We start from the raw sequence: 57671 nt of genomic DNA on the forward strand, positions 1-57671 counted from the left end.
CCCCCCCCCCCCCGCAGCCTGTCGGAAAATTCTTTCCGACAGGCTGTTCAGACTTTTTGAAACTTCTTTAAGTTTCAAAAAGTCATTTGATCCAACGCGAAAGGGAACCCTGACGGTTCCCTTTCACACTATCCTTCCCTTCGAACGCCTCCACAGGAGGATTTCTTGGCAGCCTCCGGCGCATGGCAAAAGGCCATGCGCCGTTTCTGATTTATTCCGTCAGGAGCCAGCGCTCCACCGCCATGCCGACGCCGCCCTCCGCATTGGAGCCGGTCTCATAGCGGGCGGCCTTCTTGGCCTCCACCGAGGCGTTAGCCATGGCAAAGGACCATCCCGCCCAGGCCAGCATCTCCAGGTCATTGCCTGCGTCGCCGAAGGCCATGACCTGTTCCGGCCCCAGCCCCAGCCGGGCGCTCAGGGCCTGCACGGCGGTCCCCTTGTTGACGCCGACGGCGGTAAACTCCAGATTTTCCGCGAAAGAGGTGACCATCTCCAGCGCGCCGCAGGCCGCCGCCCGCTCCATCAGGGACTTTCGACCCTCCGGCGGAACATGGAACACATGGATCTTCTCCACCAGCCGGCCCCGCAGGGCGGCGTTCAGATCCGCCGGAAAGCGGGCGTGCTCCTGAAGCACCTGCTGGAACTCAGGGGAAAAGGTATGGGCCAGCACGCCCTCCAGCCGGTCCCGCTGAATCCAGCTCTCTCCCTCGCAATAGACCTCAAAGGGCACGCCCTCTTCCAGCAGCAGCTCCGTCAGCGCCTGCCGGGTCTCCTCGGGGATGCAGTTGCGGTACAGCCACTCCCCCGTGCACACATCCAGTACGGCGGCTCCGTTGGACAGCACCGCATAGCGCAGCACACCCAACTGCTCCGCTACCTCGTGCAGGAATCCCCACGGTCGGCCGCTGGCGACGGCCACCGCCGTCCCCCGCTCCGACACCGCCCGCAGGGCGCGGACATTCCGCGCCGGCACCGTGGCGTGGTCGGCCCCCAGGAGGGTGCCGTCCATGTCCAGGCAGATGAGCTTGATGTCCGTCATTTCTTCCGCTTCACCGCATGGCGCACCTTTTCCGCGATGCCCTCCGGGGTGAGGCCGTAGGCCTCCAGGACGGTCTCCGCCTTGCCGGAGCGGCCGAACACGTCGTTGACGCCGTGGCGCACCACCGGCACCGGGTGGTGCTCGGCCAGGAACTCCGCCACCGCCGAGCCCAGGCCCCCCACCACGTTGGCCTCCTCGGTGGTGACGATGGCCCCGGTCTCCAGCGCCGCCTTGAGCACCAGCTCCCCGTCCAGGGGCTTGATGGTGTGCATATCCAGCACCCGGACGGACAGGCCCTCTTCCGCCAGGCGCTCCGCCGCCTTCAGCGCCATCTGCACCATCATGCCGGTGGCGATTACCGTCACGTCGGAGCCGTCCCGCAGGGTGACGCCCTGTCCCAGGTGGAAGGTGTAGCCAGGGATAGCGTCGGTGACGCTCTCCACCGCCAGGCGGCCCAGCCGCAGATAGGCGGGGCCGTCATAGTCCAGCAGAGCGCGCACCGCCTGCCGCATCTCGGGGCCGTCGCAGGGGGAGACCACCATTATGTTGGGGATGGCCCGCATGATGGCGTAATCCTCGATGCACTGATGGGTGGCGCCGTCCTCTCCCACGGACAGGCCGCCGTGGGAGCCCACCACCTTGACATTCAGTCGGGGATAGGCGATGGAGTTGCGCACCTGCTCCCACGCCCGCCCGGCGGCGAACATGGCAAAGGTGTTTGTGAAGGGCTTTTTGCCGCAGGCGGCCAGGCCGGCGGCCACGCCGGTCATGTTGGCCTCGGCAATGCCCATGTTGTAAAAGCGGTCGGGATGGGCCTTGGCAAAGCCCTTGGTCATGGTGGAGCCGGACAGGTCCGCGTCCAGCACCACCAGCTCCGGGTACTCCTCCGCCAGGGCCACCAGGGCCTCGCCGTAGGCCGCGCGGGTTGCAATCTTCTCTGCCATGCTTACTTTCCCTCCAGTTCTGCCACGCGGGCGGCCAGCTCCGCCCGGGCCTTCTCATACTGCTCGGCGTTGGGGGCCTTGCCATGCCAGCCGTAGTCCCCCTCCATAAAGGACACGCCCTTGCCCTTCACCGTCCTGGCCAGGAGCACCGTGGGCTTTCCCTTGCAGGCCGCGGCGGCAGCAAACGCCTCCGCCAGGGCGGCGTAGTCGTGGCCGTCCACACGGATGACGTTCCAGTTGAAGGCCTCAAACTTCTGATCCAGCGGCTCGGAGGGCATCACGTCCGCCGTGGCGCCGTCAATCTGCAGGCCGTTGACGTCCACCACGGCACACAGGTTGTCCAGGCGGTACTTGGCCGCCGCCATGGCGGCCTCCCACACCTGACCCTCCTCGATCTCGCCGTCTCCCAGCAGGGCATACACCCGGTAGTCCCGGCCGTCCGCCTTGCCCGCCAGAGCCATGCCCACGGCCGCGGAAATTCCCTGCCCCAGGCTGCCCGTGGACATATCCACGCCCTTGACGTGGCGCATTTCGGCATGGCCCGACATGTGCCCGTCAATGCGGCGGAACTGCTTCAGCTCCTCCAGTGGAAAAAAGCCCCGCTGGGCCAGAGTGGAGTAGAGCGCCGGCGTACAGTGCCCCTTGGAGAGCACAAAGCGGTCCCGCTCCGGGGCCTGCGGAGCGTCGGGGTTCACCCGCATCACGTGGAAATACAGGGTTGTAAGGATATCCAGCGACGACAGGGAGCCGCCGATGTGTCCCGACGCCGCGCCGTACACCATATCCAGCGCCAGCAGCCGGGAACGCGCCGCCGTCAATGCCAGGTTTTGAACCTTTGCCTGTTCCATCCGATTCACCTTTCCCATTTCTCAGCCCGATGGCCGTATTTTGAACTGTCTGTATTAAGTATATCGTACCAGGCCCGCGCTTTCAACTGGCGAACTGTAAAAAACATTGGTTTCTCTGCGCGGCTTTGGGGAAAAAAGGGGGGCCGGCAGGGCGCGCAGGCGCCCCCGGCCCCTTATTTCTAGTGGATGTTCTTCATGGTCATCCATCGCTTTGAGCGGTAGAACCACCAGCCCACCGGCACCGAGCTGGCCACGGCGACGCCGCAGGCGATGTAGACGCCGTAGATGCCCAGGAAGTGCTCCAGGACGACAGCCAGGATCAGCCGCACCACGATGCAGTTGAGGAAGGAGTTCCACATGATGAACACTGTATGCCCTGAGCCGGTGGCCAGGGTGTTGTAGGTAAACATGCCGGCGTAGAAGAGCTGGCAGACAATCTCAATACGCAGGTTGACCACCGCCCAGTGCTGCACCTCCGGATCGGGGGTAAAGATCATGGCAAACTGGGGGGCAAACACCTCGGCCACCACGATAATCACCGCCGCCATGGCCAGGGCCAGCTTCATGCAGGTCTTCATCACCTGCTCGGCCCGGTCATAGAGGCCCGCTCCCAGGCACTGGGCGCACATGGTGCCCGCGCCGGTGGTCAGGGCGGAGAGGAAGAGCTGGCAGAAGTCGCGGATTTTGTTGGACACGCCGTTGCCGGCGGAGACGGTGACGCCGTACTTGTTGATGAGGGTGAGCACCACCAGCCAGGAGATGGAGGCGATGGTCCACTGGAGGGCTACCGGAAAGCCCAGCTTCAGGGTGCGTTTGACCATCTCCGCCTCGGGGCGGAGATAGCGGGGCAGCAGGCCCAGATCCGCCCGGTGGCGCAGGGAGAACACCAGAGCGGTCAGGCAGGATATCGCTTGGCCGATCACGGTGGCCAGGGCCGCCCCCGCCACCCCCATGTGGAACCCTGCCACGAACAGGATATCCAGCACCACGTTGAGGCTCACCGACGCAATGATGCAGTACAGCGGGATGCGGGAGTTGCCCACCCCGCGCAGGATGGCGGAGAGGGAATTGTAGACAAAGATGAACAGCAGGCCCACGCCGCAGATGCTCAGATAGGCGGTGGCCTCCTCCAGGGTGGGGGACTGGAGCAAAATCAGCAGCGGCCGTCCCAGCAGCAGAATGCCCGCGGCAAAGAGCAGGCCGGCGATGAGGCCCACGGTGAGCATGTTGCCCGCGGACTTCCGACGGTTCTCGTGGTCGCCGCTGCCGAAATACTGGCCCACCAGCACATTCCCACCCACTGTCAGCCCAATGGCCAATTGGGTGAGCATATTCATAATGATGCTGGCGTTGTTGATGGCGGAAATTCCCACATCACCGATGTAGTGCCCGGCGATGATGATGTCCGTGATACTATAAATAGCCTGCAGCAGGCTGGACGCCACCAGTGGCAGGGCATACCGGACCAGCTTGCGCGTGACGCTGCCCTGGGTAAGATCCTGTTCTACAGCGGGCATAGCGTACCCCCTCCTTATATGCGTTCAATTCCCCGTTTCTTTACACGTTGTTAAAGTTTACTGCGGATTTCCTGGCAAGGCAATACTAACTTTTTTGTCACCACCACACAAAAACGGACGGCTTCCGCCGCCCGTTTCCTTATAATTCCCTATAATAACGCAATATACGTTTACTCCTCGCCCTGCTCCACGCCGCGCCGGCGCTCCCGCCCGGGCCAGAAGTTGTTCTCCCGCATGATGTCACCCAGTGCGTCCACATACTTCTCCGACTTGTGCACTACAAAGGCATCCGCATCGATGGGGATTCTGCGGTCGTGCATCTGGCGGATACTCCAGATATAGAGTATGTCCAGGGCAGGGATGAGCTGCTCCCCGCTGGGCGTGAGCACATACTCCACCTTGGGCGGCACCGTGTCGTAGGAGATGCGGCGGATCAGCCCCGCCTCCACCAGCTCCTTGAGCTGCTGGCTGAACACCTTTTCCGAGATGGGCAGGATTTTAAGCGTCTGGTTAAAGCGGATACTGCCGTACGTATAGATTTCATGGAGAATGGTCATCTTCCACTTTCCGCCGATGCAGTGCAACACATAGTGATAGGGATTAGTCGGTGTGTCAAAATTGTCCGCTTTCACAGGCGTTCACCTCATTTTCTTTTGTGATACAACTATATAAAGATAGACCTGCATTATCATATCACACCCCCACCACTCCCACAAGGAAAACTTTTTCCGCCCCACTGTAACGCGCCAAAATTTTTTGCTGAAATTTGTGCAACCTATCCAACTTCCACAGAGATACACTTTTGTACCGAATAGTTTACACAATATCCCTTTTTCTCTTTTATTCGAATTATACAATTTCGGAGCACTTACCTTTTGGTACGTGCAAACCTACAGGTTATCTACTTACATAATTGTGGGTATTGCACAAATTTTTATTTTCCGATACACTACGGCTCGAAAAGGAAAGCATAAGTTCCAATTCATCGCATTGGTTTCCTGAAAATGCTGACATAAGAAGGAGCGGATTTCAAATGATCAAGCGTACTTATGAAGAGCTGGAGCCCTATTTCCCCGCCGGTCATTTTGGCGTAACCTGCAAGCGCTACCACGGCAAGGACGAGACCGGCGCCCAGAAGTTCTGGATCGGTGTGTCCGAGTTCGAGCCCGACGGCGGCGCTGACTGGGCCTACGACGACAACCCCCTGGAGAAGGTCTACTTCGTCCTGGAGGGCGAGATGACCGTTACCGACAAAGACGGCAACAAGTACGTCATCCACAAGAACGAGTCCATCTCCTTCCCCCCCAACGAGGGCCGCGGCCTGAAGAATGAGAGCGGCAAGCCCGCCAAGATGCTGGTCATCATCAATTATCCCGACGCGCAGTAAGTAAGAGGAGGAAGCAGAAATGGTCAACGTGAAGAAAGAGTTCGTCGACAACATGTTCTCCGTGAAGGGCAAGGTCGCCCTGGTCACCGGCGCCACCGGCGCTCTGGGCTGCGTCCTCTCCAAGGCTTACGGCTATGCCGGTGCCAAGGTGTTCATGACCGGCCGCAACGAGAAGAAGCTCCAGGCTCTGGAGGCCGAGTTCAAGGCCGAGGGCATCGACTGCGCCTACGGCGTGGCCGATCCCGCCGACGAGGCCCAGGTGGACGCCATGATTAAGGCCTGTGTGGCCCAGTACGGCGAGGTCAACATCCTGGCCGTCACCCACGGCTTTAACAAGCCCCAGAACATCCTGGAGCAGTCCGTGGCCGACTGGCAGTATATCATGGATGCCGACTGCAAGAGTGTCTATGTGGTGTGCAAGTATGTTGCCCAGCAGATGGTCGACCAGGGCAAGGGCGGCAAGATCGTGGTGGTCACCTCCCAGCGCTCCAAGCGCGGCATGGCTGGCTACACCGGCTACTGCACCTCCAAGGGCGGCGCCGACCTGATGGTGTCCTCCATGGCCTGCGACCTGAGCGCCAAGTACGGCATCAACGTCAACTCCATCTGCCCCACCGTGTTCCGCAGTGATCTGACCGAGTGGATGTTCGATCCCGAGTCCGCCGTGTATCAGAACTTCCTGAAGCGCGAGCCCATCGGCCGTCTGGCCGAGCCTGAGGACTTCGTGGGCTACGCCCTGTTCCTCTCCTCCGACGCCTCCAACTACATCACGGGCGCCAACTGCGACTGCTCTGGCGGTTACCTGACCTGCTAAGCCTGGAAGGAAGTCGAGCAGCATGAAAGAAATCAAGAACATTCTCATCTGTGGCGCGGGCATGATGGGCAAGAACATCGGCTATGTGTTTGCGTCCAACCCCAGCTTCCAGGTGGGCATGTATGATCTGTACCCCACTGATGTGGAGGCGGGCATCCGCACCAACACCAGGCAGCTCCTGGACAAGGGCGTCATCACCGAGCAGGAGCTGAGCGACCGTCTCTCCCGCATCTCCTTTACCAACGACATCGACAGCGATCTGGTGAAGAACGCCGATCTGGTGATCGAAGCCGTTTTCGAGGACATGAAGATCAAGCGGGAGACCTTCGCCAAGCTGGAGGCGCGCTGCCGCCCCGACACCATCTTCTGCACTAACTCCTCTGTCATGAGCCCCAGCGAGATCTCCGCCGAGCTGAAGCACCGTGAGCGCTTTGTGGGCACTCACTTCTGGAACCCCGGCCACCTGATCCCCCTGGTGGAGGTGGTCAAGTCCGACGCCTCCAGCGACGAGGTGGCCCAGACGGTGATGGAGGTGCTGCGCTCCGTGGGCAAGAAGCCCGTGCTGTGCAAAAAGGACGTGCCCGGCTTCATCGCCAACCGCATGCAGCACGCCCTCTGGCGGGAGGCCATCTCCATCGTGGAGAACGGCATCGCCGACGCCGCCACCGTGGACGAGGCGGTGCGCTACTCCTTCGGCCTGCGGCTGCCCCAGCTCGGCCCCATGGAGAACGCCGACATGGTGGGTACCGACCTGACCTATAACATCCACGACTACATCCTGCGGGATCTGGAGGACTCCCACGAGCCCTCTCCCCTGCTCAAGCAGCTCCGCGATGCGGGCAAGATCGGCTTCAAGACCGGCGAGGGCTTCCAGAAGTGGACGCCTGAGCAGGTCGCCCAGTCCAACGCCGAGCTCAATGAGTATCTGATTCGGATGCTCTACGGAAAGTAAAAACTTTCCCTTCCCTTTTGTCTCACACTCTGCTATGATTATCCAAGGAGGAACTTTATCATGGGTAAAAAAGTTTATGTGGACCTGACCCATCCCTTCAGCGCGGAGATTCCCCGCTGGCCCTACTTTGACAAGCCCGAGATCACCAACGCCCACACCATGGCCAAGGGCGGCGTGCTCACCTCCAAGATCACCTGCACCATGCACACCGGCACCCACTGCGACGCCCCCCGTCACGTCATGGAGTACGAGTTTGACGGCCGCCGCGCCCGCTACACCCACGAGATGCCCATTGATGCCTACACCGGCGAGGCTGTGGTGCTGAAGCTGGACGTGGAGCCCTGGACCCTGATCACCGACAAGCACCTGGACGAGGCCTGCAAGAAGTGCGGCATCGACCCCGCCTCCCTGAAGGGCAAGGTTCTGTGCCTGAACACCGGCATGCACCGCCTGTTCGATGACTCCAAGGCCTACTATCACTACTCCATCGGCACCGGCATCGACGCCGGCAAGTGGTTTGTCAAGCACGGCGTCAAGTGCGTCGCCATGGACAGCCAGGCCCTGGATCACCCCCTGCACACCGCCATGGGCAACAACGGCATGACCCGCATGAACCTGCTGGGCGCCACCGGCAAGCCCATCACCGAGGAGTACAAGGAGCTGTTCGGCGAGGAGGCCTATGCCGAGTTCGACAAGTTCGAGTACATCCGCATCCACGGCCAGGCCGCCTACGACGAGAAGTTCGGCGAGCTGGAGGATCTGGGCGTATGGGGCACCTGGGAGCCCTGCCACAAGGAGATGCTGGGCCACGGCATCGTGGGCGTTGAGAACCTGGGCGGCGATCTGGACAAGATCAAGCCGGGCAAGGTCTTCAACTTCTTCTGCTTCCCCCTGCGCTGGTACATGGGCGACGGCGCCATGTCCCGCTGCGTGGCCTTCATCGACGAGGACGACGTGGATGCCAGCGTGCCCGACCGCACCTACAAATACGGCGGCACCGGCTACGCCGATGAGTCCGGCCACGGCGACAGTGGTCTGGAGTACATGCGCAAGCTGTTCAACCGCAACAAGTAATGCAACCGGATTGAGTTCCACCCATACCGTAAAGCGGCGTGCGCTATGCCCGCCGCTTTACGTGATGTCTACACCAAATGGAGAAAGGACCTGAATTCCATGAGCGAGCTGAAGAACAAGACGATCATCACTGTGGCCACTACGGGCGCCTGGCCCACCAAGGCCAACAACCCCAACGTGCCCATGACCCCGGAGGAGATTTCCGAGGACGTGTACGCCTGCTGGAAGGCCGGCGCGGCCATCGCCCACCTGCACATGCGGGACGACGAGGGGCACGGCACCATGGACAAGGAGAAGTTCCGCAAGACCGTGGAGCTGCTGCGCGCCAACCACCCCGACTGCGACATCATCCTGAACATGACCACCTCCGGCGACATCCACGCCGACGACACCACCCGCCAGATCCACCTGAAGGAGCTGCGCCCCGAGATGGGTTCCTATGACTGCGGCTCCATGAACTGGCTGCACACCTCCCTGTTCCTCAACCCTCCTGCCTTCCTGGAGGAGTTGGGCAAGAACATGCAGGAGTGGGGCGTCAAGCCGGAGATCGAGGCCTTTGACCCCGGCATGATTGCCAACGCCGCCTACTACCTGAAGAAGGGCGTGCTGAAGGCCCCCCTTCACTTCCAGTTCTGCATGGGCTGCGCCAACGGCATCCCCGGCTCCCTGAAGAACCTGATCTTTATGAAGGAAACCATGGAGTCCCTGTGCCCCGGCTCCACCTGGAGCTGCTTTGGTGTGGGCCACTGCGCGTTGGAGATGCTGTACGGCGCTGTGGCGCTGGGCGGCCACATCCGCGTGGGCATGGAGGACAACGTGATGTACGCCAAGGGCGTTCTGGCCGAGAGCAACGTGCAGTTCGTGGAGCGCGCCCGCCGCGTCATCGAGGAGTACGGCAAGCAGGTCGCCACCCCCGCCGAGGCCCGCGGGATTTTGGGCTTGAAGTGAAAAAAGGAAGTCGAGCAGCATGAAAGAAATCAAGAACATTCTCATCTGTGGCGCGGGCATGATGGGCAAGAACATCGGCTATGTGTTTGCGTCCAACCCCAGCTTCCAGGTGGGCATGTATGATCTGTACCCCACTGATGTGGAGGCGGGCATCCGCACCAACACCAGGCAGCTCCTGGACAAGGGCGTCATCACCGAGCAGGAGCTGAGCGACCGTCTCTCCCGCATCTCCTTTACCAACGACATCGACAGCGATCTGGTGAAGAACGCCGATCTGGTGATCGAAGCCGTTTTCGAGGACATGAAGATCAAGCGGGAGACCTTCGCCAAGCTGGAGGCGCGCTGCCGCCCCGACACCATCTTCTGCACCAACTCCTCTGTCATGAGCCCCAGCGAGATCTCCGCCGAGCTGAAGCACCGTGAGCGCTTTGTGGGCACTCACTTCTGGAACCCCGGCCACCTGATCCCCCTGGTGGAGGTGGTCAAGTCCGACGCCTCCAGCGACGAGGTGGCCCAGACGGTGATGGAGGTGCTGCGCTCCGTGGGCAAGAAGCCCGTGCTGTGCAAAAAGGACGTGCCCGGCTTCATCGCCAACCGCATGCAGCACGCCCTGTGGCGGGAGGCCATCTCCATCGTGGAGAACGGCATCGCCGACGCCGCCACCGTGGACGAGGCGGTGCGCTACTCCTTCGGCCTGCGGCTGCCCCAGCTCGGCCCCATGGAGAACGCCGACATGGTGGGTACCGACCTGACCTATAGCATCCACGACTACATCCTGCGGGATCTGGAGGACTCCCACGAGCCCTCCCCCCTGCTCAAGCAGCTCCGCGATGCGGGCAAGATCGGCTTCAAGACCGGCGAGGGCTTCCAGAAGTGGACGCCTGAGCAGGTCGCCCAGTCCAACGCCGAGCTCAATGAGTATCTGATTCGGATGCTCTACGGAAAGTAAGGAAAGTGTGTTCCGCGACTCACATGCCATAGATAGAACGAGAGAATGAGAAAGGAAGCGATCCCATGTCGAAACAGCCCCAAGCAGCAGCCCAACTGAAGGGCACTCCGCTGTGGCGTATGAGCAAAAAGTTCAATTTCGCCGCAGAGAAAATTATTCCGGACTCTTTTGTGTTCTGTATCATCTTGACCTTCCTTGTGTTCGTGCTGTCCCTTCTCCTGTGCGGCAAAAGCCCGCTGGAGCTTCTGGTGGGATGGTGGGACGGCCTGAGCAGCCAGTTTACCTTGGCTTTCCAGATGGGCATTATGGTTGTCGTGTGCGCCACCTGCGCCCGCAGTCCACAGGTGAACCGTCTGCTGAACAAGATGTCCAGCATGGTACACAGCCGGACTACGGCACTGGTGCTGATGATGATCTTCGGCTATGTCACCTCTATGATGAACTATGCCTTCTGCACCATAGTTACTCCCATCCTCGCCATGCAGCTTGCCAAGCATGTCCGCGGCCTGCACTTCCCCATGATGGTGGCTGGTGGATATACCTGCATGATTCTGGGTCAGTGCCTGGGGCCTTCCGCCACCCTGTATTCCAATCTGGCTACTGAGGGCAGCTCTTATGCTCAGATTGTCGGCCAGACCATGAGTGTGGCTGAGACTTGCTACAACCCCATGAATATCATCCTGTTTACGGTTCTGGCAATCGCATTTACCGTTATTGTCGTGTTTACCCGCCCTGGCGAAGACGAGCTGGTGGAGCTGCGCGATGTAGCCACCCAGGCTGATGTGGAGCCAAAGAGCTATAAGAGCACCAAAAAGGCCGAAACCCCTGCGGAAAAGATGAACACGTTCCGCCCCATTATGTGGCTGGTCGGCGCCTTCATCTTTGCGTATGCCGTCTACTCCTTTGTCACCAAGGGGTTTCTGGGAAGCCTGAACATGAATTTTGTGATTTTCCTGTTTGTGGGTGTCAACTGCTTCCTCTTCCCTGAGCCGCATCAGTGGATGGAGGCCCACACAGACTCCATGCATCTGGCCACGGATATCATCCTCCAGTTCCCCTTCTATGGCGCTATCATGGGCATGATGTATCTGGACGGCGGCTTGGGTTCTGTGCTGGTCAATGCTATCACGTCTGTCGCCACCGCCCACACCATGCCGATCTTTACCTTCCTGTCGGCCTGCCTGGTAAATCTGTTTATCCCCTCTCAGGGCGGACAGTTTACCGTGCAGGGACCGCTGATTGTGGAGGCTGCAAAGGCCATACCCGGTACTGACCTGGTCAACTGCCTCAATGCGTTTGTGCTGGGCGATGAGTGTACGAACCTGCTTCAGCCCTTGTATGTCATCCCTGCCCTGTCCGTAGTTGGCATGAAGCTGAAAGATGTATGGGGCTTTATGGCATTTATCTGCGTGTTCTGGATTGGCATCACCTGTCTCGGCCTGTATTTTATCCCCATGTTTGTCTGAATGAAACGCCTCATCACGAGTTAATGCTGGGAACATACCCGTGCTGTTGCACCCCCTTATTTGAGTGGCAACTAGCAGCCGGTGAATGCTCCTGCTGTCTGGTTGGCGCTTAAGTATCGGCACTCCTTGGAATGACCAAAAAACGTTTATAGCCCTTCTCAAAAAGCAGAACCCCGTCAGAATTCACAGATTCTGACGGGGTTTCTTTCGCGGCCTGATTCCTTTCCGTTTTTGTCTGACCCAAATGGGATTTCAGAGCAGTCTCCACGTGGCTTTGGCCGCCTGGCGCTGGGAGACCGTGGTGACATGGGCGCAGGGTTCCGGGGTAAACCACGCAGAGAAGTCCCCGGACAGCCCCACCCGCTTTAGCACTTGGTGAAGCATATGCAGAACACTGTCCGGGGAGGCCGGCACACCGGCAGGACTTCGGTTTCCTTATCTCCGTTGATACGGGTGATCTGCCGCTTAACCCGGAGGTCACCCCTCTCCAAATCAATGCATTCCCATTTGGAGCCCGGCAGTCCTCACCGACAGAGTCCAGTGGCTGGTTCTGGGTACCAATACGCCGCCCTTTTTTGCTTTCCGCAGGAGGGATTGGGGGTGCTTTAACGACAGAGGCTTCATCGCCTGGTGCTCCAGCCTGGGCAGGGTCCAGCTTTTCGGCGAGGTGGCGGGGACCAGCCTTTGCGCTCTGACCAAGTTCATTACAGAGGAAGTGATCTGGCGGATATTTTGTACTATCTTGGGACGCAGGCCTCTGGGCTGTTCCTGCGCTCAAGCCGTTCTATCCATCCCCTGGGCAGAAGGTCCTTGTAGAGCTTCTCCAGCGGGCACCTCTCAATATTGGGCCTAGATTGTCAATATAGCCCTCAGCCAAAGGTGGATACGGGCTTCTGCCCATAAAAGCTGTCTAACGACCGCCCGCGGCAAGTTAAATGCTCCGCTATCCCGCCAAGTGGTAAAAAACAGCGCATTCACAGCAAGCGGCGAAAGGCAGGCTTACAGAGGCGGGGCATCTGCATAGGAGTCCCGATAGCGACGGCGATACTCCGCCGGGGTCAAGTTATAGTTTAACTCAAAAATTTTATAGAACTGTGTAATATTACTGTAACCTACCTCTTGGATAATCTCATTGATGCTCCGCTGGGAGGCGATCAGCAGCTTTTGAGCATGGGCCAGCCGTAGCAGTGTGACATAGGACTTGAAGGAGATCTGCATCTCATCCTTGAACAAATGGCGAAAATAGGACTCATTTAAATTCAGATGGCTTGCCACCTGAGAGAGAGTCAGATGTTCGGTGTAGTGGTCGTTAATATATACCTGGGCCTCAGCAATCTTTGGACTAAAATTGGGGACATGCTGGACGTTTTCCAACGAACTGCGGGCTTGAGACAGGGCCAAAAGCACCTGCCGCAGCAGAATGTCCAATTCCATTTGGTAGAAAGGACTCCGCTTGGCATACACCTGATAGGCCCTGCGGATGAGTTCGCCCAGCCAGTCGGCGGCCGGGTCGTCGGCATGGATGCGGTTTTGAAAACTCAGGGGGTTATAGTTTAGAAAACGCAGATACTGGCTGTCTACTGCTTGGCTGCCAGGAGCAGAGATAGCCGAGGGAAGGAAAATCAGAAACAGGTATCGGCAGTCCTGGGTTCCGTCAGAGATGGCTACGTGGCTCTCGTAGTTATTAGAGATGAAGATGTCACCTGGCTTCACAGGGTAGACCTTGTTCAGATAAACAAATTTCCCTGTTCCTCCCACGCACAGGCCGATCTCGTGGTAGCGGTGCCAGTGCATAGGGTCCTTATTTCCCATCACTTGATAGGGGAACAGATGGATGGGGAAGGAGGGGTCAAATTCATATTCCCAGTTAAAACGTTTCGTGGCGTGCACCTCCCAACGCGGCGACAGAATAGAGCTCTTGGAGTTCTGACGAGGACCAACTGGGGAAAGAAGGAAAAACATATTCAAAATACAAAAATTGATCTCTAAAGGAAGGATTTATCCTAGTGCTTAAGTACTATGATAGCACAGACCTGTAAAAATTCCAAGAAACCAGCCGGAATTGTTATAAAAAGTACCGGAAATGGGATTGATTCTATCGGAAGTGGATTGTAACATATAGACAATAAGAGCGCAGTTTCATTAAGAAAGTTTGATGTTATTGTGCTCCGATATTGAAAGGAAGTGTATGGAATGAAAAAGTGGATCGCGTTGCTCCTGTCCTGTGTTATGCTCCTGGCGATGGTAGCCGGCTGCGGCGGCACCCCTGCAGAGAGCCCGAGTCAGTCGGGCGGCGCTGGTGAAACTGCCCCCCAATCCGCGGCGCCGGACGGTGAAACCAAGACTTACAAGGTTGGCTTCTCCAACGTCTGGGTGGGCAACACCTGGGGCGTACAGTGCGTCAACGAGTTGGAAGCCTATCTGCGCAACAATGAGCAGATCTCCGAGTACTATATCTACAATGCCGATAACGACGTAAACAAGCAGATTTCCGACATCGAGGATCTGATCGCCAAGGGCGTGGATATGTTGATTCTCCAGCCGATCTCTGCCGAATCTGTGGCGGCAGTGGTAGAAGAGGCCTACGACGCGGGAATTGTGGTGGTAAATTGTACCTCCCCCCTGTCGGATGCTACCGATAAATACAACGTGTCTGTGGTGGCCCGGGATTACGACTTCGGCTACGTGGGCGCCAAGTGGCTGTGCGAGGAGTTGGGCGGCGAGGGCAATATTGTCTGCCTGGATGGCATGGCCGGCCTGTCCAGTGCTGTGCTGCGCATGCAGGGTGCCCAGGATGCCTTTGCCGAATACCCCGGCATCAATGTAATTGCCTCCGAGTATGCCGACTGGGACTATGCTACTGCCAAGCCTGTCATGGAAAACTTGCTGGCCGCTTATGATGACATCGACGGCATCTGGTCTTCGGGCGGTGATATGACCCGTGCAGCCATCGAGGTGTGGGCCGACTCCGGTCGGGACTGGATCCCCATGATGGGTGAGGACTGCAACGGCTTTCTGAAACTGTGGAGCGAGTACAAGGACGACGGCCTGTCCTGCATTGCCACCTCCCTGCCAACTTGGCTGTTTGCTTACGGTGCCGAGCTTGGCCTGGAGATCCTGAATGGTACCTATGAGGGGGAGAAGGACATTATCGTGGAGATTCCCACCATTACCAATGACCAAGTGGACGACTATGTTCGCTGGGATCTGTCTGACAGCTTCTGGTGTGGCACCAAAATGACCGAGGAGGATATTGTGGCTCTGTACGGAAACGGAAACGACGGCTCTCAGGGCCTTACTGGCGAGGGTGTAGCTACAGATCACTGATGGATCACTGATGGCTGAAGAGAGGCCGGAGCCCACACACATTACCGGAGTGCATGCATAGCCGTGGAAGGCCGGCTTCCGGCATCACTGGGAAAGGGCGAGAAGGGTGACCTGATCGCCTCTTTCCTCACCTCGTAGCGGGAGGATGAGCGTATTGGGACAGGACTATCTGGAATTCTTACATATCACAAAAAACTTTCCCGGCGTTACAGCCCTGGATGACGTGTCCATGTCGGTACATAGGGGAGAGATCCACGCCCTGGTGGGTGAGAACGGGGCGGGAAAGAGCACCCTGATGAATATACTGGGGGGGAACCTCCAGCCCAACGGAGGGGAGCTCCGGCTGGATGGTCATCCGGTAAAAATTTCCAGCCCCATTGACGCATACAGAAAGGGCATTGGTTTCGTCCACCAGGAGTCAAACCTGCTGGAGAACCTATCGGTGTGTGAAAATGTGTTTCTGGGGCGGGAACGGGTTCTCTCCCTGGGGCGCACCGACCGGAAAGGCATGTGCCGGGAGATCCGAGAGTGCTGCCAGCGCTTGGGATATCAATTGGAGCCGGAAAGGCCGGTAGCGGAACTAAACCTGGCTGAGCGGCAAAGTGTGGAGATCGTACGGGCTCTGCTGGGCAGCCCCCGTGTCCTGATTCTGGACGAGCCCACAGCCGCTCTGGCGGAGGACGAAGTGGCCCGGCTGTTTCGAATCGTTCGGGAACTGCGGCAGGAGGGGGTGTCTGTGCTATATATTTCCCACCGGCTGGACGAGATCATGGAGCTGGCCGACCGGGTAACGGTACTTAAGGACGGCAAGCTGGTGGGCACCTTGGAGCGGGGGGAGCTGGACAAAGAGCGCATGGTCAGTATGATGGTGGGCCGCGTTATTGAGGACATCTACCCAGACCGCAGCCAGGTGCAGTTCGGCCCGGAACTGCTGCGGGTGGAGGGGCTGACCCTCCCGGGAAAGCTGGAGCACGTGAGTTTTTCCGTTCGGGCCGGCGAGATTGTGGGGTTGGGCGGCTTGGAGGGACAGGGCCAGCGGACGGCGATCAGAGCTATTTTTGGTGACCAGCGGTTTTCCCAGGGGAGTATCTCTGTGGAGGATACCCCTCTGAAAAGCGGCGGAATTGCCGAGCGCATCCGCAATGGCGTGGCCTACGTCACCCACGATCGGCGGGGGGAGGGGCTGGTGCTTACCCAGTCCATCCGGAAGAACAGCGCCCTGGCCGCCTTGCGGCGGCTATGCACTCTCATGGGCCTGGTAAAGGAGGACGAGGAGCGAACCCAGGTGGCCGAACAGATGGACAGTCTCCAGATCAAGGCATCCTCTATGGAGGAGTTGGTATCCCACCTATCCGGAGGCAACCAACAGAAGGTGATGCTGGCCCGGTGGCTGATGACGAAACCCAGAGTGCTCATCATCGACGAGCCCACCAAAGGCATCGACATCGGTGCCCGCATGTCCATCTATCAGATTATCCACCAGCTTACCGAGGCGGGGATCGGCATTTTAATGCTTACCAGCGATATGGTGGAGCTGATTGGCCTGTCTGACCGGACCCTGGTGTTCTATGAGGGTAAGATCGTCAAAGAGCTGTCCCGCGGCGAGATCACTGAGGAGCGGGTCATGAAGGCCGCCAGCGGCATGACGGAGGAGTAGGCTTATGAAACAACTGGAAAGGATCCACCGCAAACTTGCCGCCACCCCCCAACTCAGCAGTGTGCTGACCATCTGCGGGCTGCTGCTTGTGGTGTTCGCCTCCATGTGCGTGTACTCGGAGAGCTATCGTTCCGCCTATAATGTCACCAATGTACTGGTGCAGTGTGTTCCGCTGGCGTGCGTCAGCCTGGGGCAGACCCTGGTCATCATCAGTGGCGGTATCGACCTGTCTGTGGGTTCGACCATCAGTGTGTGTACCGCCATTGCCGCCCGCCTCATGGGCAGCGACAACCCGGCGCAGGTGCTCCTGGGTGTGGTAGTGGTGTTTGCCTTTGCCGCCGGCGTGGGTTTGGTCAACGGTGCGGGAGTCAACTATCTCAAGGTGCCGCCCATGATTACCACACTGTGTACCAGCACGATTCTGGAGGGTGTGGCACTGTGGATACTGCCCGTGGCGGGGGGCAAAATCAACGCCGATTTCGCCCGGGTGATCTACAAGAAGTGGGACATCATCAGTATGCCGCTGCTCATTCTGGTGGCGCTATTTCTGGTGATGCGCTACCTGCTCTATCGCACCCGGACGGGCACCAGCCTGTATGCTATCGGCCGCAGCAGAACCATTGCCGCCTCTATGGGCATCAAGACCACCCGGGCCAGCATGAAGGCATACGTGCTGGCGGCCCTGTGTGCCGCGGTGACAGGACTGCTGCTGGCCTCCCGAATGCGGGTGGGGGACCCCACCTGTGGGGCCAACTACGGTATGGATTCCATCGCCGCCACCGTGATTGGCGGGACTTCCCTGGCGGGCGGTACTGGACTGCTATCAGGCACAGTGGCAGGAGCGTTCCTCATCGGCATGCTGTCCAATGTCATGAACAACCTCAACGTGAACCAATTTTACCAGTACGTGATGAAGGGAGCCCTTCTCATCGCGGCCATGGTGGTTTACTCCATTTCAGATCGGCTGGAGGTGCGTCGCCGTGCGTCATAATCTGCTGTTGAACCGCTCGAGGGGGACTGCCTCCCTCCAGCCGCTGGTGTTGCTGGCCATCATCGTGGTGATGACCGGCGCCCAGGCTGTTCTGGTGCCCGGCTCCCTGACGGTGGAGCAGATGCTCATCATCTCACGCCAAGCGTCTGCTCTCGGCATCATCACCCTGGGTCAGGCGGCGGTTATTCTGGTGGGGGGCATCGACCTGTCCGTGGGTGCCACCGTCATGATGGTAAACATCTTCTGCATATCGGCAATGCAGGGCAGTGATGCCAATGGTCCATTGGGGCTGCTGGTGTGCCTGTTTATCGGACTTGCCATTGGTACTGCCAACGCCTTCGGCGTGCTGTTTCTAAAGATTGCCCCCTTTGTCATGACCCTGTGTACCACTACCATCTGCGAGGGCATCTGCTACGTTTACACCCAGGGCTCACCGACCGGCAGCGCGGCCCCCTTTATACGTGCCCTCGGGACCGGCCGCCTGTTCGGCATCCCTTTTTCCACGCTGATCTGGCTGGCTCTGGCGGCCGCTATGTGGGTGGTGCTGCGCTTTACCGCCCTGGGCCGCAGGCTGTACGCCGTGGGCGGCAGCCCCAAGGCTGCCCGACTCAGCGGCATCGCCAATGTCCGGGTAGTGGCCGGGGCCTATATCTTCTGCGCTCTCATGTCCGCTGTGGCCGGCCTGATCCTGACCGGGTACCACAACATTGCTTCCCTGACCCTGGCAGGGGACTACTCCATGAACTCACTGGCTGCGGCCCTGATTGGCGGCAACGCCATTGAGGGCGGTCGGGGCGGCGTTTGGGGTGTGGTGCTGGGCTCCTTTTTCATGATGCTGCTCATGGCTATCCTGACCATGCTGGGCATCAGCCAGGTGGGCAAGCTGATCATTCAGGGCTGCATCATATTAGCAGTGGTGGCTGCCCAGCAACTGTGGAAAAAGGACTGAAAGGAGCGGGCAAATGCGCATCGGAATCAATCAATTCTGTTTTCCAGCCCCCTGCGATGTGTCGGAGGCCCTGCACCGGGCCAAGGGACTGGGCTATGACTGCATGGAGATCTGCCTGACCGCCGACCGGAAGCCCGGCCCGGCGGTGGGGAGTGTCACCGATGCCCTGGATATCAGCGGCTATTTCAACCGGCTGCTGCACGAGCACGCAGGGGAGGCGGAGTTTCTCCAACTGCGCCGCATGGCAGAGGAGGTGGGGATTCCTCTATGCAGCGTGGGCGGCATCATCAGCTTCTCCATCTATCCCCTGACAGCCCGGGAGCCGGAGGTCGTCCAAAAGTCCATGGATGCAGTCCGGCGGATGCTGGACGCAGCTCAGGTGCTGGGAGCGGCCTCTGCTCTGGTGATCCCGGGTGTGGCCACTGAGGATATGGCATACGAGGAGGCCTACACCACCGCCCAGGAGAGAGTGTCTGAACTGGCCGACTATGCCCCGTCGGTGGGACTGATGATCGAAAATGTCTGGAATAACATGCTGTATAGCCCACTGGAGCTGGCACGGTTTGTGGATGAGACGGGGAGGAAGAATGTGGGCATCTGCTTTGACATAGCCAACGCCCGGCGCTTCGGCTACCCAGAGCAGTGGATCCGTACCCTGGGCGGACGGATTCTGGAGTTCCATTGCAAGGACTACCGCATGTCGGTGGACAACATCAACGGTTTTACCAACCTGCTGGACGGGGATGTAAACTATCCGGCGGTGATGGCGGCTATCCGGGACATCGGCTTTGACGGGGATCTGATTGTGGAGCTGATCCCGCCGGCCCATCACCTGGTGGAGCGCACCCTCCGCCATGCGCTGGAGACCCTGCGGGAGCTGTGTCAAATGAATGGAAGGAAAGGATGAAAACAGGATGAAAAAATACGGTGTCATGATTGTGGGAACCGGGTGGGTGTCCGGCGAGCACATCCGGGCTTTTGAAATGACGGAGCGGGCTCAGGTGACGGCTATTGTCTCCCGCAGCCGGGAGAAGGGGGAGGCCAAAATGCGGGAGTACGGCCTGGAGGGCCGCTGTAAGGTCTACACCGACTATCAGGAAGGTCTAAAGGACCCCAATGTAGACATTGTGGTCATCTGCACGCCAAACGATATGCACTGTGAGCAGACCATTCTGGCTGCCGAGGCGGGGAAACACATCCTGATTGAAAAGCCGGTGGCCCTCACCTGGGAGGACACGAAACGAATGGATGAGGCGGTGCGCAAGGCCGGAGTCAAGACGCTGGTGGGCTATGTTCTCCACTACAACCCCTTGTTCGTCACCGCCAAGAAGATTCAGAAGGACTTCATCGGCGAACTGAAGTACGCGGAGACCGACTATTTCCACCGGGTTATGGGTGATATTCCCTGCTATCAGTGGACGTGCAAAAAGAGCGTAGGGGGCAGCTCCTTGCTGGCCGGCGGTTGCCACGCCGTGGATGCCATGCGGTGGTTTATGCAGGACGAGGTGGTGTCCGTCTACGCCCAGTCCAGCAAAATGCGCACGGATCTCGAGTTTGACGGTACCATCTCCATTATCCTGAAATTCAAGAACGGTGCGGTTGGTAAGGTAGGCAGCAGCTATGACTTCATCAGTCCCTATGTGTTCAATCTTCACCTGTGCGGCACCAAGGGCACCCTCTGGAATGAAAAGTTGTGGTCGCCCGGCCAGATCACGGAGCAGCGGGATTACATGGAATTGCCGGTGCTCACCCCTAACAGCGGTGATGTGAAGCACCACCCCTTCCCTGAAGAGGCAGCCCATTTCCTGGACTGCATCATCCACGACAGGGAGACAGACTGCCCTATGTCCGATGCGGTCAAAACTCAGGAAATTGTCTTTGCCGCTGACCTGTCCGCCGCCACCGGCGAGGTCGTACATCTGCCTTTAAAATAAATAAAATAATAAACTTCGGGAATAACCATACATTCATTCTTTGCAGTCATAAACCTGTCGGAATCCATGGGCTCTGACAGGTTTTGTTTTGCGTTTGTCCCCTTCTTAGGCTGAATTTTGCTTTTTGGGCTTTACCCAAGCCGTAATCCGTACGGGATTTTGGAGCAGTCATGACTGGAGACTGACAGAGAGCGGAATGCCGCCATGGCTGCCTGGCGCTGGCAAGCGGTGGTTGCGTGGGCGTAAGCCTAAGGTGGGCTCTGCTGACCGGAGCTGCTTCAGGAGACCACCTGAGTCTGTTCGCAGGCCAAGCTGGCCCACACGAGGCCAACTGCCGTTCAAAACTCCCTGTCATGGGTATGACCTTGCCCTCAGACTGAGGCCGACGTATGGGATTTGGGGCCCTTGCCGCACTTCAAGTGCCCCGTTCAGCGTTTCACTGCATCCAGTTCCCACCGGTATTATTTTGGTGCAAAGCATGCGGTGTTCCAACAGTTGCGTTTCTTTGAAAAAGAAGTATATAATATACAAAACCGTTTCAGGCACGAATCTACGCGGCAACAGGGGGTGGGACGCGATGACCTTGCGGGAGATCATGAAAACCAATGTCGGGCCCGAACGCTTAGAACCATCATTACCCCAGGAGACGGAGATTCATCATCTGCCTCCAGAGGCGGTGGATGAAGGCGTGGTCTATGAGGTTGTGAATGAACTGGGGGATAAGGTGGGGGAGCTGGCAGGCAGCCAACTGGCCTTTCTGGTCCGCCGTGCGGTGGAGCTGGACCTGAATGAACTGCTCAACGCCATCGAGGACGGCGTGGTAGTGCTGGACCGGGAAGGTCGAATTTGCTATGAAAATGAGGCGTACAGCCGCATCATTGGAGTACCCATGCGCAAGACCATCGGGCGGGATATGCATGTCATTGAGCCGGATGCTCTGCTGCTTCGGGTGCTGGAGAGCGGAAAGCCCGACGCCCGAAAGTGGCACCGCATCAAGTCGGTGGGGAAATATGTATCTATGCGCATGTTTCCCGTGTGGCGGAACGGTGTGGTGGCCGGGGCCTTCTCCATCTTCCGGGATGTGACGGAACTCAACCGTCTTGGCATGGAAGTGGAACGGATCACCCAGGTGGCCGAGGAATTGACGAGCCAGTTGGATGTAGAGCTCTCCAGGTTTCAGATGATTGGACAGGACCCTCAATTTCGCACTCTTTTGTCCCGTGCTGTCACCGCCGCCAAAACCGACGCGACGGTGCTTATTCGGGGGGAAAATGGTGTGGGCAAGGAGGGCTTTGCAAAGCTGATTCACCAAGCCAGTCCCCGAAGAAATAGGCCTTTTATAACGGTCAACTGCGCTGCCATCCCGGAGGCGCTCATTGAGAGCGAGCTGTTCGGCTATGAGGAGGGCTCCTTTACAGGGGCAAGGAAAGGGGGGAAGCTGGGCAAGTTTGAGCTGGCCCAGGGAGGTACCCTCTTTCTGGACGAGGTGGGGGATATGCCCCTGATAATGCAGAGCAAGCTGCTGCGGGTGCTTCAAGGGGGGGAGATTGAGAAAGTCGGGCGGGAAGAAAACGTGGCGGTGGATGTGCGAATTGTGGCGGCCACAAATCAGCCCCTGGAGGAACTGATAGAACAAAGACGGTTTCGGGCCGACCTGTACTATCGCCTCAATGTGGTGCCCCTCTCCATACCGCCGTTGCGGGAACGGCAGGGCGATATTCTCCCTCTGGCCTATCACTTTCTGGACCGCTACAACGAACGATATCAGAAGTCGGCCGTTATCAGCCGAGGGGCCGCACAGGCGCTGCTGTCCTATGATTGGCCGGGTAATGTACGGCAGCTCCAAAACTGCATCGAGTCGGCCGTCATTCTGTGTGGTCAGGAGGAGATCGACCCGGCCGACCTTTCTCTGGGCACGATCGCCAGAACGGTTGAGGCGGCCCAGCCCGCAGAGACGCGGCAATATGGAACCCTGCGGGAAGAGACCATCCGTTTTGAGGGACAGTTGCTGCGGGCGGTGCTGGAGCAGTGCGGCGGAGACAGGGATGAGACTGCCCACCGGCTGGGCATCAGCCGGCGCACATTTTACCGCAAATGGTCGGAAACTCAGCCGTGACAAAAATGGCACAAGAGACAAATTTGACACCAATAAAAGGACAGATTTGACACAGGCGGGGTAGTCCTGCGTATCATACGCAGGACTACCCCGCCTGTTTTCTTAGGGGCCCAAGGGAAAGTGGCGGTTGGTCAGGAGTTGGCACGCAAGTTGCTTTTTTTGTGGGTGTCCAAACAAACACAAGCCTTCACACATTTTATTTAAAAGAAAGGGGCAAAAACATCCATGAAGAGCAGCAGCTATTCCGGATTTTTCAAACTCTCTGTTGAGGAGCGCATGAAGGAGGTGGCCGAGTTCTGTACACTGACGCCGGAGGAGCAGGCCATCCTGAAGGAGGCTGATTCCCTGGACATGGACAAGGCCGACCACATGATTGAGAATGTAATTGGCCGCTTTACGCTCCCCATGGGCGTGGGAATCAATTTCGTAATCAACGGCAAGGATTACGTCATCCCCATGGTTACGGAGGAGCCATCCGTGGTGGCGGCCTGCTCCAATGCAGCCAAGATGGCCCGGCCTGGCGGCGGCTTCACTACCGACTATACCGGCAGTGTCATGATTTCCCAGATCCAACTGCTGGACGTGCCTGCCCCCTTCTACGCCAAGGGGAAGATCCTGGAGAACAAGGAGAAGATCGCCGAGATCTGCAACGCCAGGGACCCCATGCTGGTGAAGCTGGGCGGCGGCGTGAAGGACGTGGAGGTCCGGGTGCTGGACTCCCTGGTGGGCCCAATGGTGGTGGTTCACCTGCTGGTGGACACCGGGGATGCCATGGGCGCCAACGCGGTGAACACTATGGCCGAGGCCGTGGCACCCTTCCTGGAGGAGCTCACCGGCGGCCGCGCCGAGCTGCGTATCCTCTCCAACCTGGCAGACCACCGAATCGCCCGCGCCCGCGCCGTCTTCAAGAAGGACGCCATTGGCGGGGAAGAGGTTGTCGATAAAATGATCGCCGCCTATGCCTTTGCCGCCGCAGATCCCTACCGGGCGGCCACCAACAACAAGGGCATCATGAACGGCATCATCCCCGTGGTCATTGCCACCGGCAACGACACCCGCGCTATCGAGTCCGGTGCCCACGCCTACGCCGCCCGCAGCGGACAGTACTCCCCCTTCGCAACCTGGGAGAAGAACGCCGACGGCGATCTGGTGGGCTCCATCGAGATGCCGATGGCCGTGGGCCTCGTGGGCGGCGCCACCAAAATTCACCCCGCCGCCAAGGTGGCAGTGAAGATGCTGGGCGTCAAGACCGCCGGGGAGCTGGCCCAGATCATTGCTGCCGTGGGCCTGGCTCAGAACATGGCCGCCATGCGGGCTTTGGCCACCGAGGGCATTCAGCGGGGCCACATGTCCCTCCACGCCCGCAACCTGGCCGCCACCGCCGGCGCCACCGGAGAGCTGCTGGAGAAAATTGTAAAGCAGATGGTATCTGAAAAAAATGTCCGGCTGGAGTACGCCCAGGAGCTGGTCAAACAGTATCAGAAGTAACCGGAGGGAGGCACGCGTATGTTAGCCATTCTGGTGTCCCTGGCGCTGCTGATCGTTCTCACCTTCCGTAAGATCAACATCGTGGTGGTGGGCATTGCCGCCGCCGCAGTCATGGCCCTCCTATCCGGTCAGCCGGTGGTGACCGCAGTCACCGATACCTATATGACAGGGGCCGCCCAATTTGTGAGGGACAACTTCCTGCTCTTCTTTTTCAGCGTCCTGTTCGGAAAGGTCATGGAGGAGACAGGGGCGGCTGCCTCCATTGCCAAATTCTTGGCTGAGCTGTTGGGGGAGAAGTTTGCCATCCTGGGCGTCATTTTCTCCGGCGCAGTGCTGGTCTATGGCGGTGTCACCACTCTGGTGGTGGTGTTCAGCCTGTATCCCATTGCCCTCTCCCTGTTCAAGAAGGCCAACCTGCCCCGCTATCTGCTGCCCGGCGCGATTGCCGGCGGTTGCTTTACCTTTGCCTGCGCAAACTTTCCCGGCACGCCCAATCTGGTCAATGTGATCCCCACCACCTATCTGGGGACCAACACCATGGCGGCCCCTCTGGTGGGCGTGATCACCGGAATTGCTGTCATGCTCATGGTGTGTGTTTACTTCCTGTGGGAGGCAAGTCGGGCCCGGGCCCGGGGGGACTGCTTTGTGGAGGACGAGGCCACTACCCAGAGCCTGGTCAAGGCGGCATCCATGGTGCGGCTGCCCAGCCCGATCATCGCCATCCTGCCCATTGTGCTCATCCTGATCCTGCTCAACGTGTTCAAGCAGCATGTGGTCGTGGCCATGCTGGGCGGCATCCTTCTGTGCGTGGTGCTGTTCTTTCGGAATGTCCACGGTGTGCTGGACATGTTCTCTTACTCTGCCGAAAATTCGGCCATCGCCATCATCAACACTGCGGTGGTGGTGGGCTTCGGCTCGGTTGTGCAGGCCTCTCAGGGATTTCAGAAGCTGCTGGATTTCGCCACCAGTCTGGAAAATATCCCGCCCCTGCTGGCCTTCGGCCTGATGACCACCATTCTGGCCGGCGCCTGCGGCTCCGGCTCCGGCGGTTTGGGTATCGCCCTGTCCGCCATGGCGGACAAATACATCTCCCTGGGCCTGGCCCCGGAGATCCTGCACCGGGTGGGCTCCGCCGCCTCCGTTGGCCTGGACAGTCTGCCCCATAACGGCGCGGTAATCACCCTGCTGACTATCTGCGGCCAAAGTCACAAGGAGAGCTATAAGTACATTTTCTTCCCCACGGTTGTCTTTACCCTGGCCGGCATGTTTCTCTCCATTGCCCTGGGGACCGTGCTCTATCCCATCTCATAAGGAGTTATATCATGGAACTAAAATTGCCTGAACAGATTGACGTTATCGACATCACCATGCGGGACGGGCTTCAGAATGAGGAACACTATGTGCCCCTGGAGGCCAAACTCTATCTGGCTGACAGGCTGATCAAGGCCGGCTTTAAGCGCCTGGAGGTGGGCTCCATCAGCCATGTGGCCTATGTGCCGCAGTTTAAGGACGTAGACGAGCTGCTGCTCAAGCTTCCCAAGGACGTGGACGTGGAGTATACCGTTCTGGCCCTCACCCCCAAGGCCATCGAGCGGGTGGGCGGCCTGCTGGATCGGGGGGCCAAGATCGACCGGGTGCTCACAGGCCAGATTGCCACCAGCGAAGCATACGCCATGAAGAACATGCGCCGTACCCACCAGCAGCTCTTTGACGAGGCAGAGAAGAACGTGAAGGCCCTCCACGATATGGGCATCAAGAGGGTGGCTGGCAACATCGGCACTGTGTTCGGCTGCCCGATCCAGGGGAAGGTATCCATCGAACGGGCCTACGAATTTGTGGATCGTATGTTTGATATCGGCTTTGACGAGGTAGAGCACTCCGATTCCGACGGTATCGCTACACCCAGGGACATTGCAGACTACTTCCAAGTCATTTTGGAAAAGCACCCAGACCCCGCACGGCACTCCTTCCATATCCATGATATTCGCGGCATGGGCATCGCCGGGTACTACGCAGCCATGCTGGCTGGTATCCGCACCTTTGACTGCACCGTGGGCGGCATCGGCGGCCAGGTGGCAAACTTTTTGGATGGTGTGCCGGTTAAGGGCGCGGGGGATTACTACTTTGACACCTGCCGCACCGGCTTGGTATCCACCGAAGACTTTATCACTATGGTCAATGGCATGGGTATCCATACCGGCGTGGATCAGGAGAGGCTCTACGCTCTCGGCCGCAATCTGGAAAAGATGCTGGGCCGTCCGCTTTACTCCTTTACCAGCACGGTGCGTTCCGGTTTGGGAGCATAACAGAAGCCACCGGCGGAGGTCTTTCGGTTTGTATGGGGCTGGGCTGGAGACTGAAGTTCTAAGCGCAGGGACACCCGGAGCGTATATGGCGCGGTTGCCCGTCGGTGTCCGCTGCTCAAAACAGCTCGGTATAGATTTTGAGCACACGAGTCTCGTCCAGGGGGACGAAGCTGTTGTCCATCAGGCGGCCCTGGCCAGTGATGACGCTATGGGTAAAGTCCCGGAGGTCCTGCCTGGTGACGCCATACTCGTGGAGGGACCGTTTTGGAAGAAGCTGGTTGAGCAGCTCTTCTAGGCGGTCATATACGGCTTGGGTGCCGCAGCCCAGAAGGCGGGCGAGAAATTCATTCATTACGGCAATTTCTCCATCTTGGCGGAGCTCCAGATAGTTTTTCAGCACACCGGTGAACATGGCGTAGTTGCTCTCGCCGTGGGCCACATGGTATTTTCCACCCAGCGGATAGCTCATTGCGTGTACCGCCGCGCAGCCGGCGGTGCCGAAGGCAATGCCGGCGAAGTTGGATGCCACCAGGAAATCATCCAGCAGGATATGCAGGGCCTCACGGCCCTCGGACACGAGGCGCTGGTAGCCATGGAGAATCATTTCGATGGCTTTGTATCCGAACAGCTTGGTGTAGGGGGTAGCCCTGGGGGACAGGGAGGATTCCACCGCATGCACCAGGGCATCAATGGAGCTGGCGGCAAACACGCCGAAGGGCAGCCCCTCCAGCAGTTGGGGAATGAGCACCGCGTGGTCGGCATACATGGCCGGGCTCACCAGACCCAGCTTGGTGCCCAGACGGGTGCGGGCGATGATGGAGAGGTTGGTCACCTCGCTGCCCGTGCCGCAGGTGGTGGGGATGAGCACCAGCTCCCGCCGCTTATCCAGGGCGGGGGCCCTGTCAAACAGGGTGTCTACCCCCTCGCCGCTGGAGACTGCCAGGATCTTGGCGATGTCGAGCACTGTGCCGCCGCCAATGGCAATGACACGGGTACAGCCCATTCTGGCCGCGTCGGCCAGAATGGCGTCTACCATCACATCGGTGGGTTCTCCGGCGCCGTATTCCTCCTGATAGATGGTGTGAACCGGAAGTCCCATCTGGCCGAGGTAGGGCTCGTAGATGTATTTATTAGTCAGAACCAGGTCCCGTTCTCCCGGATGAAATTCCTTTACAAAGTCCAGACAGGTCTCAAAGCGGTGAAGCGTGGGGCGGATTAGAAGTTCTACCATGGTGTTTCTCAAATCCTTTCAAGCTTGGTTTGTCTGCAAAACAGATGTGGTATCTGTTGTTGTCTGTATGCAAAATATATGCCAAATTGCACCCGCTCAGAAATTCTGAGCGGGTGCAATTTTACAGCAGGCCATATTTTTTGAGCTTGTACTGCAATGTCCGGCGGGAGATACCAAGGTATTGGGCGGTTTTTTCGCGGTGTCCGCCGTGCAGACGGAGTGCCATTTGAATGCGGAGATACTCCTCATTGAGGCATTCCGGGCCGGATTCCGGGGAGGGAGGCTCCAGCTGAAGCATGCCTGTGGGAATCTGGTTGATTTTGACCACGGATGACTCGCTCATAACCACCATGTGCTCTACAAGGTTGCGCAGTTCGCGGATGTTTCCCGGCCATTTGTAGTGATTCAGGATTTGATAGACGCGGCTTGAAAATTCCTTTTGAAGACCGTATTTCTGACAGAAGTGGTCTAAAAAGTAGTCGGCCAGGGGAGTAATGTCCTCCCGGCGCTCTCGGAGAGGCGGAATGGTGATGGGAATGACGTTAAGACGGTAATACAGATCCATGCGGAACGTTCCCTCCTTGACACACTGAGCGAGAGCCACATTAGAGGCGCAGATCAGCCGGAAATTCACGGCCCGCGGTTTGACTGAGCCTACCGGAATAACCGCTTTGGTTTCCAGAACCCGCAGCAGCTTGGCCTGGAGAGACAGCGGCATGGAGTTTACCTCATCAAGAAGGAGGGTGTTGTTGGCGGCGGCTTCAATCAGGCCGATCTTTCCGCCGGAGGCGGCCCCGGTGAACGCACCCTTCTCATAGCCGAAGAGCTCCGCCTCCAATAGGGATTCGGGGAGAGAGGTGCAGTTGATAGCCACCATCTGCTTTTTTCTGTAGGGGCTGTGCTGGTGGATATACTGGGCCACGATCTCCTTCCCGGTTCCGGATTCTCCCAGAAGGAGCACGGAAGCGTCGCTCTGCGCCGCACGTGCGGCCTGCCTCAGAACGCCCACCATGGAGGGACTTTTGGCAATCACCTCTCTGCGGTCGTCCCAATTGCCGCGTATTCCTGTAGCAATGGCGTTGATGGCCTTGGCGTGGCTGTATTTCTGGTTCATGGCATCAACCTGGATCTGGCAGGAGATGGCGTATACAATTTCACCCTGCGCGTTGAAAATAGGGGACACGGTTACCAGACGGCCCACCTGTTTCCCGTCGGCAGAAACTGTAACATGAATCTGCGTGACAGCCCGCTTCTCGTGGTAGACCTTGTCTACGACGCTCTCCTTGTAGAGTCCGCTTGCGATGAAGTCATATACCGTGTGATTTAAGTAGTCCTGACGGGTTCGCCCTGTGTATTGCAGGAGCGTCTTATTGACAAACAGGTATGTCCCTTTGTTATCAAAGATGATAATTCCAACATCCAGATTATCCAGGATGTTTTCCAGCCCGGGCAGATTGCTTGCCATAGCTTCCAGCCCTCCTTATGCGTTCTGCTCCTATGCGTTTCCCCTTTAAAACTATCAAATGGAGGGCAAAAAATCAACCACAATTGTAGTGGGTTGCACAGGCGAAATTGGAACTGCACATTGAAATACAAGGATTCCTGAGTGAGCATTTGCACAAAAATTGCATTGTCATGCCCTGAATGTGCAATTCCGGCGGGAAGTCGTGAATTTGCCTCGAGAAGTGGCCGAAACAGGGGCGAAAAACAGGGGGATACGGGCTGGCATCCGGTTTGCTTCCTAAGGTGGTCAGACACGACCTATGTCCTGTCACACGATTTTAGCAAGGAGAAGGAGGACTGCAATTGATGAAAGCGGCAATTATGGGCGCTGGAGCAATGGGAACCGTCTTGGGTGCCTTTCTTACCAGAAACGGGTTCCCGGTGGATCTAATCGACTCCTATCCGGCCCAGGTGGATGCACTCAACGAAAAAGGGGCCGGCGTTGTTGGCTGTGCAGAGCTGACTGTCCCGGTCCGTGCACTGCTGCCGGAGCAGATGGAAGGGGTCTATGACCTGGTGTTTCTGATGGTCAAGCAGACCAACAATGAGGCGAGCCTTCGGGCGCTGTTGCCCCATTTGGGAGAGAACAGTACGGTATGTACCTTGCAGAACGGAGTGCCGGAATTAGCTGTGGCCGAGTTCGTCGGCCGGAACCGCACAGTAGGCGGAGCCTGCCGTTGGGGGGCCACGTTTGTGGAGCCCGGTATCTCCGAGCTGACCAACGCCCTCTCCGCCCGCACGGTTCTGTTTGAGATCGGGGAGATCGACGGACGTATTACCGACCGCATCCGAGCGGTGGCCAAGGTTTTGGGCCATATGGACAACGGCAAGGTGGAGATTACCGACAACCTGATGGGGGCCCGGTGGCTCAAGCTGATGCTCAACTGCTGCATGAGTGGCCTGTCCTCGGCCTTGGGCTGTACCTTTGAGTCGGTAATCTCCAGTGAAAAGGCGCTGGCCTGCACCTCCTATCTTGCGGCTGAGGTGGTCCATGCAGCGCGGGCCGCGGGCTTCCAGCTAACGGATACCAACGGACTGAATACCGCAGAGATCGCCGACTTCCAAACGAAGGAGGAGTTAGAGCGGTCCAAGGGATACATCTACCGCAATTACTATCCCCTACGCACTGCCAAGGCCAGCATGTTGCAGGATCTTGAGCGGGGGAAAAAGACGGAGATCCAGATGATTAACGGTTATGTCGGCGCTATGGGCCGCAAGTACGGTGTTCCCACCCCGTTCAACGACCTGGTAGTGAAGATAATTACTGATATAGAGGAGGGCCGCCGTAGAGCGGAATTCGGCAACCTGGCTCTGTTTGTCCTGCCGGAGTTGCAATAAGAAAGAGACAAAAAGGAGGAAAACCTATGTCCTACGTCCGCAACGACAGCCTGATGTACCAAATGCCGGTTCATTTCGGGCCCTGCGTAACTCCCCGACAGAACAAAGAGGGGAAGCGCTTTATCTATGACCAGGCTACGCGACTGACCAAGCATACTATTGTCTACGAAAGTGATCCGGAGGCCCTGTCCGCTGTCCTGCCCCAGCGGTTCGAGCTGGCTGCCCCCTACGTCATCATCAATATGAACATGCTGCGGGACGTGGCTTGGCTGGCTGGACACGGATACAACCTTACCGGCGTCTCTGTGCCCACCCGTTTCCATGGAGAAAAGGGGGTGGTGGAAGGCAACCTGCTTCTGGTTATGTGGGAAAACCATGCCGACCCCATTATTACCGGCCGGGAGCAGCTCGGTTACAGCAAGATATTTGCCTCCATCGACGACATCCATACGTACGGGGGGGTATCAAAGACGGAGCTGACCTCCTGGGGATTCCGCTTTCTGGAGCTGGAGTTTGATGCCAACCGCCAGCCGGAGAATCTGGAGGAGCTGAAACGGGTGCTGAATAACCCGGATAGTCAGGGCATCATGCACTATAAGTACATCCCGCGTACCGGCGGCGGCTTCACTCAGGCGGATGCGGAATATGTCTGCCTGAATCCTAAAGCAGCCAAGCTGCCTGACGACGTAAAGAAGTATCCGGCGGATCATCTGACCTATATGGGCGGTCAGGTGCGCTGGCATATACCCACCTGGGAGGATATGCCCACCCAGTACCATGTGGCACAGGCTCTGGGCAGTCTGCCAGTCAAGCGGATCGTCGGCGCGGTACGTTCGGAGGGCTATACCCTGGGCGATCTTTATGGGCAGACCACCGTCATGTGAGGCCTGCGGAGAAGCAAAAGCAAAGAGAATGAAGGAGCGCATTACCACGGAAGGAGTGATTGTATGTCCCCCAGCGTTATCAGCCTGATCGGTATCCTGTTGGGCATGGTCATCTTGGTTTTCCTGGCATTCAAAGGCTATAATGTCATTATCGTTTCTGTTATCGCCGCACTGGTTGTGGCCGTTTTTGCCGGCACCGACATTCTGCCGCTGATTACAGACTCCTATATGACCAAGTTCGCTGACTTTGCAAAAAATAATTTTATGATCTTTCTGCTTAGTGCCGTCTTTGGAAAGCTCATGGGCGATTCCGGAGCGGCCGACACCATCGCCTACTCCATGCTGCGCGTGGTCAACCACGTTCACAGCCAGCGAACCAAGCAGTTGGTCGGCGGTCTGATGATCACCGCCATTGTAGCGGTTCTGACCTATGGCGGCGTCAGCCTGTTTGTCGTCATCTTCACCCTGATCTCCATCGGCCGCAAGCTCTTTGAGGAGCTGGACATCCCCTGGCGGCACTACCTTACCTTCCACGGCATCGGTTCAGCTACCTTTACCATGACCATGCTCCCCGGTACGGCAGCGCTTCAGAACATTATTCCCACGCAGTATCTGGGCACTACGCCAATGGCGGGGGCCGCCATCGGCCTGACCGGCGCTGCTATTCAGATTTTACTGTGTGTTCTCTGGGCAGCCTTTATACTCAAGCGCGCCCGCGCCCGGGGTGAGGGCTTCCGCCCCTCCGGCGAAGCAGTCAAGGCCGCCTACCGGGATGAGGATGAAAAGAAAGCCGCCGCAGGAGAAAGCCAGGTCGGCATACCTCTGCTGCTGGCCCTGATTCCTCCGGTTGTCCTGCTTCTGGTGCTCAATGTCTGCAAGCTGCATGCGGTTATCGCGCTCTCCTGCGGCATTCTGGTATGTCTGATCCTGTTCGGCCTGATCCTGCGCCGCCTGGATAACCTCAAGGCCACTCTGGCAGCCGGCGCGGTGAATTCCATTTCCACCATCGGTACCACATGTGCTGTAGTGGGCTTTGGAGGCGTGGTGGCTGCGGTCTCCGGCTATCAACTGATCCTGGGCTCTCTGACCAGTATCCCGGGCCCGGCCATTTTCAAGCTGATTATCGCCGTGAACGTGGCGGCCGGCCTCACCGGTTCCTCCTCCGGCGGCCTTTCCATCGCTCTGGAAAACATGCAGGATTACTTCCTGGGGCTCGGCTTGTCTCCCAACGTCATTCACCGCATTGGTGCCATGTCCTCCGGCGGACTGGACTCCATGCCCCACGTCAGCGGCTTTGTCAATAACCTTCAGGTGTGCCGCCTGAATCACCGCCAGTCTTACCCCTCTTATGCCATGGTCTGTCTGGTCATTCCCATCGTCACAACCTGTGCCTGTGCTGTACTGCTCCAACTGGGTATTCTGCCTGCTGTTTAGTGGATTTAGAAAAAATGGATTTGAACATTTGCAGAAAGGAGTCTATATTGTTATGGAGCTCAATCTGAACGGAAAAGTCGTCGTTGTTACCGGCGGCTCCAGCGGTATCGGGGAGGAAACCGCCATGGAGTTTGCCCGGGAGGGCTGCCAGGTGACCATCGCCTCACGCAGTGAGAAAAAGCTGGCGGAAGCCGCCGGGCGGTTCGAGGCCGAGGGCTTTCAGGTCCACACCCAAGTCGTGGACGTATCCAAGCCGGAAGATATCAGCGCCCTGGGCGAGAAGGTCTTTCAGCAGTTTGGCCGTATCGACGTGTGGATCAACAACGCCGGAGGGAATATCACCAAGCCCTTCCTGGAGCTCACGGTGGAGGACTGGAACTTTGTTATCAGCACCAACATGACTTCCGTATTTTGGGGTACCCATGTGGCAGTCGACTACATGAGACGGACTGGCGGCGGCGTCATTCTCAATACCTCATCCTACATGGCGCTTATTCCTGCCACACAGAAGATTGCCTACGCAGCTACCAAGGCGGGCATTGTGAACATGACCAAGACGACTGCCGGTGAGCTGGCCCCCTTGGGTATCCGGGTCAACTGTGTGGTGCCCGGCCTGATTCAGACGCCAATTGCGGCCGAGCGTATCGCTGCCAACCGGGAAAAGCTGTGTGCCCAGATTGCGCTACAGCGCTTCGGAGTCCCCTCTGATGTATCTCGTGTTTACACCTTTCTGGCGTCCGATGCTGCGGCATTCATCACCGGCGCCGCAATCGAGGTCAGCGGCGGAAAGCTCTGTGTCCAGGATATCGGCGCTCCCTGGGGAAAGCAGATCTGACCGAGGAAGGCAAATGGTAAATTTGTTTCTTTATCATCTGCTTGTATAGGACAGCCTCCACAGATGCTCCATTTGACAGATGGCTCTTACTTGTACGGAAGTCAAAGTTATAAATACTCTATATTTGAAACCAGAGAGAAGCAGCCGGGATGTGTGTGTTCCGGCTGCTTCTGTCAGATTTTAAATTTATTCACTGGCTTTCTTTGCATTCTGGCACTACCCCAAACCGTGAACCCTACAGGATTCCGGAGCTAACCGAGAGCGGACGCCCCTCATTCCCCGGCCGCATGGCGCTGGGAGGTGGTGGCCGCGTTGGTGCAGGCGCCTGGGGGGAGCCACGCTGACAAGTGCCCCTGCGTCCCGGATTGCGTTCCTGGTGTCCGCCCAGTCAACTGCTTTTTTTGATGAGCGGCTTATGGACGTTTGGAGCGTGTAGACGCTTTTCAGACCCGAATTAGTGGTGGGGCTCTTTACAAACAGAAGTGCCTATATTATCATAGGGGACATCTGGATAATAGGGAGGGTTTTTGTGGAACGTCTCACTTATACGGCGCTGGAACAGGGGAGATATGACGGATACCTGCTGCGGCAGGCCCCTGAGCGGGTACTCCAATTCGGTGAAGGAAACTTTCTGCGGGGATTCGCAGAACATTTCATTGACGTGATGAACGAGCGTACAGACTTTCAGGGTAAGGTAGTGGTGGTTCCCCCCGCCTCTGCCGGAAAGACCGGCCGCATCAACGATCAGGAGGGGCTCTACCAGCTCTGCCTGCGGGGGCGGCGCAACGGGGAGACGGTGGATCAGTGCCGGATAGTGAGTTGTATCAGCCGGGCGGTGGACGTGTTTGAGGAGTATGACGCCTTTCTCCGCACGGCCCATAATCCGAATATGCGCTTTATCCTCTCCAATACCACCGAGGCAGGAATCGTCTACGAGCCGTCCAGCCGGATGGACGACCGCCCCCCCGCAGGGTTCCCGGCCAAGCTCGCACGGCTGCTGTGGGAACGCTACCAGACCGGACTGCCGGGGTACATCATTTTTCCCTGTGAGCTCATTGCGGACAACGGCGGGACGCTGCGGGACTGCGTACTGCGCCACGCCCGGGACTGGGGGCTGGAGGCGGGCTTTTTCCGCTGGCTGGAGGAGGAGAACGCCTTTTGCAGCACTTTGGTGGACCGCATTGTTACCGGCTATTCCCCGGAGCAGGCCGGGGCGGTGGCGGAGGCCACAGGCCTGGAGGACAAGCTGCTGGATGTGGCGGAGCCCTTCGCCCAGTGGATTATTGAGGCTCCGGAGTGGGTGCAGGGGGAGTTCCCGGCGGAGCAGGCCGGTCTGCCCGTGCGCTTTGTGGCCGATCACCGCCCCTACCGGGAGCGGAAGGTGCGCATTCTCAACGGGGGCCACACTGTCCTGACCCCGGCGGCCCTCCTCTCCGGGCACACGCTGGTGCGCACCTGCATGGCGGACCGGGGGCTGAGGAACTTCCTGGATGGGGCGCTGTTTCAGGAGATTATCCCCACACTCTCCCTCCCCCGGGCGGAGTGCGAGGACTTCGCCCTGGCGGTGGAGGAGCGGTTTGACAACCCCTACGTGGACCACCGCCTGGTGGACATTGCCCTCAATTCCGTCTCCAAGTGGCGGGCGCGGGTGCTGCCCAGCGTGGAGGCCTTCCACCGCCGGCAGGGGGCGCTGCCCCTCCGGCTGGTATTTTCTTTTGCGGCCCTCTGCGCCCTCTACAGCCGGGGAGAGGGGGAGGGGTGCCCAGTGCGGGACGAGCCGGCTGTGCTGGATTTCTTCGCCCGGCGCCAGGCGGACGGACCGGAGGCGCTGGTCGCCGCCTTTGCCGCCAGGGTGGACTTCTGGGGCCGGGATCTGACAGAGCTGCCCGGCTTCGTCCCCGCCGCGGGGCGGGCCATGGCCCGCATCCGGGCCGATGGCATGGCCGCGGCGCTGGAGGCCTGCGGGAAGGAGGCGCTGAAATGAGCCGCTGCCTGCGTATTGCGCCAACAGACAACGTGGCCGTGGCCCTGGAGCCGGTGGCGGCGGGGATCCGCGTGGCGGTGGAGGGGGCTTCCGTTACCACCCGGGAGGACATTCCCCAGGGGCACAAGCTCGCACTGACCGCCATCCCCGCTGGGGCGGATGTGATCAAGTACGGCTATCCCATCGGACGGGCCAGGACGGAGATCCAGCCGGGCCAGTGGGTGCACACCCACAACCTGGCTACCCGGCTGGATGGGGCGGGCGCTCCCCAGGCTCAGGTGGGGGGTGGGGCCCCGGCCCCCCTGCGGCCCCGCTCCTTTCAGGGCTACCGCCGGGCGGACGGCCGGGTGGGAATCCGCAACGAGCTTTGGATCGTGCCCACCGTGGGCTGCGTTAACGGCGTGGCCCGGTCCATGGCCCGGCGGGTGGAGGACTATGCTAGGGGGCGGGTGGACGGAGTACACGTCTGGTTCCACCCCTACGGCTGCTCTCAGATGGGGGAGGATCAGGAGCACACCAGGGCCATCCTCTGCGGCCTGATCCGCCACCCCAATGCCGGGGGTGTACTGGTGCTGGGGCTGGGGTGTGAGAACAGCAGCATTGCCGTGCTGCAAGAGCGGCTGGGCCGCTGGGACAGCCAGCGGGTGGCTTTCCTGGAGTGCCAGGCCGTGGAGGATGAGCTGGCCGAGGGGGAGCGTCTGCTGCGGGAGCTGGCCGACCGGGCGGCAGCGGACCGGCGGGAGCCGGTGGGGGCCGATGAGCTGGTGGTGGGGCTGAAATGCGGCGGCTCCGACGGCCTTTCCGGCATCACGGCCAATCCCCTGGCGGGCCGGGTGACCGACCGGGTGATCGCCATGGGCGGCTCCGCCCTGCTGGCGGAGGTGCCGGAGATGTTCGGGGCGGAGGGGGTGCTGTTCCGGCGCTGCGCCGACGAGGGGGTGACCCGGGCCCTGCCCGCGCTGGTGGAGGAGTTCAAGGACTACTTCACCCGCCACGGGCAGGTGGTCTATGAGAACCCCTCGCCGGGCAACAAGGCGGGTGGGATCACCACCCTGGAGGAGAAGTCCCTGGGCTGTGTCCAGAAAGGGGGAAACACACCCATAGCGGATGTGCTCCACTACGGGGAAACTGTGCGCCGCCGGGGGCTGACGGTGCTCCAGACACCGGGCAATGACTTGGTGTCCGCCACCGGGCTGGCAGCGGCGGGGGCCCACCTGATCCTCTTTACCACCGGGCGGGGCACTCCCTTCGGCGCGCCGGTGCCAACCCTGAAGCTGGCCACCAACACCGCCCTGGCCAGCCGCAAGGCCGGCTGGATCGACTACGACGCAGGCGGCCTGGCCCAGGGGGACGCTTGGGAGCCCCACATTCAGGCGCTGCTCCAACTGGTGCTGGACACGGCCTCCGGCGCCCCCACCCGTGCTGAGGCCGCAGGCTATCGGGAGATCGCCATCTGGAAGGACGGCGTTACTCTTTAACCGATATGGGAGCAGATAAAAATCCCCGCCGCAGAGAATCTGCGGCGGGGATTTTTGCGCACTAAAAGGAACAGTGAATCATGGTATTGATGGCCTCCTGATAGGAGAGCTGAATGTGCTCGGACAGCAACCGGCAGGCATCTTCCGGGCGGCGCTCTAAAATGGCATTCAGGATATCAATATGCTCCCGGTTACTGACCTGATAACGGCTTGGACGCCAGGCTGTGATGCGGATGAGGTTGAGATATTCCGTGAGGCTGCGCATGAGCTGGGAGGCATATTGGTTGTGAAGTGTGTCAACCAGCTTCAGGTGAAATTCGTTGTCCAGTTCAATAAGCGGCGCAGCCGTCTGGCCCGCGTTTCCGGCCTCGTCGTCCTGATGCTGGAGCAGCAGCGTGCGCATGTCCACCGCCCACTGGAGATCCACCTGGTGAAAGCACTGATGGAGAATCAGAGGTTCCAGCAGGGAGCGAATTTCAAAGATATCATGGATGTCCTTGAGCGTGGGGCGGCTGATTTCAATCCCTTTGCGGGGATGTATATGAACCAGCTTGTCCTGAGCCAGGGCAAGAACCGCCTCCCGGACGGGAGTACGTCCAAGCCCCAGCAGCGCCTGGAGCTGTGCCTCATTGATGAATTGTCCCGGGGTCAAATCTTTTTGCAGAATCATCGTCTTGATCTGGTCATACGCGACCTGCGACAGACTATCCCGCCGTTTATCCACCACTGCCGCCATTGGCATATCCTCCTGATACTCTATGTGATATATGACAGACACATAGAAAAATGGCTGTACTTACAACATCGTTGGTGTCATTATACCAGCATCTTTTCCAGGGGTCAAGGCTTTAAAGTGGGGAAAAATGGATAATTTTTGTGCTTTATTTACAAAATTTAAGGATGGGAAATGGCTATCTTGGCAAAATTATCGGTTTATGTCTTGACGGATGGAGGGAACTGTGCTACATTTTGGGCTAGAGATATATCACAAATATATTATAAAACAGATTGGACTCCTGCGGAAAGCAGGGCGGCCGGCGGGCCCGCGCATCGGGAAACGGCGGACTAGGAAGGATGGAAAGCCATGAGACCATTCCTGGATGAGGATTTTCTGTTGACCAGTGATACGGCGAGGTATCTATACCATCAGGTGGCGGAACGTCTGCCCATATTGGACTACCACTGCCACGTGAGCCCGCGGGAGATCGCGGAGGACCGGATCTTCCACAACCTGACCCAGCTCTGGCTGGAGGGGGACCATTACAAATGGCGGCTGATGCGGGCCAATGGTGTGGACGAACGGTATATCACCGGCGATGCCGGGGATTATGAGAAGTTTGAGGCTTGGGCCGGCGCCGTGGAGCAGGCGGTGGGCAATCCCCTGTACCACTGGAGCCATCTGGAGTTGCGGCGCTACTTCGGTTACACGGGACACCTGACGGCGGCCAACGCCCGCCAGGTGTGGGAGCACTGCAGCGCCGTCATCGGCGGGGGCCTGAGTGTGCGTGAGATCCTGCGTAAATCCAATGTGACCCTTTTGTGCACCACTGATGATCCGGCGGACACCCTGGAATGGCACCAGAGGCTGGCTGCCGACCATACCCTGGAAACCAAAGTGCTCCCCGCATTCCGGCCGGACAAGGCGGTTAACGTGGAAAAGGAGGACTTCCCAGACTATCTGGCCCGGCTCTCCGCCGCCGCAGGGGTGGACATCAACGGATGGGGGAGCCTGCTGGCCGCCCTGGATAACCGGATGGACTTCTTCGCACAGCACGGCTGCAAGGTGTCCGACCACGGCTTGGACAACCTGCGGTACGCCCCGGCCCGCCCGGAGGAACTGGATGGCGTGGTCAGGCGCCGCCTGGCGGGAGAAACCGTGACGGAAGAGGAGGTGCGGCAGTATAAGTGGGCGCTGCTGACCCACCTGGCACGGGGCTACGCCAAGCGGGACTGGGCCATGCAGCTTCACTTCGCCGCCCAGCGGGACAACAACCACCGTATGCACCGCCTGCTGGGGCCGGACACCGGCTACGACAGCATCGGCCCTGGGGTGAACCTGCCGGCACTGGCTGCTTTCCTGGACGGGCTGGATGAGACGGGGGAGCTGCCCCGCACCATCCTCTATTCCCTGGAGCCCAGCGACAACGCCGCGCTGGTGGCCCTGATGGGCTGCTTCCAGGGGCCCGGTACTGCGGGGAGGCTACAGCACGGCTCCGCCTGGTGGTTCAACGACCACAAGCCGGGGATGGAGGCCCAGCTTACCACCTTGGCCGCAGGCGGCTTGCTGGGCAACTTTATCGGGATGCTCACCGATTCCCGCAGCTTCCTGTCCTACACCCGGCACGAGTACTTTCGACGCATCCTCTGCAACCTTATCGGCCGGTGGGTGGAGGACGGCGAATTCCCCGATGACCCCGCCGCGTTGGAGCGGCTGGTGGCCGGGATATCCTATCGCAACAGCATCCACTACTTCGGTTTCGAGCAGTATCACTTACGGGGGGCAGATACGGTATGAGTATGATCAGCGTCAAAGGGCTTCAGAAGAGCTTTGGCAAGCACGAGGTGCTCAAGGGCATCGACATCGAGATCCAGCCCGGCGAGGTGGTGGCCATTGTGGGCCCCTCCGGCTGCGGCAAGTCCACCTTTCTGCGCTGCCTGAACCTGCTGGAAAAGCCCACAGGGGGACAGATCCTCTACCACGATGTGGATCTGGTCAGCGCCGACGCCAGGAGCGCCAACAAGGTGCTCCTGGGTATGGGCATGGTGTTCCAGCAGTTTAACCTCTTTCCCCACCTGACGGTGCTGGACAACATCATGCTGGCCCCCGCCCTGGTTAAAAAGCGGGATAAGAAGGAGTGCGAGAGCCAGGCCATGGAGCTGCTGAAGACCGTGGGTCTGGAGGATAAGCGGGACGCCTACCCCAACCAGCTCTCCGGCGGACAGCAGCAGCGCATCGCCATCGCCCGGGCCCTCGCCATGAGGCCCGAGGTCATGCTTTTTGACGAGCCAACCTCCGCCCTGGATCCCGAGATGGTGGGCGAGGTGCTGGACGTGATGAAGAAGCTGGCCGCCGATGGTATGACCATGTTGGTAGTGACCCACGAGATGGGCTTTGCCCGCGAGGCGGCCGACCGGGTGATTTTCATCGACGGCGGCCGCATTGTGGAGGACAGCGAGCCCGAGGAGTTCTTCGCCCATCCCAAGAACAAGCGTCTTCAGGATTTCCTGAGCAAGATGCTCTGATTCAAACCATTCAAGGAGGAAGCAAACATGTCTCAGATCAAGGTGACCCGCTACAGCGGCGTCAAGTACGAATTCGTGGACGGCTATGCCCGTGTGCCGGTGCTGGAGGGGGAGTTTGACCAGGCCCACTTCGCCCACTGCGCCCTGCAGCCCGGCTGCTCCATCACACCGGAGGTCTACTCCGTCACCGAGCACAACCAGCTCTTTATCTTCACCAAGGGCAAGGGCTATGTGACCACCCCCCGTCAGGCGTGGAACATCAGGGAGCCCGGCGTATTCGTCCCTGAGTTTGACGCGGAGCGCTTCACCATCACCTGCTCTGCGGACAGCAAGCAGCCCCTGGAGTTTCTCCACATCATCACCGAGCTGAGCGACTACGACAAGACCTGCCTGGTGGAGTCCCGCATGGTACTGCCCCGGTTCCGCGGTATCTCTGAGGGCTGGACCTACGACGAGGATTTCAAGGACAACGACACCACCACCTCCATTATGCTGCTGGAGCACCGCAACCTGGGCCGTCTGTCTATGGGCTGCGTCCGCGGCACCGGCCCCATCGAGATCGGACAGCACATCCACAACGAGCTGGCCCAGTGGTATTTCCCCCTGCCCGGCTCCGAGTTCATCTACACCGCCGGCGGCGAGGAAGTAAAGATGACCGGCGGCGACCTGTCCTTCACCCCCACCGGCTTCTGGCACGGAAGCAAGGTGGAGGCCGGCAGGCAGTGCGACTACATCTGGTTTGAAATGTGCATCGACGGTTATCCCGGCGAGATCAAGTAAGCCAATTCACATTGACTCAAAGGCTTAATTTATTGTAAAGGGGAATGTACCATGGCTTTGGTTAAAATTTCGAAGGGCGCCGACATCCGCCACGAGTATACCGATGGGGTGTCCCGGGTGCCTGTTCTGGAGGGCGCCTACAAGGATGCGGCAGTGGAGCGCATCTCCCTTCAGCCCGGCGCGGAGCTCTCGCCCGCCCTCTATTCCAAGACGGAGCACAACCAGGTGTTTCTGATCACCGCCGGCAAGGGCTACATCGCCACCCCCCGCCGCGTGTTCAACATCACGGAGGTCTCTGTGTTTGTGCCCGACTTTGACAAGGAGCAGTTCACCTTCCACTGTGCGGCCGATGCCAAGGAGTGCATGGAGATCGTCCATTTCGTCACCGAGCTCAACGACTACGACAAGACCTGCCTGAAAGAGGCCCACCTGACCCTGCCCCGGTTCCGGGGCGTGTCCCAGGCGTGGCACTACAAGGAGGACTTTACCGGCGCCGACATCCAGCAGATGATGATGATCGAGCACCGCAACCTGGGCCGCCTGTCCATGGGCGCCAACTTCGGCACCGGCCCTAACTACATCGGCCAGCATATCCACAACGAGCTGGAGCAGTGGTACATCATGCTCCCCGGAGCCTCCTTCACCTACACCGCTGAGGATGAAAAGATCCACGTGGAGGGCGGCGACATCACCTTCACCCCCCACGGCTCCCACCACGGCAGCGAGTGCGCCGAGGGCGAGCGGTTCGCCTATGTGTGGTTTGAGCTGTGCGAGAACGGCTATCCCGGCGAGATTAAGTAAGTCATGAGGGCGACCTGGCCCCTTTTGGGCTCCAACGGCCCGTACAGCCGCGTCCCGCTTGCCGCGTTTTTGGAGGCGGAGGTACGGCTTGGTCTGGACGGCGTGGATTTCGTGCCACAGACACCCCACTTCTGGTGCAGCCACACGGGACATGAGTCTACCGCCCCCCTCAGGGCCGCCTTGGCGGAGGCGGGTCTTCCCGTCCGGGTGCTCACGCCGCCCCCCTACCGCTACTCCCTCACCGCTCCGCCGGGGCGGCAGCGGGAGGCCACCTTGGACTACTACCGGGTATGCATCGCCCTGGCCGCCGAGCTGGGGGCCGGACGGCTGGTGCTGGGGGCGGCGGGGGCCTGCTGGGATATAGAGCCGGAGGCTCTGCGGCGGAATGCCGCCGGACTGCTTTCCGCGCTGTGTCCTCAGGCGGAGGCCGCAGGTGTGCGCCTGCTGCTGGCTCCGGTCATGGGGCCGGAGACCCCGCTTATTGCAGAGTCTCCTGTGCTGGGCAGGCTGGAGGAGCTCTCCGAGCTGCTCCGCCGGGTGGACAGCCCTGCCCTGGGGGTGTGCCTGGACACCAACGTTATGAGCACCTGGGGCGACAGCATCCCCCGGTGGTTCGAGCGGTTGGGGGAGCACACCGGCCTGGTGCGCCTGTGCGACGGAAACTACCACGGCTGGCGGGCCTGGGGCGAGGGTGTGCTGCCCATGGAGCGCTACCGGGCGGAGCTGGAGGCGGCGGGCTATGCCGGCCCGGTGTCCCTGCTGCTGCCGGGGGAGCGCTATGCCGGCCGGCCCTCCTGGCCGGAGGAGCGGGCCCTGGAGGTCCTGAGAGGAGGGGCGGAATGAGAGGCATCAAACGCAGTCAGCTGGTCAACATGAACCAGCACTACCGCCGCTTTTCCATGGACTTCTTCCTGGATTGCCAGCAGCGCCTGGGTATCGGGCAGATTGAGCTGTGGTGCGGCGCCGCCCACTTCTGGCTGGATCACACCGGCTATGACGATATCTCTGCCCTCAGGGCCAAGCTGAGGGCCCACGGCGTGCGGGTGGTGTCGGTCACCGCCCCCAGCATTGCCTACCAGTACCAGTATGCCGCCCAGGAGCCCGCCCACCTGGAGTACTCCTTTCGATATTTTTCCAACGCCATCCATCTGGCCGCCGAGCTGGGGGCCGACCGGGTGGTGGTGAACTCCGGTTGGGGCTACCAGGGAGAGGACGAGTCCGCCATGTGGAACCGCTGCCGGGATCACCTGGGCCGGCTGTGTCAGGTGGCCCAGCCCTGTGGAGTGACACTGGTCATGGAGTCCCTCCGGGACGACGAGAGCAACCTGGTCTGCAACCTGGAGCGGGCCCGCCGGATGCACCGGGAGGTGGGACACCCCAGCCTGAAGATGATGGTGGACAACATTGCCACCGGCGCGGCGGGTGAGACTCTCGGGGACTGGTTCCGGGCCTTTGGAGCCGAGCTGATCCACATGCACTTTTTGGATGGAGATCCCTGGCTGCATAACGTCTGGGGGGATGGCAACACCGCCCTGGCCCAGCAGATTCAGACCATGAACGACCACCACTATACCGGATATCTGGTGCAGGAGGTGGCCGACGAGCACTATTTTTCCGATCCCTATGCCGCCGACCGCCGGAATCTTCGGGTTCTGGAGCGGTTTGTGGAGGACGATTGACGTTATTTTCCGGCAGATGTCTCCGCCGGTCAATAAAAATCAGAAAAGGAAAAGGTGAATCAAATGAAGCTGAAGAAACTCGTACCTGCGGCCCTCTCTCTTGCACTGGTCCTCTCTCTGGCCGCCTGCGGCAGTCCCAGTGAGCCCTCCGGCTCCACGCCCCCTGACACCAATCCTCCCGCTACCGGTTCGGCTGTCCCCGGCACGGAGGCTCCCGCGGCCGACGACTCCCTCCAGAAGGTTCTGGACGCGGGCAAGCTGACCATCGCCGCTGAGGGCAACTGGGTGCCCTACGTTTACAACGAGGATGGCACCGGCGAGCTTACCGGCTTTGAGGTGGATATCGCCAAGGAGATCTGCTCCCGCCTGGGCGTGGAGCCCGACTTCCAGATCTCTAGCAGTTGGGATCCTGTGGAGGCCGGCATGGACTCCGGACGCTATGACTGCATCATCTGCGGCGTGAACCCCAAGCCCGAGCGCCAGGAGAAGTACAACATGTCCATTGCTTACGCCGAGAACCCCTTCTGCCTGGTGGTGGCCGGTGACAACGAGGAGATTACCAGCTTTGCCGACCTGGCCGGCAGGAGCTGCGCCAACGCCCTGAACTCCACCGCCGGTGATCTGGCCCGCAAGGCGGGCGCGGAGCTGTCCGACGCATCCCTCACCGCCGCCATGGATCTGATTGTCTCCGGCCGCGCCGATGCCACCGTCAACAATGTGGCCGCCGTAGAGGAGTACATGAAGGAGCGCCCCGACATGAACGTGAAGATTGCCGCTATCTATGAGCCCGAGGAGGGCGAGGAGTGGATCATCCAGTCCGCAGTGGCCTTCCAGAAGGGCGCCGACACCCTGACCGAGAAAGTCAACGAGATCCTGCAGGAGATGATCGATGACGGCACCTGCTACGACCTGACCGTTCAGTACTTTGGCCAGTCCGTGGCCGACAGCACCAGCATCTATCAGAAGTAAGCTGACCCCAGCACTTTTCCGCCGGGGGGCCGCCGCAGGCGGTCCCCCGGCCCTATGAACACTATTTCTAAAGGAGGCGGGCCGCTGTGGATAATACCCTTCAGTTGCTCATCGATTCGTTCTGGCCGCTCTTTAAGGCCGGTCTTACCATTTCGGTACCTCTGATGCTCGTTTCGTTTATCCTGGGACTGGTCGTGGCCTTCGCGGTGGCGCTGATGCGGATGTCCAAATGGAAGCCCTTAAAAGCCATTTCCTGGTTCTATGTCTGGGTCATCCGCGGTACGCCGCTGATCGTACAAATCTTCATCATCTTTTTTGGCCTGGCCTATGTGGGCATCATCCTTGATCCCATCCCGGCGGCCATCTTGGCCCTGACTATCAGCCAGGGCGCCTATAACTCCGAGGTCATCCGTGCAGCCCTGGGCTCCATCCCCAAGGGCCAGAATGAGGCGTGCAGGGCTCTGGGTCTGAACAAGTGGCAGACCATGAGCCGGATCATTGTCCCCCAGGCCGCCCTGGTGGCCGTGCCCTCCCTGGGTAACTCCTTCATCAGCCTGCTGAAGGACACCTCCCTGGTGGCGACCATTACCGTTCATGAGATCTTCCAGACTGCCCAGGCCATCAACGCGGTCAAGTTCCAGCCGCTGCTGCTGTATATCGAGGCCGCCTTTGTCTACCTGATTTTCAGCACGGTCCTGACCCAAATTCAGGGCATGCTGGAGAAAAAGCTGGGCAAGCATCTGGTGGATACCAGAGTGTGATGAGAGAGGCGCAAACATGTTACATTTGAATATGCAAGGTCTGCAGGATCGGGCGGCCTGGGCGCAAGCCGGTATCCGGCTGCCCCGCTACGATGTGGCTGCCGTACGGGCCCGCACCTGGGAGGCGCCGGCGTGGCTCCACTTTGGCGCGGGCAACATCTTCCGGGGGTTCCTGGCTGCGGCCCAGCAGACTCTTTTGAATACCGGCAGGGCCGACACAGGCATCCTGGCCGCCGAATCCTTTGACTTTCAGATCATTGACCAGGTCTATAGCCCCTATGACGCCCTGAGCCTGCTGGTGCGCATGCGCGCCGACGGCAGCGAGGAGCGGGAGGTGATTGCCAGCGTGGCCGGCGGCCTCAAGGCCGACTGCGCCGGCCCTGACTGGGCCAGGCTGACCCGGGTGTTTTGCAGCCCGACTCTCCAGATGGCCAGCTTCACCATTACCGAGAAGGGCTACGCCCTAACCGATCTGGAGAAAAAGCCCCTGCCGGTGGTGGAGCGGGATCTGGCCGCCGGGCCGGAGGGGCCCCGTCACACTATGTCTATCGCGGCGGCTCTGCTGTACCGCCGTTTCCAGGCCGGAGGCGCGCCCATTGCCATGGTGAGCATGGACAACTGTGCCCGCAACGGGGAGAAGCTCCGCGCCGGGGTGCTGTCCATGGCCCGGGGCTGGGCGGAGCGGGGGCTGGTAGAGTCCGCTTTCCTGGACTGGCTGGAGGACGAGGGCCGGGTGAGCTTCCCCTGGTCCATGATCGACAAAATTACCCCCCACCCCTCCGAGCGGGTGCAGGAGGAGCTGGGGCGCCTGGGTGTGGCGGACATGGCCATTGCCCGCACCAACACGGGCACCCTTATCGCCCCCTTTGTCAACGCGGAGATCACGGAGTACCTGGTGCTGGAGGACGCTTTCCCCAACGGACGCCCCGCCCTGGAAGGGGCGGGGGTGTATCTCACGGACCGGACCACCGTGGAGAAGGCGGAAAAGATGAAGGTGGGCACTTGCCTAAACCCCCTGCACACCGCTCTGGCGGTGTACGGCTGCCTGCTGGGGTATACCTCCATCGCCGCCGAAATGGGGGATGCAGATCTCAAGGCCCTGGTGGAGCATATTGCCGCCGAGAGTCTGCCCGTGGTGGAAGATCCCGGTATCCTCAGCCCCAGGGCATTCATTGACGAGGTGCTCCATGAGCGATTCCCCAATCCCGCCATCCCGGATACACCGCAGCGTATCGCAGCCGACACCTCACAGAAGCTGCCCGTCCGTTACGGCGGTACCCTCAGGCGCTATGCACGGCAGTCGGAGCAGGCATTGGCCGGACTGGAGTTCGCCCCCCTGGTGTTCGCCGGCTGGTGCCGCTACCTGCTGGGGGTGGATGACAGGGGAAACGCCATGCCTGTCAGCCCGGACCCCATGTTGCCCCAGCTCCAGGCCCACCTGAAGGGAATTGAAGTGGGCCGGCCCGATTCCCTGGCAGGACAGCTCCGCCCCATCCTGTCCAATGCAGCCCTCTTTGGGGTTGATCTGTATGCAGCAGGCCTGGGGGAGAGGACAGAAGAGATGTTCCGGGACATGCTGGCCGGCCCGGGGGCGGTGCGGGCCACCCTGCACCGCAATTGTGCATGTAAACAGCCATAACAGAAATAGAGGATTCTGTTCCGCCCTTCAGACGGCAGCAGGGCGGGAAGCGTAAGGAGGAAACAGCCTTGAAGATGACATTTCGCTGGTATGGGAGCCAACTGGATCCCATACCGCTGCGATACATCAAGCAAATCCCCAACATGAGCGGCGTGGTCACCTCCCTGATGGATCTGCCCGCCGGCGCGCTCTGGCCCACGGAGCGCATCTCAGCCCTCAAAGAGGAAGTCAATGCCGCTGGCCTGGAGATGGAGGTCATTGAGAGCGTCAATGTCCATGAGGACATCAAGCTGGGCCTGCCCGGACGGGACGCGTATATCGACAACTACCGGGAGACGGTGCGGCGGCTGGGCCAGGCGGGTGTAAAGGTGATCTGCTACAACTTTATGCCGGTTTTTGACTGGACCCGCACTGATCTGGCCAAGCCGCGGCCCGACGGCTCCACAGTCCTGGCCTATGATCAGGCAGTCATTGACCGCATCACCGACCCACAGGCCTTCGCGGATCAGATCCAACAGGGGGCAGGGGAGTTTGAGATGGCGGGCTGGGAACCGGAACGCATGGCGGAGCTCAAGCGCCTGTTTGCCCAATACCGGAATGTCTCCCATGAGGACCTGTTCCGCAACCTGAAGTATTTCCTGGAGGCAGTGATTCCCGTCTGCGAGCAGTACGATGTGAAGATGGCCATCCACCCCGACGATCCCCCCTGGGATATCTTCGGCCTGCCCCGCATTTACACCTGCCGGGAGAATATGCGCCGCATCGTGGAGCTGGTGGACAGCCCCTATAACGGGCTGACCTTGTGCTCAGGCTCTCTGGGCTCCAGCCCCTGTAACGACATTCCTGCCCTGGTACGGGAGTTCGGCGGAGAGGGACATATCCACTTTGCCCATGTGCGCAACATTAAGTTCACCGGCCCCGGCCGGTTTGAGGAGGCGGCCCACCTCTCCGGCGACGGAAGCCTGGATCTGTACGAAATTATGAAGGCCTATTACGATGTGGGCTTCGAGGGCTACATACGCCCCGACCACGGACGCATGATCTGGGACGAAAAGGGGCGGGCGGGCTACGGCCTGTATGACCGGGCCCTGGGCGCCAGCTATCTGAACGGCCTGTGGGAAGCGATTCAGAAGAATAACATTCAGCGTAATGGACAAAACGGCGCCGCGGCTGTGTAGCCGGACGGGAAAGGATATGGAGTATGAATCCCATTTTGGAACAGATTTGCCGCATTGGCATCATCCCGGTTATCGCCATTGACGATGCGAAGAAGGCCGTCCCCCTAGCCCGCTCCCTGGTGGAGGGAGGGCTGCCTGCGGCAGAGGTGACCTTCCGCACCTGTGCCGCCGAGGAGGCCATGCGGGCGATTGCGGCTGAGGTGCCCGAGATGCTTCTGGGTGCGGGTACCGTTTTAAACCATGAACAGGTGGACCGGGCCCTGGCGGCCGGGGCCAAATTTATTGTCAGTCCCGGCTTCAACCCCGATACCGTGCGCTATGTAAAGGCCAAGGGGGGGCTGATCCTGCCCGGTACCGCTACCCCAGGCGAGATGGAACAGGCCATGGCTTTTGGGCTGGAGGCGGTCAAGTTTTTCCCCGCCGAGCAAAACGGCGGTGTGGCCAAGCTCAAAGCCATCGCCGGACCCTATAAGGCTCTGAAATGGATGCCGACCGGCGGTGTCAGCGCCAAAAATCTGATGGATTATCTGTCCTTTGACCAGGTTGTGGCCTGCGGCGGCACCTGGATGGTGAAAAAAGACCTCATTGAGGCGGAGAACTGGGCCGAAATCACCCGCTTGACCCGGGAGGCGGTGGATACCATGCTGGGCTTCAGCCTGGCCCATGTGGGCATCAACTGCTTGGACGCCCAGGCGTCCGAGCGCACGGCCAGGACCATCTGCGGCCTGTTCGGCCTGCCCTTCCGGGCGGGGAACAGCTCCAACCACGCGGGGACGGCGGTGGAGTGCACCAAGGCCCCCGGCCCCGGCGTCCACGGACACATCGCCATCGGTACCAACAGTGTGGAGCGGGCCATCTATCATCTGGAGCGCCGCGGGGTGGCGATTGACCACGCCACCTGTAAGACCGATGCCAAGGGGCGGGCAAAGGCGGTCTACCTGGAGGGAGACTTTGGGGGCTTTGCTATCCACCTGGTGCAGAAATAAGGAGGGACGTACCATGAACAAGCGCGTTGTAACTTTTGGCGAGATCATGCTCCGTTTGGCCCCCAATGGATATTATAGGTTCTTCCAGAACGACCAGTTGCAGGCCACCTTCGGCGGCGGGGAGGCCAATGTAGCCGTCTCTCTGGCCAACTACGGGCTGGATTCCGTCTATGTTACCAAGCTGCCCGGCCACGCCATCGGCCAGGCGGCGGTCAACGCCCTGCGCAGCTTTGGCGTTGATACCTCCCATATCGTCCGGGGCGGAGACCGGGTGGGCATCTATTTCCTGGAGAAGGGGGCCTCCCAGCGGGGGAGCGTGTGCATCTACGACCGGGCCCACTCCGCCATCCAGGAGGCCCAGTCTGCCGACTTTGACTGGGACGCAATTTTTGCCGGGGCGGACTGGTTCCACTTTACCGGCATCACGCCCGCTCTGGGCCCCAATGTGGTGGAGATCTGCAAGGACGCCTGCCGGGCGGCCAAGGCCAGGGGAGTCAAGATCTCCTGCGATCTGAACTACCGGGGCAAGCTGTGGACCCGGGAGCAGGCCCGGGCGGCCATGAGTGAGCTGTGCCGGTATGTGGACGTGTGCATCTCCAATGAGGAAGACGCCAAGGACGTGTTCGGTATTGAGGCTGCGGAGACCGACATCACTGGCGGCAAGTTAAATAAGGAAGGCTACAAGAGTGTGGCCAGGCAGTTGGCTGACCAGTTCGGCTTTGAGCGGGTGGCCATCACCCTGCGCAGCTCCATTTCCGCCAGCGACAACGACTGGGCCGGCATGCTGTACGATGGGGAACACTACTGCTTCTCCAAGGAGTATCACCTGCGCATCGTGGACCGGGTGGGCGGCGGAGACAGCTTTGGCGGCGGATTGATTTACGCCCTGCTGGCTGGAAAGGACAGCCAGGCGGCCATTGAATTTGCCGTAGCGGCCTCCGCCCTCAAGCACTCAATTGAGGGAGATTTTAACCGCATTACCGTGGCGGAGGTCGAAAAGCTGGCCGGTGGAGACGGCTCCGGCCGGGTACAGCGCTGATACCGGTCATGGGGAGCGCAGACGGAATGGGACTGCTCACAAAATAGCGGAGAAATACCGCTGGGTCAATGCTCAACACCGTACGGCGGAACGATTCAGACCGGCGCAGCGTTTGAAAAGGCACTGTATTTCGTAGAAATACAGTGCCTTTTCTCTGCGTTCCCGACCATTTGTTTTGTGCCTTCAAGTCTCGGGCAGATGCATTGAGAGGCAGAAATGTTGCTGCAAATACCGTGAGAAAGCACAGCCAAGCCAAGCCTCATTTTTGAAATGAGAAGCATAATATTGCGGTGTCCTATCGGCAACAATTTATACCACGCTTTGGACGACAGAGCGTGGAGCTGCCTCTAAGATGCACAATCTAATGATGGATTTCCCTATAGTATTGTTGTATAATAAATAAAAATTCAGGGATAAGGATGGGGCGCTATGGAGGAGTATCGTATTACAATTGCAGGGCAAAGCAAATATGAAATTGAACTCTGTGCTGTCCAGTGTGGCAGGGATTATAGTGTCACAATCTGCGGTGGGGGCCGTCATCATGTGGGAGCTGCGGCGCTGGGGTGCGACGAATCCGGAACAGTGGGACACAAAATGCGCGGCGCTACCGTCAGTGTGCTGTGTGTGTTCGGACACAGAGACGACGAGGCGGCACGGTGGGCGGCAAAGTATCTGGCTACCGAGCTGAAATGCAATGTCAGTGTAGCGGTCGGCATCCACATTGACCACGCGGATGGCAGTGAGATCCAATGCCTTCTGGAGAATTGCAGGGAGGCATGCAGACAATTCAAAGACCGTGTGCGGGCGGACAGGCTGTCTTAAAGCGGGTGAAAGTGGTGGTAGAGTACGGAGGAGAACCGTTCAGCCGAATCCAAATGAGGGTGACAGGGGGGAGGCATCAGCCTCCCCCCTCTAAGCAGGGAATGGTTTGGGCTGCCCCTGCCGCAAGCCCATCTCTCCTGGGGTACATCCCTGCATCTTTATGACATGATTCTCTCACAGTTTTATTTTCCACGGTTGTGGCGCTTTGGCAGGTTGTACTTTTTGATCTTGCGAACCAGAGTCGACAGATCAATGCCGAGAGTGGCGGCAATCTCGCTGGTCGTAGTCCAGATAGGTGATGTCCATCTGCTGGCGGAGCTGCATCAGCTCGGTCATGTCCCGTGCGTTGCCCACCGCGCCGCGGGAGTCGTCCGTCCGGGCTGTAGACAGAGGAGAGGGTGACGAGGAGAAGCCGCCCGGAGTCGGCCTGGTACTTGATGAGTTCAGAGCGGCTTTCCCGGCTCTGGAACATCTCCAGCATTATCCGCGAGATGGGAAACTCCTCCATACCAAGCAGGTGGATGTTGTGCCCCTGGATATTTTCATCCGGGAGCTATGTGTGATACGTTCTGTTTGTACTAAATTTAGGGAATGCGCCGGGCCGCGTTTACAGTTTGAGAGCTAGGCCGGAGGCCTTCTCCTTCAGCATGCGCCCGCACAGCTCGGCAATGAACGCGCCCGCCTCGGCGGGGTTGGTGCCGCCGCGGTGGATGTTGGAGACTACGGTGCGGCTGGCCTCAGGGATGCCCACATAGCCGCCGTAGGTCATGTAGGCGCTCATGGACTCGCCGGTAGCCAGGCCGGGGCGCTCGCCCAGGAGGATCACGGTGACCTTGGAGCCCAAGGCCTCGGTGACGGCATCCATGGCTCCCACACGGCCGTACTTGATGAAGAAGGGGGTGCCCACACTGGCCCCCGTGCTGCTCAGCCCTTGAAGGATGGCGGGCAGGATGTCCCGGAGGTTGGCGGACACTGAGGTGCTGGACAGGCCGTCGGACACCACGAGCTGCACGTCGGGATTGCGCTTGCAGCGCTGCTGGAGCTCGGCCAGAGTCTCCTGAGAGAAGCGGCGGCCCAGATCCGGCCGGGTGAGGTACATGTCCTTGGTCTCGCAGAGGGTCTGCACGGTGAACAGGCCCATCTCTTCCAGCAGACGCTCCGGCACGTCGGTAAACACGGCGTCCATGGCGGCCGCGTGATCCGCCCGGAACCGCAGGTAGGTGTTGGTGCGGCAACGGGGCCCGGCTCGCCACACGCCGATGCGGGCCACCGTTTTGGAGCGCATGCGGCGGAACTCCTCCGGGTTGGCGGGGGTGGGCACGTCGATAATCTGGCGGAAATCTACGGCGGACAGGTCGCGGACCTCTCCGCTCTCCACCGCGCCGGAGGCCGGGGGGACGGGAGCGGCGGACTGTGCACCGGCGGTATCGCCCACTACCTCGGAGATGGCTTTCAGGATGAGCTCTCTCAGTTGGGTTTCATTCATATCAGTTCCCTCCCTCTCACTGTAGGAAAATGGAGGCGTCGCCGGCCAGCTCGGTCAGGACACCCTTTTCGTCAATCAGGCCCCGCTTCATCATCCACTGGTGGAACTCCGGCGCGGGCAGACGGCCGGAGAGCTCCCGCAGGGTGGCGTTGTCGTGGTAGCTGGTGTCCTGGTAGGAGAGCATGATATCGTCGTTGACCGGCACCCCGATGTAGTAGTTGGCCCCCGCGGCGTTGAGCAGCATGGTGGCCATCTCCTGCTCGTCCTGGGTAATGGAGGTGTGGTTGGTGTAGCAGGGGGCCATGCCCATGGGCAGGCCCATCAGCTTGCCCATGAAGTGATCCTCCAGGCTGGCCCGGATCATCTCCTTGCCGTCGTAGAGGGTTTCCGGCCCGATGAAGCCGGACACGTTGTTCACCATGAAGGGGCGGAAAAAGCGGCCAAAGCCGTAGGTACGGGCCTCCAGGGTCATCTCGTCCACCCCGCAGTCGGCGCCAATGGACACCTCGGAGCCCTGGCCGGTCTCAAAATAGAGCAGGTTGGGGCCGGTGCTCAGGGCGTGCTGGCAGGCCAGTTCATAGGCCTCCGTGCAGAGCTGGCGGCTCACGCCGAAGTCGTTGTTGGCGGCCTCTGTGCCGGCGATGGACTGGAAAATCATGCTCAAAGGCGCGCCCTTCCGAATGGCGTCCATCTGGGTGGTCATGTGGGAGAGAACCACCAGTTGGGTGGGGATGTCGTTGCGGCAGATAAAGCTGTAGACCGCATCCGCGATACGCCGGGTGCTCTCCACATTGTTTTCCACAGGGTTGATGCCCATGCAGGCGTCGCCGCAGCCGTAGGAGACGCCCTCCATCATCTGGATCAGGATCTCCTCGGGGTCGTCGGTGGGGCTGTTGGGCTGGTTGCGGAAGGCCAGCACGCCCGGCTGGCCGATGGTGGTGTTGCAGCGGGTGATGTGGTGAATTTTGCTGGCGCCGTAGACCAGATCCATGGCGGACATGAGCTTGGCCACGGCCGCCGCTACCTCGCCGGTGAAGGCCCGGCAACTGCGTACCAGGTCGTCCCCCGTAGTTTTGTGGTCCAGAATCCACTCCCGCAGCTCGCCAATGGTCATGCCCTTGAAACGCTGGTAGGTGGGCTGGTTGAGTCCGTCGAGATTGACCCGGGTCACCTCGTCCTTTTCATAGGGGACGGTGGGGTTCTCGGTCAGCTCGCCCACCGTCAGCTCGGACAGGACGACTTTGGCCGCCACCCGCTCCGTCACGGTTTCGGCGGCCACGCCCTGAAGCCGGTCGGCGGCCTTGGGCTCGTTGGCCTTGGCCAGGACATCCCTGATGTCGCGGAAGGCGAAGGTCTGGCCGTTCAGTGTGGTTTTCAATTTCATTCTGCTGCACCTCTCCTTTGCGCCGGACGCCCCCTCGGCGCCCGTTTCAAGCTTGTCAAATTTGGCTGTTTATGCAAAACAGCCCAGGGGCAGCGCCTGCGCTGTCCCTGGGCTGCATCGCCCGTGCTCTTGTACGCGCCGCCATAGCCTCAGGTCGGCGCACGATTTGGTTTTACTGCTCCAGAAAGTCGAAGGAGATCCGCGTCCCGCCGGGGCCGCTCTCCACGCTCCACTCGCCGGTGAGCTTCTCCCGCACGATCGTGGAGGCCAGCTCCAGACCGGCGCCTCCGGGGCGAGGGCGGTCCGCCTGGAAGCCCACGCCGTTGTCCCAGACGGTGAGCTGTCAGAGGGGGCGCCCGCTGTGGAGCTCGATGCCGATCCTTCCCGCCTGGCCGGAGGGAAAGGCGTATTTCAGGGCGTTCTGCACCAGCTCGTTGACCACCAGGGCCACCGAGGAGGCGCAGTCCGCGGACACAATGACGTCCTCGCCGCCCACGTGGATGGTGACACGGCGGGCGGAGGGCAGAAGGGTCTGGAGCATGTACCGGCGGATCTGCTCCAGAATCTGAAGGAGGGAGACCTTCTCCCGGGAGACCTGTACGATGCCATCCAGCGTGGCGGCCAGGGAGAGCAGCCGGTTGGCCGTATCCAGAAGGGCGGTCTGCACCGGCGGGGACTCGGCCGGATCACAGCCCCGGCTCCGGGTGAGGTTGGCGAGCATCTGAAGGTTGTTTTTCATGCGGTGCCGCAGCTCCTGAAGTGCCGTCCGCTGCAGGGCCAGCTCCTCCTCTAGCTGCCGCTGGCGGGTGAGGTCGTGGATGATGAGCGCCGCCCGGGCCTGCCCGGAGGAGAGAGGGAGGCGCTGGTACTGGAGTACCCGGTTGGCCAGGGCCGTCTCGTGCCTGTCCTGGTCGCACTCGCTGAGGGCGGCGGGCTGAATGTTGTTGACGGGCATCCCGGCCAGAGTGCCGATGTAACCCATCCGGCGGTAGAGGGCTGTGGCCGCCGGGTTGAAGCCGCAGACCCGGTCCTCCTCATCCAGGAAAAGGACGGCGTCGTCCAGACAGGGGGATACCGCAGCCCAGTCCAGAGCCCCGGACGCCTGCTCCGCCTCCCGCTCCCCAGCGGGCGGCGGCTCCTCGGCGGCCAGAGCGGGCCGCTCATAGATGAGGACGCCGATCAGCCGCCCCTCATAAAAGAGGGGTTCCACCGACTGGACGATCCGGCGGTCCTCCGGCATGGAGACCGCCCGCACCCCGGAGGTGGGAACCGCCAGACGGAAGGAGCGGTCCACCGCCGGCTCGTCCCGCCAGTGGATCAGCATACCCAGGATGGAGCTGCGGTAGTTGGAGGGGACGGTTTGGGGCTTCGCCTCACAGACCACGATGGCAGAGCGCCCGCTGACGGTCCGGCAGTCGATGAAGACATCCGCCTGCTCGGCGTTGGCCAGGGCGGGGAGCAGGGCGCCATAGGATTCCAGGTAGGAGATCTCCGCGTCCGTGAGATCCGTGTATTTCTGACAGAGCATCCGCGTGGCGCTAATCATGCCGCTCCTCCTGCTGGGCCAGCAGATAGCTGGCGACCCGGGCCATAGACATGCCCTTGCGGCGGCTGAGCTCCCGAATGTACTGGTAGGCCTCGTCCTCGCGCATCCCCCTGGTCTCCATCAGCAGGAGCTTGGCCTGGTCGATGGGCTCCCGGTTCTGACAGCGCCGGCTCAGGTGCTGATACTCCTTGTTCAGCAGGTAGTACTCCTTGCTGCGCGCAATACACAGCTCGATGGTAGGCAGAATCTTCTCCGCCTCAAAAGGCTTGGTGAGGTACCCCGCCGCCCCGCACGCCTGTACGCGCTCGATGTGCTCCCGGTCGCTGAACGCCGTCAGAATGATGACACATTTGGCGGCCCGGTCCGCCAGAACCTGTCTGGCCACGCTCACGCCGTCCAGCAGCGGCATCTGGATGTCCAGCAGCGCCACGTCAGGGGCCGACGCCCGGCAGCCCTCCACCGCCTCCATCCCGTCACAGGCCTCGCCCACCACCCGATATCCGGGGAGCCCCTCAAAAAAAGTGCGCAAGGTACGGCGAACGCCCTCATCGTCATCAGCCAGGAAAATGGTGGTCTTGCCCATCCTGGTCACACCCATACGCCTGTCCTCCCGTTTTACAAAAAAGAGCATCTTGAAGCGCACAAAAACGCCTCAAGATGCTCTCCACGCATCTGAAGTCAAACCCACTCCCGCCCGGAAGTGGAGTACGGCAGGTTTGCTACACCCGGCATAACCTGACCTTTCGATTGTATACGATATTATATAAAAAACCCGCCTTTCTGTCAACCGTAATTTGGAACTTATGGCTGGGATAGGAGAGAAAATTGTGATATTCTGCCTCCGCCATCTTGACAGGCGGGGGGCGCGCGGCTATAATGAACGCCGACAAGTGAATCAGCAGACGGTAGCGATTGCTTTCATTGGGAATGCGGTGAGAATCCGCAGCAGCCCTCTCTACTGTAAGGATGACAAGCGCCCAGATATGTCACTGTCCGGTACGCCGGATGGGAAGGCGGGCGTGAGGATGAGTCCAAGCCAGGAGACCAGCCGCCTGCGGTGTGTGCACGTTCTTTCGGTGGGGAAAGCTGTGCAGCGCCGGTCTGCCGGCCTGTCATCCGATTGCGGCTCCTCTCTGGAAAACAGGGGGGAGTTTTTTTGTGCATGGATTCATGCGTCAGTCAATTTGAGAGGAGCATGAACATGAAAAAGCGCACCCTGTCTCTGCTGCTTGCCGTTGCCTGTGCCCTGTCCCTGTCGGGCTGCGGCGGCGCGCCCGCGCCGGATGCCCAGACCTCCGCCCCGGCGGGCAGCGAAACCCCTGCCGCCGTGGACCAGACCCGCGAGATCGTCTTTGCCGCCTCCCGCGACCAGTGCCCCGGCGAGCAGGACGCCTACTACGCCTCCATGTCCCTGGGCGTGTGGGAGCCCCTGATCACCAAGGACGAGAGCGGCAAGCCCGCCCCCGCCCTGGCCACCGAGTGGGAGCACAACGAGGACTCCACCGTGTGGACCTTCCATCTGCGGGAGGGGGTCACCTTCTCCAACGGCACTCCCTTCAACGCCGACAGCGTGCTGGCCAACTTCGACCGCATGAAGAAGGGGCCCTTCGAGTCCTCCTTCTACGGCATGAACATCAACACCATCTACCCCGGCCTGGTCTCCTACGAGAAGACCGACGACTACACCGTGGTGCTCACGCTCTCCGAGGGGCAGCCCCTGCTGGACTACACCATGGTCAACTACGGCTCCGCCATCTTCGAGCCCTCCTGCTTCGCCGAGGACGGCACCTTCGCCGGCTTCCCCATCGGCACCGGCCCCTACGTGGTGACCGAGAACGTGCTGGGCCAGTACTGCGTCATCGAGCGCAACGATAACTACTGGGGTACCCCCGGCATCGCCAAGACCTTCCGCTTCAAGGTCATCCCCGACGCCGAGACCCGCTACACCGCCCTGCGGGCCGGCGA

At 60.0% G+C, this 57671-nt stretch carries 51 protein-coding genes, 1 pseudogene and 1 riboswitch (1 of these 53 only partly in view); of the genes and pseudogenes, 37 read left to right on the forward strand and 15 right to left on the reverse strand.

From position 1 onward, the window contains the following. Positions 1–211 precede the first annotated feature (211 nt). The 5 genes from ACESY8_RS01425 to ACESY8_RS01445 form a co-directional block, all read right to left on the reverse strand. Complete coding sequence (locus tag ACESY8_RS01425; protein WP_204681938.1) at positions 212–1039, reverse strand: Cof-type HAD-IIB family hydrolase; 828 nt, start codon at positions 1037–1039, stop codon at positions 212–214. Continuing rightward, positions 1036–1983 (reverse strand): transketolase family protein, encoded by a 948-nt coding sequence (locus tag ACESY8_RS01430; RefSeq protein WP_054338635.1) that lies wholly within the window; start codon positions 1981–1983, stop codon positions 1036–1038. The genes ACESY8_RS01425 and ACESY8_RS01430 overlap by 4 nt, the downstream gene beginning before the upstream one ends. A gap of 2 nt (positions 1984–1985) precedes the next feature. Continuing rightward, positions 1986–2831 (reverse strand): transketolase, encoded by an 846-nt coding sequence (locus ACESY8_RS01435; protein ID WP_243427649.1) that lies wholly within the window; start codon positions 2829–2831, stop codon positions 1986–1988. Positions 2832–3010: 179 nt separating this feature from the next. Next, complete coding sequence (locus ACESY8_RS01440; protein ID WP_007489450.1) at positions 3011–4348, reverse strand: MATE family efflux transporter; 1338 nt, start codon at positions 4346–4348, stop codon at positions 3011–3013. A gap of 170 nt (positions 4349–4518) precedes the next feature. After that, positions 4519–4980 carry a winged helix-turn-helix transcriptional regulator gene (locus ACESY8_RS01445; protein WP_009260808.1) on the reverse strand — a complete coding sequence of 154 codons (462 nt, stop codon included), beginning with the start codon at positions 4978–4980 and terminating at the stop codon, positions 4519–4521. Positions 4981–5381: 401 nt separating this feature from the next. Here ACESY8_RS01445 and ACESY8_RS01450 point away from each other — a divergent pair, with 401 nt between their 5' ends. The 7 genes from ACESY8_RS01450 to ACESY8_RS01480 all read left to right on the forward strand — a co-directional run bounded on the left by ACESY8_RS01450 (position 5382) and on the right by ACESY8_RS01480 (position 11938). After that, positions 5382–5735, forward strand: coding sequence for a cupin domain-containing protein (locus tag ACESY8_RS01450; protein ID WP_007489453.1), 354 nt, complete (start codon positions 5382–5384; stop codon positions 5733–5735). 19 nt (positions 5736–5754) lie between these two features. Continuing rightward, positions 5755–6549: an SDR family NAD(P)-dependent oxidoreductase gene (locus ACESY8_RS01455; RefSeq protein ID WP_007489454.1), complete on the forward strand. Its 795-nt coding sequence runs from the start codon at positions 5755–5757 to the stop codon at positions 6547–6549. A 22-nt stretch (positions 6550–6571) separates the two neighbouring features. After that, a complete protein-coding gene (locus ACESY8_RS01460) occupies positions 6572–7501 on the forward strand; it encodes a 3-hydroxyacyl-CoA dehydrogenase family protein (protein ID WP_024723756.1) in 930 nt (309 codons plus the stop codon). A 60-nt stretch (positions 7502–7561) separates the two neighbouring features. Continuing rightward, positions 7562–8575 (forward strand): cyclase family protein, encoded by a 1014-nt coding sequence (locus ACESY8_RS01465; protein WP_007491232.1) that lies wholly within the window; start codon positions 7562–7564, stop codon positions 8573–8575. Positions 8576–8674: 99 nt separating this feature from the next. After that, on the forward strand, positions 8675–9523 hold the full coding sequence (locus tag ACESY8_RS01470) for a beta-keto acid cleavage family enzyme (protein ID WP_044938715.1): 849 nt from the start codon (positions 8675–8677) through the stop codon (positions 9521–9523). A gap of 19 nt (positions 9524–9542) precedes the next feature. After that, the gene (locus ACESY8_RS01475) at positions 9543–10472 is read left to right on the forward strand and encodes a 3-hydroxyacyl-CoA dehydrogenase family protein (protein WP_163390279.1); all 930 of its coding nucleotides are present in this window, start codon (positions 9543–9545) and stop codon (positions 10470–10472) included. 65 nt (positions 10473–10537) lie between these two features. Next, complete coding sequence (locus tag ACESY8_RS01480) at positions 10538–11938, forward strand: short-chain fatty acid transporter (RefSeq protein WP_024723755.1); 1401 nt, start codon at positions 10538–10540, stop codon at positions 11936–11938. A gap of 252 nt (positions 11939–12190) precedes the next feature. On the opposite strand, the gene ACESY8_RS01485 is transcribed toward ACESY8_RS01480, so the two are convergent. Both ACESY8_RS01485 and ACESY8_RS01490 read right to left on the reverse strand, forming a co-directional pair. Beyond that, entirely contained in the window at positions 12191–12322 is a 132-nt protein-coding gene (locus ACESY8_RS01485; RefSeq protein ID WP_256274546.1) for a hypothetical protein, read from the reverse strand. 615 nt (positions 12323–12937) lie between these two features. Next, a complete protein-coding gene (locus ACESY8_RS01490; RefSeq protein WP_007490599.1) occupies positions 12938–13900 on the reverse strand; it encodes an AraC family transcriptional regulator in 963 nt (320 codons plus the stop codon). 231 nt (positions 13901–14131) lie between these two features. Between ACESY8_RS01490 and ACESY8_RS01495 the strand changes: the two genes are divergently transcribed. From ACESY8_RS01495 to ACESY8_RS01540, 10 genes and pseudogenes are all read left to right on the forward strand, one after another. Next, positions 14132–15265, forward strand: coding sequence for an ABC transporter substrate-binding protein (locus tag ACESY8_RS01495; RefSeq protein WP_007490595.1), 1134 nt, complete (start codon positions 14132–14134; stop codon positions 15263–15265). Between the two features lie 145 nt (positions 15266–15410). Further along, the gene (locus ACESY8_RS01500; RefSeq protein WP_434307875.1) at positions 15411–16922 is read left to right on the forward strand and encodes a sugar ABC transporter ATP-binding protein; all 1512 of its coding nucleotides are present in this window, start codon (positions 15411–15413) and stop codon (positions 16920–16922) included. A 4-nt stretch (positions 16923–16926) separates the two neighbouring features. Beyond that, positions 16927–17913 carry an ABC transporter permease gene (locus ACESY8_RS01505; RefSeq protein ID WP_007490591.1) on the forward strand — a complete coding sequence of 329 codons (987 nt, stop codon included), beginning with the start codon at positions 16927–16929 and terminating at the stop codon, positions 17911–17913. Beyond that, positions 17903–18862, forward strand: a complete 960-nt coding sequence (locus ACESY8_RS01510; protein ID WP_007490589.1) for an ABC transporter permease — start codon at positions 17903–17905, stop codon at positions 18860–18862. Before ACESY8_RS01505 ends, ACESY8_RS01510 begins: the two co-directional genes overlap by 11 nt. A 13-nt stretch (positions 18863–18875) precedes the next feature. Further along, entirely contained in the window at positions 18876–19769 is an 894-nt protein-coding gene (locus ACESY8_RS01515; RefSeq protein WP_138308216.1) for a sugar phosphate isomerase/epimerase family protein, read from the forward strand. Between the two features lie 7 nt (positions 19770–19776). Beyond that, positions 19777–20796 carry a Gfo/Idh/MocA family protein gene (locus ACESY8_RS01520; protein WP_024723641.1) on the forward strand — a complete coding sequence of 340 codons (1020 nt, stop codon included), beginning with the start codon at positions 19777–19779 and terminating at the stop codon, positions 20794–20796. Positions 20797–21373: 577 nt separating this feature from the next. Continuing rightward, complete coding sequence (locus tag ACESY8_RS01525; RefSeq protein ID WP_434307876.1) at positions 21374–22912, forward strand: sigma-54 interaction domain-containing protein; 1539 nt, start codon at positions 21374–21376, stop codon at positions 22910–22912. Positions 22913–23134: 222 nt separating this feature from the next. Then, positions 23135–24400, forward strand: a pseudogene (locus tag ACESY8_RS01530) (hydroxymethylglutaryl-CoA reductase, degradative); the annotation flags it as partial. Between the two features lie 18 nt (positions 24401–24418). After that, positions 24419–25711: a GntP family permease gene (locus tag ACESY8_RS01535; RefSeq protein ID WP_007490580.1), complete on the forward strand. Its 1293-nt coding sequence runs from the start codon at positions 24419–24421 to the stop codon at positions 25709–25711. Positions 25712–25722: 11 nt separating this feature from the next. Beyond that, on the forward strand, positions 25723–26706 hold the full coding sequence (locus tag ACESY8_RS01540) for a hydroxymethylglutaryl-CoA lyase-like TIM-barrel protein (protein WP_044938727.1): 984 nt from the start codon (positions 25723–25725) through the stop codon (positions 26704–26706). Between the two features lie 115 nt (positions 26707–26821). On the opposite strand, the gene ACESY8_RS01545 is transcribed toward ACESY8_RS01540, so the two are convergent. Further along, positions 26822–27937 (reverse strand): 4-hydroxybutyrate dehydrogenase, encoded by a 1116-nt coding sequence (locus ACESY8_RS01545; RefSeq protein ID WP_007490575.1) that lies wholly within the window; start codon positions 27935–27937, stop codon positions 26822–26824. A 121-nt stretch (positions 27938–28058) separates the two neighbouring features. After that, complete coding sequence (locus ACESY8_RS01550; RefSeq protein ID WP_007490573.1) at positions 28059–29402, reverse strand: sigma-54 interaction domain-containing protein; 1344 nt, start codon at positions 29400–29402, stop codon at positions 28059–28061. Between the two features lie 344 nt (positions 29403–29746). On the opposite strand from ACESY8_RS01550, the gene ACESY8_RS01555 reads away from it, so the two are divergent. The 6 genes from ACESY8_RS01555 to ACESY8_RS01580 all read left to right on the forward strand — a co-directional run bounded on the left by ACESY8_RS01555 (position 29747) and on the right by ACESY8_RS01580 (position 37393). Next, positions 29747–30778: a ketopantoate reductase family protein gene (locus ACESY8_RS01555; RefSeq protein ID WP_054339197.1), complete on the forward strand. Its 1032-nt coding sequence runs from the start codon at positions 29747–29749 to the stop codon at positions 30776–30778. A 26-nt stretch (positions 30779–30804) separates the two neighbouring features. Next, positions 30805–31662, forward strand: coding sequence for an acetoacetate decarboxylase family protein (locus tag ACESY8_RS01560; protein ID WP_054339196.1), 858 nt, complete (start codon positions 30805–30807; stop codon positions 31660–31662). Positions 31663–31725: 63 nt separating this feature from the next. After that, complete coding sequence (locus ACESY8_RS01565) at positions 31726–33096, forward strand: GntP family permease (protein ID WP_024723634.1); 1371 nt, start codon at positions 31726–31728, stop codon at positions 33094–33096. Between the two features lie 52 nt (positions 33097–33148). Then, on the forward strand, positions 33149–33931 hold the full coding sequence (locus ACESY8_RS01570) for an SDR family NAD(P)-dependent oxidoreductase (protein WP_007490565.1): 783 nt from the start codon (positions 33149–33151) through the stop codon (positions 33929–33931). Positions 33932–34460: 529 nt separating this feature from the next. Then, complete coding sequence (locus tag ACESY8_RS01575; RefSeq protein ID WP_039996922.1) at positions 34461–35915, forward strand: tagaturonate reductase; 1455 nt, start codon at positions 34461–34463, stop codon at positions 35913–35915. Beyond that, positions 35912–37393, forward strand: coding sequence for a UxaA family hydrolase (locus tag ACESY8_RS01580; RefSeq protein WP_054339193.1), 1482 nt, complete (start codon positions 35912–35914; stop codon positions 37391–37393). Before ACESY8_RS01575 ends, ACESY8_RS01580 begins: the two co-directional genes overlap by 4 nt. Positions 37394–37454: 61 nt before the next feature. On the opposite strand, the gene ACESY8_RS01585 is transcribed toward ACESY8_RS01580, so the two are convergent. Continuing rightward, the gene (locus ACESY8_RS01585; RefSeq protein WP_024723631.1) at positions 37455–38129 is read right to left on the reverse strand and encodes a GntR family transcriptional regulator; all 675 of its coding nucleotides are present in this window, start codon (positions 38127–38129) and stop codon (positions 37455–37457) included. Positions 38130–38477: 348 nt separating this feature from the next. Between ACESY8_RS01585 and uxaC the strand changes: the two genes are divergently transcribed. The 13 genes from uxaC (at position 38478) to lpdD (ending at position 51290) form a co-directional block, all read left to right on the forward strand. Beyond that, positions 38478–39908: a glucuronate isomerase gene (gene uxaC, locus ACESY8_RS01590; protein WP_195484599.1), complete on the forward strand. Its 1431-nt coding sequence runs from the start codon at positions 38478–38480 to the stop codon at positions 39906–39908. A 2-nt stretch (positions 39909–39910) separates the two neighbouring features. Next, the gene (locus tag ACESY8_RS01595) at positions 39911–40636 is read left to right on the forward strand and encodes an amino acid ABC transporter ATP-binding protein (protein WP_024723630.1); all 726 of its coding nucleotides are present in this window, start codon (positions 39911–39913) and stop codon (positions 40634–40636) included. A 27-nt stretch (positions 40637–40663) separates the two neighbouring features. Continuing rightward, positions 40664–41416 (forward strand): cupin domain-containing protein, encoded by a 753-nt coding sequence (locus tag ACESY8_RS01600; protein ID WP_054339192.1) that lies wholly within the window; start codon positions 40664–40666, stop codon positions 41414–41416. A gap of 51 nt (positions 41417–41467) precedes the next feature. After that, positions 41468–42217 (forward strand): cupin domain-containing protein, encoded by a 750-nt coding sequence (locus ACESY8_RS01605; RefSeq protein WP_007490550.1) that lies wholly within the window; start codon positions 41468–41470, stop codon positions 42215–42217. Positions 42218–42220: 3 nt separating this feature from the next. Next, complete coding sequence (locus tag ACESY8_RS01610; RefSeq protein ID WP_082382928.1) at positions 42221–43060, forward strand: sugar phosphate isomerase/epimerase family protein; 840 nt, start codon at positions 42221–42223, stop codon at positions 43058–43060. Continuing rightward, positions 43057–43896 (forward strand): sugar phosphate isomerase/epimerase family protein, encoded by an 840-nt coding sequence (locus ACESY8_RS01615; RefSeq protein WP_007490547.1) that lies wholly within the window; start codon positions 43057–43059, stop codon positions 43894–43896. The genes ACESY8_RS01610 and ACESY8_RS01615 overlap by 4 nt, the downstream gene beginning before the upstream one ends. Positions 43897–43959: 63 nt before the next feature. Beyond that, entirely contained in the window at positions 43960–44865 is a 906-nt protein-coding gene (locus ACESY8_RS01620; RefSeq protein ID WP_007490546.1) for a transporter substrate-binding domain-containing protein, read from the forward strand. Between the two features lie 86 nt (positions 44866–44951). Then, entirely contained in the window at positions 44952–45626 is a 675-nt protein-coding gene (locus ACESY8_RS01625; protein WP_007490544.1) for an amino acid ABC transporter permease, read from the forward strand. A 16-nt stretch (positions 45627–45642) separates the two neighbouring features. After that, complete coding sequence (locus ACESY8_RS01630; protein WP_054339188.1) at positions 45643–47265, forward strand: mannitol dehydrogenase family protein; 1623 nt, start codon at positions 45643–45645, stop codon at positions 47263–47265. A 68-nt stretch (positions 47266–47333) separates the two neighbouring features. Beyond that, positions 47334–48443: a mannonate dehydratase gene (uxuA, locus tag ACESY8_RS01635; protein ID WP_024723626.1), complete on the forward strand. Its 1110-nt coding sequence runs from the start codon at positions 47334–47336 to the stop codon at positions 48441–48443. Positions 48444–48466: 23 nt separating this feature from the next. Then, positions 48467–49429, forward strand: coding sequence for a bifunctional 4-hydroxy-2-oxoglutarate aldolase/2-dehydro-3-deoxy-phosphogluconate aldolase (gene eda, locus ACESY8_RS01640; RefSeq protein ID WP_024723625.1), 963 nt, complete (start codon positions 48467–48469; stop codon positions 49427–49429). Between the two features lie 13 nt (positions 49430–49442). Beyond that, a complete protein-coding gene (locus ACESY8_RS01645) occupies positions 49443–50468 on the forward strand; it encodes a PfkB family carbohydrate kinase (protein ID WP_054339187.1) in 1026 nt (341 codons plus the stop codon). 429 nt (positions 50469–50897) lie between these two features. Next, on the forward strand, positions 50898–51290 hold the full coding sequence (lpdD, locus tag ACESY8_RS01650; protein ID WP_024723623.1) for a prenylated flavin chaperone LpdD: 393 nt from the start codon (positions 50898–50900) through the stop codon (positions 51288–51290). Positions 51291–51897: 607 nt separating this feature from the next. On the opposite strand, the gene eutC is transcribed toward lpdD, so the two are convergent. The 5 genes from eutC to ACESY8_RS01675 form a co-directional block, all read right to left on the reverse strand. After that, the gene (gene eutC, locus ACESY8_RS01655) at positions 51898–52776 is read right to left on the reverse strand and encodes an ethanolamine ammonia-lyase subunit EutC (RefSeq protein ID WP_054339186.1); all 879 of its coding nucleotides are present in this window, start codon (positions 52774–52776) and stop codon (positions 51898–51900) included. A gap of 16 nt (positions 52777–52792) precedes the next feature. Next, positions 52793–54160 carry an ethanolamine ammonia-lyase subunit EutB gene (locus ACESY8_RS01660; protein WP_007491718.1) on the reverse strand — a complete coding sequence of 456 codons (1368 nt, stop codon included), beginning with the start codon at positions 54158–54160 and terminating at the stop codon, positions 52793–52795. Positions 54161–54332: 172 nt separating this feature from the next. Beyond that, positions 54333–54479, reverse strand: coding sequence for a hypothetical protein (locus tag ACESY8_RS01665; RefSeq protein ID WP_498794503.1), 147 nt, complete (start codon positions 54477–54479; stop codon positions 54333–54335). Between the two features lie 24 nt (positions 54480–54503). Then, positions 54504–55706 (reverse strand): sensor histidine kinase, encoded by a 1203-nt coding sequence (locus tag ACESY8_RS01670; protein ID WP_498794505.1) that lies wholly within the window; start codon positions 55704–55706, stop codon positions 54504–54506. Next, positions 55699–56304, reverse strand: a complete 606-nt coding sequence (locus tag ACESY8_RS01675) for an ANTAR domain-containing response regulator (RefSeq protein ID WP_009258939.1) — start codon at positions 56302–56304, stop codon at positions 55699–55701. The genes ACESY8_RS01670 and ACESY8_RS01675 overlap by 8 nt, the downstream gene beginning before the upstream one ends. A gap of 288 nt (positions 56305–56592) precedes the next feature. Then, a riboswitch (cobalamin riboswitch) is annotated at positions 56593–56773 on the forward strand. Positions 56774–56907: 134 nt separating this feature from the next. On the opposite strand from ACESY8_RS01675, the gene ACESY8_RS01680 reads away from it, so the two are divergent. Continuing rightward, on the forward strand, positions 56908–57671 hold the start of the coding sequence (locus tag ACESY8_RS01680) for an ABC transporter substrate-binding protein (RefSeq protein WP_434307880.1). The gene runs 838 nt beyond the window's last position; the window shows 764 of its 1602 coding nt (coding positions 1–764); it begins with the start codon at positions 56908–56910; the stop codon falls past the right edge of the window.

Source organism: Clostridium sp. ATCC BAA-442 (genome assembly GCF_964239415.1).
GTDB lineage: Bacteria > Bacillota > Clostridia > Oscillospirales > Oscillospiraceae > Flavonifractor > Flavonifractor plautii.

Coding starts and splice junctions, on each gene's coding strand:
- ACESY8_RS01495 (WP_007490595.1), top strand. CDS start 14,132: ATGAAAAAGTGGATCGCGTTGCTCCTGTCCTGTGTTATGCTCCTGGCG.
- ACESY8_RS01580 (WP_054339193.1), top strand. CDS start 35,912: ATGAGCCGCTGCCTGCGTATTGCGCCAACAGACAACGTGGCCGTGGCC.
- ACESY8_RS01425 (WP_204681938.1), bottom strand. CDS start 1,039: ATGACGGACATCAAGCTCATCTGCCTGGACATGGACGGCACCCTCCTG.
- ACESY8_RS01550 (WP_007490573.1), bottom strand. CDS start 29,402: ATGGCAAGCAATCTGCCCGGGCTGGAAAACATCCTGGATAATCTGGAT.
- ACESY8_RS01435 (WP_243427649.1), bottom strand. CDS start 2,831: ATGGAACAGGCAAAGGTTCAAAACCTGGCATTGACGGCGGCGCGTTCC.
- ACESY8_RS01545 (WP_007490575.1), bottom strand. CDS start 27,937: ATGGTAGAACTTCTAATCCGCCCCACGCTTCACCGCTTTGAGACCTGT.
- ACESY8_RS01475 (WP_163390279.1), top strand. CDS start 9,543: ATGAAAGAAATCAAGAACATTCTCATCTGTGGCGCGGGCATGATGGGC.
- ACESY8_RS01485 (WP_256274546.1), bottom strand. CDS start 12,322: ATGCTTCACCAAGTGCTAAAGCGGGTGGGGCTGTCCGGGGACTTCTCT.
- ACESY8_RS01615 (WP_007490547.1), top strand. CDS start 43,057: ATGAGAGGCATCAAACGCAGTCAGCTGGTCAACATGAACCAGCACTAC.
- ACESY8_RS01675 (WP_009258939.1), bottom strand. CDS start 56,304: ATGGGTGTGACCAGGATGGGCAAGACCACCATTTTCCTGGCTGATGAC.
- ACESY8_RS01620 (WP_007490546.1), top strand. CDS start 43,960: ATGAAGCTGAAGAAACTCGTACCTGCGGCCCTCTCTCTTGCACTGGTC.
- ACESY8_RS01480 (WP_024723755.1), top strand. CDS start 10,538: ATGTCGAAACAGCCCCAAGCAGCAGCCCAACTGAAGGGCACTCCGCTG.
- ACESY8_RS01465 (WP_007491232.1), top strand. CDS start 7,562: ATGGGTAAAAAAGTTTATGTGGACCTGACCCATCCCTTCAGCGCGGAG.
- ACESY8_RS01525 (WP_434307876.1), top strand. CDS start 21,374: ATGACCTTGCGGGAGATCATGAAAACCAATGTCGGGCCCGAACGCTTA.
- ACESY8_RS01440 (WP_007489450.1), bottom strand. CDS start 4,348: ATGCCCGCTGTAGAACAGGATCTTACCCAGGGCAGCGTCACGCGCAAG.
- uxaC (WP_195484599.1), top strand. CDS start 38,478: ATGAGACCATTCCTGGATGAGGATTTTCTGTTGACCAGTGATACGGCG.
- ACESY8_RS01520 (WP_024723641.1), top strand. CDS start 19,777: ATGAAAAAATACGGTGTCATGATTGTGGGAACCGGGTGGGTGTCCGGC.
- ACESY8_RS01535 (WP_007490580.1), top strand. CDS start 24,419: ATGTTAGCCATTCTGGTGTCCCTGGCGCTGCTGATCGTTCTCACCTTC.
- eutC (WP_054339186.1), bottom strand. CDS start 52,776: ATGAATGAAACCCAACTGAGAGAGCTCATCCTGAAAGCCATCTCCGAG.
- ACESY8_RS01565 (WP_024723634.1), top strand. CDS start 31,726: ATGTCCCCCAGCGTTATCAGCCTGATCGGTATCCTGTTGGGCATGGTC.
- ACESY8_RS01645 (WP_054339187.1), top strand. CDS start 49,443: ATGAACAAGCGCGTTGTAACTTTTGGCGAGATCATGCTCCGTTTGGCC.
- ACESY8_RS01450 (WP_007489453.1), top strand. CDS start 5,382: ATGATCAAGCGTACTTATGAAGAGCTGGAGCCCTATTTCCCCGCCGGT.
- ACESY8_RS01595 (WP_024723630.1), top strand. CDS start 39,911: ATGATCAGCGTCAAAGGGCTTCAGAAGAGCTTTGGCAAGCACGAGGTG.
- ACESY8_RS01540 (WP_044938727.1), top strand. CDS start 25,723: ATGGAACTAAAATTGCCTGAACAGATTGACGTTATCGACATCACCATG.
- ACESY8_RS01430 (WP_054338635.1), bottom strand. CDS start 1,983: ATGGCAGAGAAGATTGCAACCCGCGCGGCCTACGGCGAGGCCCTGGTG.
- ACESY8_RS01630 (WP_054339188.1), top strand. CDS start 45,643: ATGTTACATTTGAATATGCAAGGTCTGCAGGATCGGGCGGCCTGGGCG.
- ACESY8_RS01455 (WP_007489454.1), top strand. CDS start 5,755: ATGGTCAACGTGAAGAAAGAGTTCGTCGACAACATGTTCTCCGTGAAG.
- ACESY8_RS01515 (WP_138308216.1), top strand. CDS start 18,876: ATGCGCATCGGAATCAATCAATTCTGTTTTCCAGCCCCCTGCGATGTG.
- ACESY8_RS01555 (WP_054339197.1), top strand. CDS start 29,747: ATGAAAGCGGCAATTATGGGCGCTGGAGCAATGGGAACCGTCTTGGGT.
- lpdD (WP_024723623.1), top strand. CDS start 50,898: ATGGAGGAGTATCGTATTACAATTGCAGGGCAAAGCAAATATGAAATT.
- ACESY8_RS01570 (WP_007490565.1), top strand. CDS start 33,149: ATGGAGCTCAATCTGAACGGAAAAGTCGTCGTTGTTACCGGCGGCTCC.
- ACESY8_RS01470 (WP_044938715.1), top strand. CDS start 8,675: ATGAGCGAGCTGAAGAACAAGACGATCATCACTGTGGCCACTACGGGC.
- ACESY8_RS01670 (WP_498794505.1), bottom strand. CDS start 55,706: ATGATTAGCGCCACGCGGATGCTCTGTCAGAAATACACGGATCTCACG.
- ACESY8_RS01660 (WP_007491718.1), bottom strand. CDS start 54,160: ATGAAATTGAAAACCACACTGAACGGCCAGACCTTCGCCTTCCGCGAC.
- ACESY8_RS01560 (WP_054339196.1), top strand. CDS start 30,805: ATGTCCTACGTCCGCAACGACAGCCTGATGTACCAAATGCCGGTTCAT.
- ACESY8_RS01600 (WP_054339192.1), top strand. CDS start 40,664: ATGTCTCAGATCAAGGTGACCCGCTACAGCGGCGTCAAGTACGAATTC.
- ACESY8_RS01460 (WP_024723756.1), top strand. CDS start 6,572: ATGAAAGAAATCAAGAACATTCTCATCTGTGGCGCGGGCATGATGGGC.
- ACESY8_RS01605 (WP_007490550.1), top strand. CDS start 41,468: ATGGCTTTGGTTAAAATTTCGAAGGGCGCCGACATCCGCCACGAGTAT.
- ACESY8_RS01500 (WP_434307875.1), top strand. CDS start 15,411: ATGAGCGTATTGGGACAGGACTATCTGGAATTCTTACATATCACAAAA.
- ACESY8_RS01490 (WP_007490599.1), bottom strand. CDS start 13,900: ATGTTTTTCCTTCTTTCCCCAGTTGGTCCTCGTCAGAACTCCAAGAGC.
- ACESY8_RS01610 (WP_082382928.1), top strand. CDS start 42,221: ATGAGGGCGACCTGGCCCCTTTTGGGCTCCAACGGCCCGTACAGCCGC.
- eda (WP_024723625.1), top strand. CDS start 48,467: ATGAATCCCATTTTGGAACAGATTTGCCGCATTGGCATCATCCCGGTT.
- ACESY8_RS01505 (WP_007490591.1), top strand. CDS start 16,927: ATGAAACAACTGGAAAGGATCCACCGCAAACTTGCCGCCACCCCCCAA.
- ACESY8_RS01585 (WP_024723631.1), bottom strand. CDS start 38,129: ATGGCGGCAGTGGTGGATAAACGGCGGGATAGTCTGTCGCAGGTCGCG.